Source organism: Streptomyces typhae, assembly GCF_009755605.1.
GTDB lineage: Bacteria > Actinomycetota > Actinomycetes > Streptomycetales > Streptomycetaceae > Streptomyces > Streptomyces typhae.
This window is the reverse complement of sequence record NZ_WPNZ01000030.1, coordinates 1-57671: the sequence shown is the minus strand read 5'-3', so window position 1 is coordinate 57671 and position 57671 is coordinate 1. Positions and strand designations below refer to the sequence as shown.

The following is a 57671-nucleotide window of genomic DNA, read 5'->3' as shown; positions in this document are numbered from 1 at the left end:
GCCGTACGAGGAACGTACGGCGCCCCGCGTTGCGTTCCCACAACGTCCCGGCGTCCCAGTGGCCACGGACCCGTGTCCCGGCGGTGTCCCGTCGGTCCCCCGGCGGCGCGGCGCCGGTCACATTCCGGCGATGAGCTTCTCCACCCGGTCGTCGACGGAGCGGAACGGGTCCTTGCACAACACCGTGCGCTGTGCCTGGTCGTTGAGCTTCAGGTGCACCCAGTCCACCGTGAAGTCCCTGCGCTGCTCCTGGGCGCGGCGGATGAAGTCGCCGCGCAGCCGGGCCCGGGTGGTCTGCGGCGGCACCGACTTGCCCTCGAAGATCTTCAAGTCGTTGCAGATCCGCGCGGCTTGGCCCTTCTTCTCCAGCAGGTAGTACAGGCCGCGGCGGCGGTGGATGTCGTGGTAGGCGAGGTCTATCTGGGCGACCCTCGGGTGCGACATCGTCATATTGTTCTTGGCGCGGTACCGCTCGATGAGCTTGTACTTCATCACCCAGTCGATCTCGGTGGCGATGCGGTCCAGGTCCTCGGACTCGATGGAGTCGAGGGTGCGGCCCCAGAGTTCCAGGACCCGCTCCACGGTGCCGGTGCGGATGCCGCGGCGGTCCACGAAGTCCACGGCCTTCTCGTAGTACTCGCGCTGGACCTCGAGGGCGGAGGCCTCGCGGCCGCTGGCCAGGCGGACCTTGCGGCGGCCCGTGGTGTCGTGGCTGACCTCGCGGATGGCCCGGATCGGGTTCTCCAGCGTCAGATCGCGCATGACCGTACCCGCTTCGATCATCCGCAGAACGAGATCGGTCGCGCCCACCTTCAGGAGCATGGTCGTCTCGGACATGTTCGAGTCACCGACGATCACATGCAGTCGGCGGTAGCGCTCGGCGTCCGCGTGCGGCTCGTCACGCGTATTGATGATCGGGCGCGAACGGGTCGTCGCGGACGAGACACCCTCCCAGATGTGCTCGGCGCGCTGGCTCACGCAGTACACCGCGCCCCGGGGGGTCTGGAGCACCTTGCCCGCACCGCACAGCAGCTGCCGGGTGACGAGGAACGGAATGAGGATGTCCGCGAGACGGGAGAACTCTCCGTGCCGGGCCACGAGATAGTTCTCGTGGCAACCATAGGAGTTTCCCGCCGAGTCGGTGTTGTTCTTGAAGAGATAGACGTCGCCCGCGATTCCCTCCTCGTGCAGGCGGCGTTCGGCGTCGACGAGCAGGCCTTCCAGAATGCGCTCGCCGGCCTTGTCGTGGGTGACCAGCTCGGTCACGTTGTCACACTCGGGGGTCGCGTATTCCGGGTGTGAGCCCACGTCGAGATACAGGCGGGCGCCGTTCCGCAGAAAGACGTTGCTGCTGCGGCCCCATGACACAACACGGCGGAAGAGGTAGCGCGCCACTTCGTCAGGCGACAGACGGCGCTGTCCCCTGAACGTGCACGTGACGCCGTACTCGTTCTCCAGCCCGAAAATGCGGCGGTCCATGACTGAACATTACGCCCGATGCCCCGCACTGAAACCGGGTTCGGCAGCACCGTTTCGATCATTTTCCGATGAAGCCGCAACGACCGCGCCCACCTGCGGCGGAGCGAACACCCGCGCCGTGCACACCAACACGAGCAGCGCGGCACCCCCGGCGAACCCCGGAACGGCGAACCCCCACGCCGTGCCGCCCCGCTCGACGACGGGGCCGCCCGCCGCCGTGCCCACCGACGTGCCCACCGTGAACGTCGTCACCAGCCAGGAGAACGCCTCCGTCACCGTGCCGCGCGGCGCGTGCCGGTCGACCACGATGAAGGCGCACGCGAGCGCGGGCGCCAGGAAGACCCCCGCGAGCGCCGTCAGCGCCACCATGCCCGCCGCTCCCGGCGTGAGCACCAACGGCACGTAGCAGACCGCGAGCAGCGCGACGAGCACCAGGAGGCGGCGCTCCGGCGCCCCGCTCCACTGCCGCGCCCCGTAGACCGTCCCGCCCACGAGCGCGCCGAGCCCCAGTCCCGCCATCATCCAGCCGTACACCCCGTCACCGCCGTGCCCGTCCGCGTACGAGACCCCGGCCACCGTGATGGCACCGAGCGCCGTCCCGACGAACAGGAAGGCGCCGAGGAGCGCGAGCAGGCCCGGGGAGCGCAGCGCGCCGAGCCAGTGCGCCTCGCGGGGCGCCGAGCGCCACGCGCGCGAGGGCCGCGACACCACGACGGACAGTGCCCCGAGCACACCGATGACGTTCACCACGAGCAGCGCGGCCGAGGCCGACCACAGCGACACCAGGCCCGTCACGAGCAGCGGCCCGACGGTGAACATGACCTCCTGGGCCACGGCGTCCATCGCGTACGCCGTGTGGACCTGCTCCTCCTTGTGGAGCACGTCGGACCACAGCGCGCGCAGGCCGCCTTCCAGGGGCGGGGTGAACAGACCGGCCACCGCCATCGCCGCGTAGGCGACGCCGAGGGTGTCGGGCCCCGTGCACGCGAACGCCGCCATGCCGAGCGCCGAGACGACCGCCGCCGGGAGCATCACCCGGGGCTGGCCGTGGAGGTCGACGAGGCGGCCGAGCAGCGGCTGGCCGATGGCGGTCGCCACCCCGTACACCGCCGCGAGCGCGCCGGCGAGGCTGTAGGAACCGCCTTCCGCGCGGACGAACAGCACGATGCCGATCGCCGCCGTCGCGTTCGGAAGGCGGCCCACGAGGGTGCCCGCGAGCAGGCGCGTGGCGTACCGCGCCCGCAGGATGTCGCCGTATCCGGAAGCCATCAGTGAGCCTCTTCCCGCCCCGCCCGCGCGCCGCAGCGCCTCACGTTGTACGTATAACTTCGCGGGTCATACGTACCATGTGCGCTGTTCACCAGTCCACAGGACGGAGCGACTCCCCCGTCCGCAGGACAGCCACGCAGCGACCAGGAGGCGTCCGTGGCCGGATCCCGGCACGACACCGCGGCACCCCGTCCGACCAGCCGCGACGTCGCCCGCGCCGCGGGCGTGTCCCAGGCCACGGTCTCGCTCGTGCTCGGCGGAAAGTGGCAGGGCCGCGTGGCCGAGCCGACCGCCGAGCGTGTCCGTGCCGCCGCCCGGGATCTCGGCTACCGCCCGAATCTGGCCGCCCGCAACCTCCGTCTCGGCCGCACCCGCACCGCCCTGCTCGTCGTGCCCGCCCTCACCAACGAGTTCTTCGCGCGCGTGCACACCGGCGCGGCCCGGGTCGCCGCCCGGCACGGCTTCGGCGTCGTCCTCTACCCCGCGCCGGACGTCACCGCACCGGCCCGCGACCCCTTCGACTCGGCGCGCGCCTCGCTCGACGGCGTCCTCGCGTCCTCCATGGCCTCCGAGGCGCTCGCCGCCATCCGCGGCGACGAACTCCCCCTGGTCATGCTGGACAGCGACCCCGCCCACAGCCTCGGGGCCGCCACCGTCAACCTCGACATCGCCCAGGGCATGCGCCTGGCCGCCGAGCACCTGCTCGCGCTCGGCCACCGCGACGTCCTGCACCTCGCCGCGGACATCAGCTCCTGGACCTTCGACGTCCGCCGTGACGCCCTGCGAAGCGCGCTGCACGGCACCGGCGCGCGGTTGACCACCGCGCGGGCCGCACTCGCCGTAGACGCCGCCCGTACGGCCGCGGAGGCCGCTCTGACGGCTTCCGGCGCGCGGCCCACGGCCGTCATCTGTGACGACGACGTGCTCGCCGCGGGCGCCTGCAAGGCCGCGCGCCGCCTCGGTCTGCACGTGCCCGACGACCTCAGCGTCACCGGCTTCGACGACCTCACCCTGGCCACCGCCGTCGAACCGGAGCTGACCACCGTGGCCCTGCCCGCCGAACGCTTCGGCGAGCAGGGCATGGACACCCTCATCGCCGTCCTCGACGGCCGCACGCCCGAGCCCCGGCCGCTGCCCGTGCGCCTGGTCGTCCGCGGCTCCACGGCGCAGGGCCCCGGGCCCCGGCGCTGAAGGCCGGGGCCCGGGGCCCTCGTGTCATGTCCGCTGTGTCATGTCCGCCGCGGTGCGGCCACGACCACTGCGGGGCTAGGACTCTTCGGACGAATCCGTCGAGCCCGTCGAGCCGGTCGAGTCCGTCGCGTCCGTGCCCGAATCGGCCTCGGCCTCGGCCTCGTCGTCGGAGTCGGCCGCCGTGTCGGCCGCGCCGTCGCCGCCGAGCAGCCGCTCCAGTTGCCGGCCCACGATCCGCTTGAACTTGCGCTGCTGCGGCCTCGTACGGTCGAGGACCGCCACCTCCAGGCGCTCGGCGGGGATCTCCCGCTCGCTGCCGTTGGTGTCCCGCGAGAGCGCCTGCACCGCGAGCTTCAGCGCCTCGGCGAGGGTCATGCCGTCCTGATGGCGCTGATCGAGATAGGTGCTGATCTGCTCGGCGTTGCCGCCCACCGCGACCGAGCCGTGCTCGTCCACGATCGAGCCGTCGTGCGGCAGCCGGTAGATCTGGTCGCCGTCGGGGGTCGTGCCGACCTCCGCCACGACCAGCTCGACCTCATAGGGCTTCTCGGCATTGCTGGAAAAAATGGTGCCCAGCGTCTGCGCGTACACGTTCGCCAGGCCGCGGGCCGTCACATCGTCGCGGTCATATGTGTAACCACGCAGGTCGGCGTACCTGACGCCGCCGATGCGGAGGTTCTCGTACTCGTTGTACTTACCGGCCGCGGCGAAGCCGATCCGGTCATAGATCTCGCTGAACTTGTGCAGCGCGCGGGACGGGTTCTCACCGACGAACACAATGCCATCGGCGTACTGCAGCACGACCAGACTGCGACCGCGGGCGATGCCCTTGCGGGCGTATTCCGCCCGGTCGGCCATGGCCTGCTGGGGTGAGACATAGAACGGCGTCGACACCGGCTATCCGTCCCTTTCTGTCAAAAATTCACAACAACAACGGGGCATTCAGAGCAGCGCGGCCCGGGGGCCGTCCGGCTGCTCAAGACGGCGCGCCAGAATCGAGCGCGCGATCTCGGAGGTCTCCTCCTCCGCCAGCCTCCGGAATCCCTCCTCGGAGATCACTGTCACGATCGGATAGATGCGCCGGGCGACATCCGGGCCACCCGTCGCCGAGTCGTCGTCCGCGGCGTCGTACAGCGCCTGCACGACGAGCGTCGTCGCCTGCTCCTCCGTCAGATCGGCGCGGAACAGCTTCTTCATCGCCCCGCGGGCGAAGACCGAGCCGGAGCCGGTCGCCGCGAAGCCCTGCTCCTCGCTGCGGCCGCCCGTGACGTCGTACGAGAAGATGCGGCCCTTGGCGCGGTCCACGTCGTACCCCGCGAAGAGCGGTACGACCGCCAGGCCCTGCATCGCCATGCCCAGGTTGGACCGGATCATGGTCGACAGGCGGTTGGCCTTGCCCTCCAGGGAGAGCGTGGCCCCCTCGACCTTCTCGAAGTGCTCCAGCTCAAGCTGGAAGAGCTTGACCATCTCCACGGCGAGGCCCGCCGTGCCGGCGATGCCCACCGCGGAGTACTCGTCGGCCGGGAAGACCTTCTCGATGTCGCGCTGCGCGATGACATTGCCCATCGTGGCCCGGCGGTCACCGGCGAGGACCACGCCGCCGGGGAAGGTCACCGCGACGATGGTGGTGCCGTGCGGCGCCTCGACCACGCCCTGGGTCGGCGGCAACTGCCGCTTGCCGGGCAGCATTTCCGGCTGGTGCTCGGAGAGGAAGTCCATGAAGGACGACGAACCGGGCGTCAGGAAGGCAGCCGGCAGACGCCCGGTGCTACGAGTGTTGGCTTCCACGCGTTTCCTTCCAGGTAATGGGTGGCCCGACTGAAGGGTCGGGATGTTCTCCCAACGTGCCGGTGGCCGAATTGCAGTTGAAGCACAGTACGTCACGGGTCGACTCGCCCGCCCCGCAGCCGCCGTGTGCGGCGTGCAGAGCGAGGCGATACCCTGTGCGTCCTTGGGTTCGAAGGTGGAACGGCTACTGGCCGCCCTTTTGCACGAAGGAACGGACGAAGTCCTCTGCGTTCTCCTCGAGAACGTCGTCGATCTCGTCCAGCACCGAGTCCACGTCGTCGCTCAGCTTCTCCTGGCGTTCCTTGAGGTCCTCCGAGGACTGCGCGTCCTGCGCCTGCTCCTCGACCTCCTCGGTGGAACGCGTCGCCTTCTGCTGTCCGCCGCCGGTGTCCTTGGTCGCCATCTACCTCACCCCGCTCGGTTCGACGTTTCTTGATCAGACCCTACAATCCGGGTCCGACATCGGCCCCGCACTTTCTGCAACGTGCGGGGCCCACCTCTGTGATTCCCCGGGCGCCGCTCCTTCAGCCGCCTTTTCAGCCGCCGGAGAGCACCCTGACCAGATCCTCTGCCGTACGACAACGGTCGAGCAGTTCCTTGACGTGATTACGCGTTCCGCGAAGCGGTTCCAGGGTCGGCACGCGCTGCAACGAGTCCCGCCCCGGCAGATCGAAGATGACCGAGTCCCAGGAGGCCGCCGCCACGTCATCGGCGTACTGCTCCAGGCACCGGCCCCGGAAATAGGCCCGGGTGTCCTCGGGCGGCTTCGTACGGGCCCGCTCGACCTCGCTCTCGTCGAGCAGGCGCTTCATCTTGCCGCGGGCCGCGAGCCGGTTGTAGAGGCCCTTGTCGGGGCGCACGTCCGCGTACTGAAGGTCGACCAGGTGCAGGCGCGCCGCGTCCCAGTCGAGGCTGTCACGGCGGCGGTAGCCCTCCATGAGCTCCCGCTTGGCGACCCAGTCCAGCTCGCCGGAGAGGCTCATCGGATTGTTCTCGAGCCGGTTGAGGACGTCCTCCCAGCGGGTGAGGACGTCCTTGGTCTGGTCGTCCGCGTCCGCGCCGTACCGCTCCTCGACGTACTTGCGGGCCAGCTCGAAGTACTCCATCTGGAGTTGTACGGCGGTGAGGGTGCGACCGCTGCGCAGCGTGACCAGGTGCTGCAGGCTCGCGTCGTGCGAGATCTGGTGGAGGGTGCGCACGGGCTGGTCCACGGCCAGGTCCACCGCGATGAAGCCGTCCTCGATCATGGCGAGGACCAGCGAGGTGGTGCCGAGCTTCAGATAGGTGGAGATCTCCGAGAGGTTCGCGTCGCCGATGATCACATGCAGCCGGCGGTACTTCTCGGCGTCGGCGTGGGGCTCGTCGCGGGTGTTGATGATGGGCCGCTTGAGGGTGGTCTCCAGGCCGACCTCGACTTCGAAGTAGTCGGCGCGCTGGCTCAGCTGGAAGCCGTGCTCGTGGCCGTCCTGGCCGATGCCGACCCGTCCGGCGCCGGAGAAGACCTGGCGGGAGACGAAGAAGGGCGTGAGGTGGCGCACGATGTCCGAGAAGGGGGTCTCCCGCTTCATCAGGTAGTTCTCGTGCGTGCCGTAGGAGGCGCCCTTGTTGTCGGTGTTGTTCTTGTAGAGGTGGATGGGCTGGGCGCCGGGGAGCGCCGCCGCGCGTTCCGCCGCCTCCGCCATGATCCGCTCGCCGGCCTTGTCCCAGAGGACGGCGTCGCGGGGGTTGGTGACCTCCGGCGCGCTGTACTCGGGGTGCGCGTGGTCCACGTAGAGACGCGCCCCGTTGGTGAGGATCACGTTGGCGAGGCCGATGTCCTCGTCCGTGAGCTGGCTGGCGTCGGCGGCTTCACGGGCGAGGTCGAATCCCCGTGCGTCCCGCAGCGGGTTCTCCTCCTCGAAGTCCCAGCGGGCGCGTCGCGCCCGGTGCATCGCCGCTGCGTAGGCGTTGACGATCTGGGACGAGGTGAGCATGGCATTGGCGTTGGGGTGGCCGGGGACGGAGATGCCGTACTCCGTCTCGATGCCCATTACTCGCCGTACGGTCATGCGGCCCTCCTTGCCCGGCGGCGCCCTCGGTCGGGGGCACCGCTCAAGTACCGCTGGTTCTCCGGTGCGTGTGCGGTGCCCGTCCCCGCACTGCGCGACTCGGCGGTACGGAAGAGCCTAGAACGCCTCTGCGCTGGTGGGGAGATCATTTCCTGCTTTGCTCTCGCTGGGCCGGTGACGCGGCTGCGTGGCGCCCGCGACCGGCGGAAAACAGTCGGCTGCGGGTACCCGAGGTGGGCACCCGCAGCCGCCCTGTCGCCTACAGGTACTGACCGGTGTTGGCCACCGTGTCGATGGAGCGTCCGGTGTCGGCGCCCTGCTTTCCGGTGACGAGCGTACGGATGTACACGATCCGTTCGCCCTTCTTTCCGGAGATTCGGGCCCAGTCGTCCGGGTTGGTGGTGTTGGGCAGGTCCTCGTTCTCCTTGAACTCGTCGATGCAAGCCTGGAGGAGGTGAGCGACCCTGAGGCCCTTCTGGTTCTGCTCGAGGAAGGCCTTGATGGCCATCTTCTTGGCGCGGCCGACGATGTTCTCGATCATGGCGCCGGAGTTGAAGTCCTTGAAGTACAGGACTTCCTTGTCACCGTTGGCGTACGTGACCTCCAGGAAGCGGTTCTCCTCGGACTCGGCGTACATCTGCTCGACGACCGACTGGATCATGCCGTGCACCGTGGCGGCCTTGTCGCTGCCGTGCTCGGCGAGGTCGTCGGAGTGCAGCGGCAGCCGCTCCGTGAGGTACTTGGCGAAGATGTCCTTGGCCGCCTCGGCGTCCGGGCGCTCGATCTTGATCTTCACATCGAGGCGTCCGGGCCGCAGAATGGCCGGATCGATCATGTCCTCACGGTTGGAGGCGCCGATGACGATGACGTTCTCCAGGCCCTCCACGCCGTCGATCTCGGCGAGCAGCTGCGGGACGATGGTGTTCTCCACGTCCGAGCTGACGCCGCTGCCGCGGGTGCGGAAGAGGGATTCCATCTCGTCGAAGAAGACGATGACGGGGGTGCCCTCGCTCGCCTTCTCCCGTGCGCGCTGGAAGACCAGACGGATGTGGCGCTCGGTCTCACCGACGTACTTGTTGAGGAGCTCGGGGCCCTTGATGTTGAGGAAGTAGCTCTTCCCCGCGGGCTGCCCGGTGACCTCGGCGACCTTCTTGGCGAGCGAGTTGGCCACGGCCTTGGCGATGAGCGTCTTGCCGCAGCCGGGCGGGCCGTAGAGCAGGACGCCCTTCGGCGGCCGCAGTTCGTGCTCCCTGAAGAGATCGGGGTGGAGGTACGGGAGCTCGACCGCGTCACGGATCATCTCGATCTGGCCGCCGAGGCCGCCGATCTTCTCGTAGCTGATGTCCGGGACCTCTTCGAGGACCAGTTCTTCCACTTCGCTCTTCGGTACGACCTCGTAGACGTAGCCGGAGCGGGGCTCGAGCAGAAGGGCGTCGCCGGCGCGGATGGTGACGTCCAGGAGCGGCTCGGCGAGCCTCACCACCCGTTCCTCGTCGGTGTGCCCGAGCACGAGGGCCCGTTCGCCGTCCTCGAGGATCTCCTTGAGGGTGACGATGTCTCCGACTCGCTCGTACTCCATGGCCTCGACCACGTTGAGCGCTTCGTTGAGCATGAGTTCCTGGCCGCGCCTGAGCTCGTCGAGTTCGACGCTCGGGCTGACGTTCACACGGAGCTTGCGGCCGCCGGTGAAGATGTCGGCGGTGCCGTCCTCGTTCGCCATGAGGAAGACCCCGAAGCCGGCCGGCGGCTGCGCGAGCCGGTCGACCTCCTCCTTGAGGGCCACGATCTGGTCGCGGGCCTCGCGGAGCGTGTTCGCAAGCCGTTCGTTCTGTGCCGATACGCCTGCCAGGTTGGTCTGCAGCTCGACGATCCGCTCTTCGAGAATCCTCGTATGCCGCGGAGAGTCGGCGAGCTTGCGTCGCAGGACGGCGATTTCCTGCTCGAGATAGGCAACCTGACCGGCTGGGTCCTCAGACCCTCGCCCCGGCCGGATGCCGCGGTTGATGTCGTCGTCGTGGGCTGCCACGGTCCTCACCTCCTCCAAGGGGAGCTGGACGCTTCCTGACCCTACCTGGGTGGGTGCTGATTGAAACCCCTAGATCACAAAGACGGTGGGGGTGTGTCCGATCTTCACCCTTGCGCTCTCCCTCACGCCAGGGGAATACCCACCCAACAACATCGGAAAGCTGCCGGTTGTAGGGTCGAACTGTTCAACACCCGTCAGGGCTGGCCGGACTTGCAGCAAAGTCGGCCCTGATCGACGCAGTTTCGGCAGGAGAGATGACCGTGCAGCACGAGGCGCAGACCGCGGGCGAGAGCCATGATCTGCTCGAGGTCTGGATCGATCAGGACCTGTGTACGGGCGACGGCATCTGCGCCCAGTACGCGCCGGAGGTCTTTGAGCTGGACATCGACGGCCTGGCATATGTGAAGAGCGCGGACGACGAGCTGCTTCAGGCACCCGGGGCGACAACGCCCGTGCCGCTGCCGCTCCTCCGTGACGTCGCCGACTCCGCGAAGGAGTGTCCGGGCGACTGTATCCACGTACGTCGAGTTTCGGACAGGGTCGAGGTCTACGGTCCGGACGCAGAGTGACCTGATTATTTCGCTCCGTGACCAAAAGAGGGTCCGTGGTTACCGTCCGAAGGTATCCACGGGCCCTCTTCGGTGTCCGGGCGGTGTCCGTGGGGCCCGCGCGTCGGGAGATACGGCGGCGTGCGGGGCTGCCGGGACGCCCGGTGCGTCAGACGCTGCCCGCCGCGGCGGGTGTCGAGCGGGTGAACGCGCCGTTCTTCCACTGCCACTTGGCCTCGTCGTGGCGGTCGGGGCAGCAGCGGGGCACGTCCAGCGAGGAGTAGCCGAGCAGTGTCGCGGTCACGGCGCCGCCGCGCACCGTGAGATCGCTCACGGTGAGCTGGTCCTTGGTGTCCACCAGGGTGGCGACGACGCGCGGTTCGCCCGCGCGGGGGCGGGTGATGACGTACAGGGCGTGGGGTGGGCTGCCGGATCCCGCCTCGCAGTGCGCGGACACCACGGTCTCGGGGCTGCCGTCGCCGTCGAGGTCGCCGCTCGCCTTCTTGGCGACGACCGGCCTGGTGGGGCAGACGAGCGGGAGGTCCACGGCGGCCGGGTCGGGCGCGGGCGCCGGGGCGCTCCTCGCGTGTGCTCCGGGGCCGGTCTGGGCCGCGGTGGCCGGGTCGGGTTGCAGGAAGCCTGAGGCGGCTACGACGGCGGCGAGCGCGGCGGCGGTGGCCACCCAGTGGATCGGGCGGGTGGCCCACGGCCGGTCCACCGTGTGGGCCAGTTCCGGGACGGCGGGGTGCTGCACGAGGAGTGTCTCCTGTGAGGGCTGTGCCGGTGGGGTTGCCGGGCATGGTGCCACACCTCACACCGCCGGGGAACACCGGGGTCGGCTGCGCCGGTGCGTTGTGCGGGTACCGGGGGTCGGCGGGCCGGGCCCCGGTGCGGGCGATCAGCGAGGGTTGCCGCCGTCGGCGTTCGGTCCGCTGTAGTCCTCGCCGTAGGCGCCCTTGGCGGGGCGGCGCCGGCGCATGGGCGGCTCGACGCCGTCCGCGAGGCGGCGGGCGGTGAGGAGGAAGCCGGTGTGGCCGATCATGCGGTGGTCCGGGCGGACGGCCAGGCCCTCGATGTGCCAGTTGCGGATCATCGACTCCCAGGCGGTCGGCTCGTTGAAGCCGCCGATCTCCCGGATCGACTCGACGGTGCGGGCGAGCTGCGTCGTGGTGGCCACGTAGGCGCACAGGATGCCGCCGGGCACGAGGGCCTTGGAGACGGCCTCCAGGCACTCCCAGGGGGCCAGCATGTCGAGGATCACGCGGTCGACCTCGGTGTCGGACAGGTTGTCCTGGAGGTCGCCGACGGTGAGCTGCCAGGCGGGGTGGGGGCCGCCGAAGTAGCGCTCCACGTTCTGCTGGGCGATCTCGGCGAAGTCCTCGCGGCGCTCGTAGGAGTGCAGCATTCCCTGGTCGCCGATGGCGCGCAGCAGGAAGGCGCTGAGCGACCCGGAGCCCACGCCCGCCTCCACGACGCGCGCGCCGGGGAAGATGTCGGCGAAGGCCAGGATCTGCCCCGCGTCCTTGGGGTAGACCACGGCGGCGCCGCGGGGCATGGACAGGACGTAGTCGGGGAGCAGGGGGCGCAGCGCGAGGTAGGCGACGTTCCCCGTGGTGCGGACAACACTGCCCTCGGGAGCGCCGATCAGCTCGTCGTGCGGGAAGGAACCCTTGTGGGTGTGGAAGTTCTTCCCGGCCTCGAGCGTGAACGTGTAGTGGCGTCCCTTGGGATCGGTGAGCTGGACCTGGTCCCCGACCTTGAAGGGCCCGCGACGGCGGGCGGCACCGGTCGGTTCGGACATGTGACCAGCCTACCGGCCGCGGCGGGGCCCGCCGACCACCGAGGTCGGCCGGGGTCCGGTGCCGCGATCGGCCGGGGCCCGGCGCCGCGATCGGCGGGGGCCCGGCGCCGCGGGGTGTCGGCTGGGCGGTGTCAGCTGGGCCGGGCCATGGCCTTGACGAAGGCGCGCTCGACGTCGGCGGCGGACAGGACTCCGTAGATCTCCCCGGACTCCTCGACGACCAGGTACTCGCTGGCGGGGGTGGTCCGCAGCCGGTCCAGGAGGTCCTCCCCCGCCACGTCCGCGGGGATCCGCATGCCCTCGGTGATGTCCTGGGCGAGGCCGCTGACCGTCACCCAGGGGCGGCGGTGCTCCGGTACGCCGACGATGGCGGCCTCCCGGACCACGGACAGCGGGTCGCCGTCGGCGTCGACGACCACCAGGGCGCGGGCGCCGGCGGCGTTGGCGCGGCGCAGGGCCTCCGACAGCGGCGTGTCCGTCTCCACGGGGACCGCGCGCCGGGTCAGCGCGCGGGCGCGCAGTTCGGGCAGGTGCTCGCGCAGCCGGGCCATGCGCAGGCTGTTGCCCGCTCCGGTCCAGATGATGGCGGCCAGGATCGCGGCGAGCAGGGCGTCGGTGACGGTGTCCATACCGCCGATGTCCTGGGTCTCGCCGCCGAGGGCGCCGGACTGGTTGAGGATCGGCAGGCCGATGAGTACGGAGATGGCGAGCGCGCGGCCGACCCAGGCGGCGGCGACCGTGCCGCTCATGGGCCTGCCGGTGATCTTCCAGACGACGGCGCGCAGCATGCGGCCGCCGTCGAGGGGCAGGCCGGGCAGCAGGTTGAAGGCGGCGACGATGAGGTTGGAGATCATCAGACCGGCCAGCAGCACGCCCGGCACCGTGCCGGGTTCCACGGCGCGCATGCCCGCGTAGAACACGCCCGCGAGGACGAGGGACAGCAGCGGGCCGACGAACGCGAGCACGAACTCGCGTCCCGGCGTCTCGCTCTCCTTCTCGATCTCGCTGACGCCCCCGAAGAACTGGAGCTGGATACGGCGCACCGGCAGCTTGAAGCGGAGGGCCGCGACGGTGTGGGCCAGCTCGTGCACAAGCACGGAGGCATAGAAGGCGACCGCGAAGAACAGTGACACGAGATAGCGGGCGTTGCCGAGTTCGGGCAGCACGCGGTCGAGCTGCCCGCCGAACACCCAGGTGATCAGGGCTGCCACCAAGAACCAGCTCGGCGCCACGTACACGGGCACCCCGAAGGGCCGCCCCATGAGCAGCCCGCCGCCGGGGTTCTTCGGCTCCTCCTTCGGGGGCACGCCGGAGGGGGGCTGGTGGTGGGCGTGGGCGCGCTCGGCTGGGGCGGTGGGGGGCTGCTCGGTGCGGGGCCCTTCGGCGTGGGGCCGGTCGGTGTGCGGCCGGTCGGTGTGCGGCTGAGCGGTAGCCTCATCGCCCTCGGTGGCTTTGCCGCCGTCCTCGGTAGCGCCCCCGCCAAGTTCGGGGCCCTTGCGGACGGACACCGTGGCACCAGGACGTGCCGGGGCCGCGGCGCCGGTTCCGGCCGGGATTCCGGTCCCCTGCGGGGCGCCGGGCCGCGGGCTCGTACCGCTCGGCGGCGCCGCTTCACCCGCATGGGCGGATTCGCCCCCGGTTCCACCGGGAACGTCGGCCGCACGCGCGTCCCCGCCTTCCGAGCGGGGCGTCGCTTCCGCCGTCCGGGCGGCGGTCCCGTCCACTCGGGGGGACGGATCCTCCGCCCGGTCGGCGCTTCCCTCCGCTCCGGCGGGACCCTCCTCCGTTCGGGGGGCGTCGTCCTCCGGCCGGGAGGCGTCGTCCCGCCCCCGGGGGGCGTCGTCCTGCGTCCGGGCAGGTCCTGCCCCGTGCTCGGCGGGCGTCTCCCGCGCCCGGGTCGTCGCGTCCTCCGCCTCGGCGGGCGCGTACTCGTCGGACTGCGGCCTGCCGCTGCCGCCGCTTTCGTCCACGATGTCCCCTCGTTCGATGCGTCCCCCGCTCCTGCTCCGGCGCGGTACACGCACGATCATGCAGGGCGGGAGGGTCTGTCGTCGATGGTATGCGGCCGTTGTCAGTGGTGGGTCGTAGGGTCTGAGGTCATGGAAACCAGGACCGACGACGTCGGGGTGGCCGCGCGCCCGGCGTCCCTGTCGCCCTCGCGCGCGAGCGACTTCATGCAGTGCCCGCTGCTGTATCGCTTCCGGGTGATCGACAAGCTGCCGGAGAAGCCGAGCGAGGCGGCGACCCGGGGCACCCTGGTCCACGCCGTCCTGGAGAGACTGTTCGACGCGCCCGCGACCGAGCGCACGGCGCCGCGGGCCAAGGCCCTGATCCCCGGGCAGTGGGAGCGCCTCCGCGAGGCCAAGCCGGAGCTGGCCGAGCTGTTCGCGGACCACGACGACGACAGTGACACGAGCGACGGCACGGGCGGCGCGGACCGAGCCGGTGAGCGTCTCGCCCGGTGGCTGGCCGACGCGGAGCGTCTCGTCGAGCGGTGGTTCACGCTGGAGGACCCGACCCGCCTGGAGCCCGCGGAGCGGGAGCTGTTCGTCGAGGCCGAGCTGGCCTCGGGCCTCAAGCTGCGCGGCATCATCGACCGCGTCGACGTCGCCCCGACCGGCGAGGTCCGCATCGTCGACTACAAGACCGGCAAGGCCCCCCGCCCCGAGTACGCGGAGGGCGCGCTGTTCCAGATGAAGTTCTACGCCCTCGTGGTGTGGCGCCTGAAGGGCCTCATCCCCCGCCGCCTCCAGCTCGTGTATCTGGGCAGCGGCGACGTCATCACGTACGACCCGGTCGAGGCGGACCTTCAGCGGGTCGAGCGGAAGCTGCTCTCCTTGTGGGACGCCATCGTCCGCGCGACCGAGACGGGAGAGTGGCGGCCGCGGCCCACGAAGCTGTGCGGCTGGTGCGACCACCGGGCGGTCTGTCCGGAATTCGGCGGCACGCCCCCGCCGTATCCGCTCCCGGTCGGGCCGCCCGAGTCGCCCGGTGGCGAGCAGGGCAGAATGGGCGCGGGCTAGGCGAAGGAGAATTACGTGGCCATCCGCGTCCTACTGGTCGACGACCAGCCGCTGCTGCGCACGGGTTTCCGCATGATCCTGGAAGCCGAGCAGGATATCGCGGTCGTCGGCGAGGCCGGAGACGGCCTACAGGCTCTCGACCAAGTGCGGGCGCTCCAGCCCGATGTGGTGCTCATGGACATCCGTATGCCGCGGATGGACGGCGTGGAGGCCACCCGCCAGATCACCGGCCCCGGCCGGGACGGTCCGGCGAAGGTCCTGGTCCTCACCACCTTCGATCTCGACGAGTACGTGGTGGAGGCGCTCCGCGCGGGCGCCAGCGGCTTCCTCCTCAAGGACGCCCCGGCGAACGAGCTGGTGCAGGCGATCCGGGTGGTGGCCGCGGGCGAGGCGATGCTGGCGCCGAGCATCACCCGGCGGCTGCTCGACAAGTACGCGGGGCATCTCCCGTCCGGGGACGAGCCCGTTCCCGACACGCTGCACACGCTGACGGAGCGTGAGGTCGAGGTCCTGAAGCTGGTGGCCCGCGGTCTCTCCAACGCCGAGATCGCCGCGGACCTGTTCGTCAGCGAGACCACCGTGAAGACCCATGTGGGGCACGTCCTGACGAAGCTCGGCCTCCGGGACCGGGTGCAGGCGGCCGTCTACGCCTACGAGAGCGGCCTGGTCCGGCCGGGAGCCCAGTAGTCCGGCCGAGCGCCGCAGCGCAAGCAGACAGAAGCGCAAGCAGACAAATAGGTGAGGGGGTGTTCCCGTACGGGAACACCCCCTCACCCACTGTTCCGTTCAGCGCGACGTTCAGCCCTTGCTGATCTCCCAGAAGCGGAAGACCGTCGAGGCGTCCAGGCAGGACTCCACGCCGTAGACGCTGTCACGGACGACGGCGTACTGCTTGGCCTGCCAGACGGGGATGATGGGCAGCTCGTCGGCGACGATGTTCTGCAGCCGGGCGTAGTCCTTGTCGGTCGAGTTCCGGTCGCTCTGCGCGGCCGTGCTGGGAATGATCTTCCCGGTGATGGTCGTGTTCTCGTAGTGGTTCGACAGGACGTTGCCCTTGCCGAAGAACGGCTGGGTGAAGTTGTCCGGGTCCGGGTAGTCCGGCACCCAGCCCTTGACGTACACGCCGTACTTCCCGGCCTTGATGTCCTTCTCGTACTGCTCGAACTCGACGGACTTCACATCGGCCTCGAACAGACCGCTGGCGTTGAGCTGCTTGGCTATCGCGCGCAGTTCCTGGTCGGTCGCCGGGCCGTAGCGGGACGGCGTGGACCACAGCGTCAGCCTGACCTTGCCGTCGACGCCCGCCTCGTCCAGGGCGGCCGCGGCCTTGTCCCGCTGCGGGCGGGCGCCGTAGGTGTCGAAGAAGGCCGTGTTGTGGCCGCCGATGCCGGCCGGGACGATCGAGTACAGCGGCGTCGCCGTGCCCTGGTACACCTGGTCGACGAGCGCCTCGCGGTCCAGGAGGTAGGCGATGGCCTTGCGCACGCCGGGCTTGCCGGCCACCGGGTCCTCCATGTTGAAGACCAGGTGCTGCACCTCCGCGCTGGTGCCCTCGATGATCTCCATCTTCCGGTCCGAGGTGTTCTTCTCGATGTCGTCGATGTCCGCGGCGGCCAGGCCTCGGTAGGCGACGTCGATCTCGTGATCGGTGATCGCCTGCTTCAGACCCTTGCGGTCGTCCTTGAAGAAGCGCAGGGTGACGCCGTCGTTGCGGGTCTCGGCGGTGCCCTGGTACCGGGAGTTGACGGAGAACCGCGCCTCGTCCTCGCTGAACGAGTCGAGCTTGTACGGTCCGGAGCCCACGGCCTCGCCGTCCGTGCGCAGTTCGTCCATGGGGTATTCGCGGTGGTCCACGATGGAGCCCGCACCGGATGCGATCTTGCTCGGGAAGGTCGCGTCGGGGAACTTCAGCTTGAAGACGACCGTCTTGGCGTTCGGCGTCGAGACGGTGTCGAGCATCGGCAGCATGGTCGCCGGGCCGCCCTCGACGTCGATCTTCCGCATACGGTCGAAGGAGTACTTGACGTCCTTCGAGGTCAGGGAGTTGCCGTTGCTGAACTTCAAGCCGTCACGCAGCGTGCAGGTGAAGACCTTGGCCTGCTGGTCGCTGAAGCCGCACTTCTTGGCGGCCTCGGGCTCCGGCTCGGTGGCCCCCTTGGGGAAACTCAGGAGGGACTGGAAGACGTTGTTGAAGAGCAGCCATGAGCCCGGGTCGTAACCGGAGGCGGGGTCGGTGGCGAGGACGTCGTCGGACATCCCCACCACCACGGAGTCGCTGTCCTTGGCTGAGCCGCCGGTCTCCGAGCCGCAACCCGTGAGCAGGGTCGCGGCGAGGCCGGAGGTGAGGGGGACGGCCAGCCACTGGTTGCGCAGTTTCACTTGCGTGCCTTGTCGTTGTTTCCGTACTCGGGTGCTGCGACGGTCAGTCGCTCACACCGCGGGCGAGCTCCCACAGCTGCAAGTTCGACGAGGAGTTCAGGGCCCATTCGACGCCCGTGATGTCGTCACGCGCGGCGATGTACTGCTTGCCCTGCCACAGCGGAAGCACCGGGACGTCCTCGGCGACGATGTCCTGGATCTTCTCGATGCTCTTGCTGGCGCTGAGGCGGTCGGCCTCGCGGCGGGAGGTGGGGATCAGTTCGTCGTTGATGGTGCGGTTGCGGTAGGGCGAGCCGAGGAAGTTGTCCGGGCCGAGGAAGGGCGCGAGGAAGCTGTCGGCGTCGGGGAAGTCGGGGAACCAGCCCATGCCGTAGACGTCGTACTTGCCCTCGCGCTCCGCCGGGCGGAAGGTGTTCCAGATCTCGCCCTTGATCTGCACGTCGAAGAGGCCGCTGTCGTTCAGCTGCTTCTGCAGCGTCTCGAACTCCTTCTTCGTGGCCGGGCCGTAGTGGTCCGTGGTGTAGTGCATGGTCAGCTTGACCGGCGTGTCGATACCGGCCTGGGTGAGGAGCTGCTTGGCCTTCTTCGGGTCCGGGTCCTCGTACTTGTTGAAGAACGAGTTGGAGTGGCCCGTGATGGTGGTGGGCACCAGGGAGTACAGCGGGTCGGCGGTGGAGCCGTACACGCGGCTGGCGAGCTCGCCACGGTTCACGATCTGGGCCATCGCCTGCCGCACGGCCTTGTTCTTGACCGTCGGCGCGGTGGTGTTGAAGGCGAGGTAGCGGATCTCCAGGCCGGGCATCTCGACGAGGTCGATGTCCTTGCCGGGGCTCTCGTCGAGGTCCTTGATCTGCTGCGGCGACATGGTGCGGGTCATCAGGTCGATGTCGCCCTTGTCCAGCGCCTTGCCCATGCTGGCGGTGTTCATGAAGGTGCGCAGCTCGACCTTGTCGTTCGACTGCGTGTAGGAACCCTTGTAGTGCGAGTTCTTACTGAAGACCGCCTTGACGACCTGGCCGTTCTTCACTTCCGACTTGACGGTGTACGGGCCGGAGCCGTCCACCTCGAAGCCGTCGCGCAGCTTGGTCTTGCTGTACTTGTCGGGGTTGACGATGCCCGCGATCGGCGTGGCGAGCTTGAACGGGAACGTCGCGTCCGGGGTCTTCAGGTGGAAGACGATGCCGCGCTCGCCCTGGACCTCGATGGTCTCCACGTTCGACACCAGGCCGTCGACGCCGCTGAGGTTCTCCCCCTTCATGTCGCGCACGCGCTCGATGGAGAACTTCACGTCGGCGGCGGTCAGCGGCTTGCCGTCGGCGAACTTCAGGTCCTTGCGCAGCGTGCACGCGTACCGCTCGTTGCCGGTGTCGGTGAACCCGCACTTCTGGGCCGCCTCGGGCTCCGGCTCGCCGCCCCCGCGCGGCATGGCCATGAGCGTCTGCAGGGTCTGGCGCAGTATGTTCCACGTGCCTGCGTCATAGGAGTACGCCGGGTCGAAGGGAGCCGGAATCTCCTTCGACACGGCGAACCGGTCCGTGGTGCCCACCGCGATGGGGCCGTCGCCGTCCCCGCTGCCCGAACCGCCGCACGCGGCGAGCGTGGGGGCGAGCAGACCTATGAGGGCCGGCAGCACCAGAGTCTTGCGGTTCATGCTGGACGTTCTCCAGAGCTCTTGATCCCGTGATTCCGACAACGGCGGGGTGGGGTTGATGAGGCACGGGGGGGTGGCGGCGATGTTCTCGCGACGAGATTAGTCCGCACGGCCAGGGGCACTGGAGGGGACCGGAGTTGGGTCCCCATCACACAGCGATACAGGGCGTGGACACACCGATAACCCGACACTGGAAGGTTTCGTGCACGACTGACCCAATCAGGACACAAGGTCATGCCGTGACCGGGGAGTAAGGGCTCTCCTGCACAGGAGGGGGTAGCTGTCGACCCTCTTCGAGGTGGGAAACGTCACACTTTCAACTGGCCATCGGCCCTGGGTGTTTCAGCCATCGGCGGGCCTCTGCGGCCGGTTCGTCAGGCCCGTACGAGACCTTGCAGGAACGGCAGGTCGACGTGTTCCAGCGAGGGTACGACGGTCCTGCTGTCGGAGGGGGCGATCGGCGCGACGGACGGCACGGCGACCACCCGGCAGCCCGCTGCCTCCGCGGCGGCCACCCCGGTCGCGGTGTCCTCGATGACGGCGCAACGGGCCGGGTCGGCGCCGAGGCCCGCGGCGGCGAACAGATAGGGGTCCGGATGCGGCTTGGTCCGCGCCACCTCGTCACCGGCGACGGTGAGGCGGAAGTGGTGGGCGCCGATGGAGTCGAGGACCCTGTCGATGATGCGCCGGTGCGAGGCGGAGACGAGCGCCGTCGGCACGTCGTGGGCGGCGAGCTCGGTGAGCAGTCTCGCGGCGCCGGGCATCAGCGGCAGGGTGCGGCTGATGCGGTCCTCGAAGCCGTCGTTGAGCAGCACCGTCAGCTCGGGCACGGTGATGTCGGCGCCCGTGGCCTCGATGAGGAAGCCGGCGCTGCGGGTCATGGGGCCGCCGACGACCACGTCCCGCCAGGACTCGTCCAGGGCGTGGCCGAGCCTGGCGAAGACCTCGACCTCCGCGTCCCACCAGAAGCCCTCGGTGTCCACGAGGGTTCCGTCCATGTCGAGGAGAACGGCCTGCAGCGCGGAGCCTTCCGCCGTTCGGGTACCGAGCGCGGGGACCGTACTGGTCATACGGGGCCACCTCCAAAAGGGACGAGAAGGCCGGTCCCCCTGGGGGGACCGGCCTGAGCTGGGCCGTCCAGTGTACGGGGCTTGCGTCCCGTGCGCCCTGGAATATCACCGGGGGCTGGGCGCCGTTGCGGGGGCTTCGCCCCCGGGCCCCCTGTCGGCCTTCGGCCTCGTCCTCAAACGCCGGACGGGCTGGAAGATCCGGCCTCGCCGGAGGGGCCTACAACCTGCCGGGCGGGCTGCAAGACGCAGCCCGCCCGGCGGACCGATACACGCTCAGCGCGCGTTGAAGTACTTCGCCTCCGGATGGTGGATCACGATCGCGTCCGTCGACTGCTCGGGGTGGAGCTGGAACTCCTCCGAGAGCTGGACGCCGATGCGCTCCGGCTGCAGGAGTTCCGCGATCTTGCCGCGGTCCTCCAGGTCGGGGCAGGCGCCGTAGCCGAGGGAGAAGCGGGCGCCGCGGTACTTGAGGGCGAACATGTCCTCGACGTCGGCCGGGTCCTCGCCCGCGAAGCCGAGTTCGGAGCGGACACGGGCGTGCCAGTACTCGGCGAGTGCCTCCGCGAGCTGCACGGAGAGGCCGTGCAGTTCGAGGTAGTCGCGGTAGGCGTCGGCGGCGAACAGCTCCGCCGTGGCCTCGCCGATCTTCGAGCCGACGGTGACGACCTGGAGGCCGACGACGTCCGTCTCGCCGGACTCCTCGGGGCGGAAGAAGTCCGCGAGGCACAGGCGGCGGCCGCGGCGCTGGCGCGGGAAGGAGAAGCGGGTGCGCTCGTTGCCCTGCTCGTCCAGGATGATCAGGTCGTCGCCCTTGGAGACGCACGGGAAGTAGCCGTAGACGACGGCCGCCTCCAGCAGGTTCTTGGTCTGGAGCTCGTCCAGGAGGCCGCGCAGGCGCGGGCGGCCCTCGGTCTCGACCAGTTCCTCGTACGTCGGCCCGTCGCCGGCGCGGGCCTGCTTCAGGCCCCACTGGCCCTTGAAGAGCGCGCCCTCGTCGAGCCAGGTCGCGTACTCCTTGAGCTGGATGCCCTTGATGACGCGGGTGCCCCAGAACGGCGGCTCGGGCACGGGGTTGTCGACGGCCACGTCGGAGCGGGCCGGGCCCTCGGGCTCCTCGACGGCCACGGCGGGGGTGTCGCGCTTGGGCACCCGGCGCTGCTTGAGCTCGGGCAGGGTCGCGCCGGGCACGCCGCGCTTGACCGCGATGAGGGCGTCCATCAGGCGCAGGCCCTCGAAGGCGTCGCGGGCGTAGCGGACCTCGCCCTCGTAGATCTCGTGCAGGTCCTGCTCGACATAGGCCCTGGTCAGCGCGGCGCCGCCGAGGATGACCGGGTAGTCCGCGGCCATCTGGCGCTGGTTCAGCTCCTCCAGGTTCTCCTTCATGATCACCGTGGACTTGACCAGGAGCCCGGACATGCCGATGACGTCGGCCCGGTGCTCCTGCGCGGCGTCGAGGATCGCGGCGACGGGCTGCTTGATGCCGAGGTTGACGACGTTGTAGCCGTTGTTGGACAGGATGATGTCGACGAGGTTCTTGCCGATGTCGTGGACGTCGCCGCGCACGGTGGCGAGCACGATGGTGCCCTTGCCCTCGGCGTCGGTCTTCTCCATGTGCGGCTCCAGATAGGCCACCGCGGTCTTCATGACCTCGGCGGACTGGAGCACGAAGGGCAGCTGCATCTGGCCGGAGCCGAACAGCTCGCCGACGACCTTCATGCCCTCGAGGAGCGTGTCGTTGACGATGTCCAGGGCGGGGCGGTCCACGAGGGCCTCGTCGAGGTCGGCCTCAAGGCCGTTCTTCTCGCCGTCGATGATGCGGCGCTGCAACCGCTCGTCCAGCGGCAGGGCGAGCAGCTCCTCGGCCTTGCCCGCCTTCATGGACTTCATGTTGACGCCCTCGAAGAGCTCCATGAGCTTCTGCAAGGGGTCGTAACCCTCGGCGCGGCGGTCGTAGATCAGATCCAGTGCGACCTCGACCTGCTCCTCCTCCAGGCGCGCGATCGGCAGGATCTTGGAGGCGTGCACGATGGCGGAGTCCAGGCCCGCCTTGACGCACTCGTCGAGGAAGACGGAGTTGAGGACGACGCGGGCGGCCGGGTTGAGGCCGAAGGAGATGTTGGAGAGACCGAGCGTGGTCTGCACGTCCGGGTGACGCCGCTTCAGCTCGCGGATGGCCTCGATGGTCGCGATGCCGTCCTTGCGGGACTCCTCCTGACCGGTGCAGATGGTGAAGGTCAGGGTGTCGATGAGGATGTCCGACTCGCGGATGCCCCAGTTGGCCGTCAGGTCCTCGATGAGGCGCTCGGCGATGGCGACCTTGTTCTCGACGGTGCGGGCCTGGCCCTCCTCGTCGATGGTCAGGGCGATCAGCGCGGCGCCGTGCTCCTGGGCGAGGGCGGTGACCTTGGCGAAGCGGGACTCGGGGCCGTCGCCGTCCTCGTAGTTCACCGAGTTGATGACCGCGCGGCCGCCCAGCTTCTCCAGGCCCGCCTTGATGACGGGGACCTCGGTGGAGTCGAGGACGATCGGCAGCGTGGAGGCGGTGGCGAAGCGTCCGGCCAGCTCCTCCATGTCCTGCACGCCGTCGCGGCCCACGTAGTCGACGCACAGGTCGAGCATGTGCGCGCCCTCGCGGATCTGGTCGCGGGCCATCTCCACGCAGTCGTCCCAGCGGCCGTCCAGCATGGCCTCGCGGAACTTCTTCGAGCCGTTGGCGTTGGTGCGCTCGCCGATGGCCATGTACGAGGTGTCCTGTCGGAACGGGACAGTCTGGTAGAGCGAGGCGGCGCCCGGCTCGGGGCGCGGCTCGCGCTCGGACGAGGTGAGGCCGCGGACCCGCTCGACCACCTGGCGCAGGTGCTCGGGCGTCGTACCGCAGCAGCCGCCGACCAGGGACAGGCCGTACTCGCGGACGAAGGTCTCCTGGGCGTCGGCCAGCTCCGGGGCGCTCAGCGGGTAGTGCGCGCCGTCCTTGCCTAGTACGGGCAGACCGGCGTTGGGCATGCAGGCCAGCGGGACGCGGGAGTGCCGGGCCAGATAGCGCAGGTGCTCGCTCATCTCGGCGGGACCGGTCGCGCAGTTCAGGCCGATCATGTCGATGCCGAGCGGCTCGAGAGCGGTGAGCGCGGCGCCGATCTCGGAGCCGAGCAGCATGGTGCCGGTCGTCTCGACGGTCACGGAGCAGATCAGCGGCAGGTTAGCGCCGGTGGCGGTGAGGGCGCGGCGGGCGCCGAGCAGGGCGGCCTTCGTCTGCAGGAGGTCCTGGGTGGTCTCCACCAGGAGGGCGTCGGCGCCGCCCGCGATCATGCCCTCGGCGTTCTGCTGGTAGGCGTCGCGCAGCAGGGTGTACGGGGCGTGGCCGAGGGTGGGCAGCTTGGTGCCGGGGCCCATGGAGCCGAGGACCCAGCGCTGCTGTCCGGTGGCGGCGGTGAACTCGTCGGCGACCTCGCGGGCGACGCGGGCGCCCGCCTCGGAGAGCTCGAAGACGCGCTCGGGGATGTCGTACTCGCCGAGCGCGGCGTGGTTCGCGCCGAAGGTGTTGGTCTCGACGCAGTCGACGCCCGCGGCGAAGTACTCCTCATGCACGGAGCGGACGATGTCGGGGCGCGTGACGTTCAGGATCTCGTTGCAGCCCTCGAGGTTCTGGAAGTCCTCGAGGCTGGGATCCTGTGCCTGCAGCATGGTGCCCATCGCGCCGTCGGCGACCACCACGCGGGTCGCCAGTGCTTCGCGGAGGGCGTCGGCCCGCTTCCCGGCGGAGGTCTCCGCTGCGGAAACGGATGAGGGGGTCGGCAACGAGGCCATGAATGAGCTCCCTGGAGTGCGACGGCTGTCGGCTTTGCGGGCTCCTTGGGGACCCGCACCCGGCCAGGGTAGCCGGGACCCCGGCCCCACGGTGAGAGCGTCCCAGCGGGCGGACCTTCACTGCCACCTGGCCGGAAGTGTTCGCCCGGCCCCGCCGGGTGGAATCCGCGGACGCGCACCCTTAGCCAGAGGTCGGCAACGACCGATAGTGTTCAGCATTGTCGAACGTCTACCGAAGATGCGCCTACTGAAGAGGGAGGACAGGGCTGCGATGGCACGGAACATCCAGTCGCTGGAGCGGGCTGCCGCGATGCTGCGGCTGCTCGCGGGCGGGGAGCGCCGGCTCGGCCTCTCGGACATCGCCTCCTCCCTGGGGCTCGCCAAGGGGACGGCCCACGGCATCCTGCGCACCCTGCAGCAGGAGGGGTTCGTCGAGCAGGACGCGGCCTCGGGGCGCTATCAGCTGGGCGCGGAGCTGCTGCGGCTCGGCAACAGCTATCTGGATGTGCACGAGCTGCGCGCCCGCGCCCTGGTGTGGACCGACGACCTGGCCCGCTCCAGCGGCGAGAGCGTGTATCTGGGCGTGCTGCACCAGCAGGGCGTCCTGATCGTCCATCACGTCTTCCGGCCCGACGACAGCAGGCAGGTCCTGGAGGTCGGGGCGATGCAGCCGCTGCACTCCACGGCGCTCGGCAAGGTGCTCGCCGCGTACGACCCGGTGGCCCACAGCGAGGCCCTGGAAGGCGAGCGGCAGTCCTTCACGGCGCACACGGTGACCGAGCCGGAGTCCTTCGAGGACGTCCTCGACCTCACCCGCGCGCGCGGGTACGCGGCCGACACCGAGGAGACCTGGGAGGGCATCGCGTCCGTGGCCGCGCCCATCCACGACCGCCGGCGGATGCCGGTGGGGGCGGTGGGCATCACGGGGGCCGTGGAGCGCGTCTCCCCCTCCGGCGAGCTGCGGCCGGAGCTGATCGCGGCGGTGCGGGACTGCGCCCGCGCGGTCTCCCGGGACCTGGGCGCGAGCCGCTTCTGACCCCCTCCCGGAGGGCGCGCCCCCGTCCTCCCGGAGGGGGCGCCCCGGCCTCCCCTGCGGTGCCTCCCCCCGGCCTCGCGGGAGTGCCCCCGAGGGGGCTCCGGTTGCGGTGCTTCTGATAGCCCAGAACGATCAATAACGATCGTGTTTTCAATAACAGAACTCTTGACGCACTGGTAACCCCACGGCCAGACTCGCGTCCACCGGTCGGCATTGTCGAACAGCTAACGGCATTACGCGTTACAGTGGGGCAAGCCAGGGCCGGCAACGCCCTCACCTGAGGGCGCGGACCACCGGAGGGACCCGGGGTTCGCCTTCCCCTGGACGAAGGACAAAGGAGTCGCGGGTGTCCAGCTCCGACATCTTCATCGGCGAGACCATCGGTACCGCCGTGCTCATCCTGCTCGGCGGTGGCGTGTGCGCCGCCGTCACGCTCAAGCGCTCGAAGGCCAAGGACGCGGGCTGGCTCGCCATCACCTTCGGGTGGGGCTTCGCGGTCCTGACCGGCGCCTATCTGGCCGGCGGTGTTTCGGGCGCCCATCTGAACCCGGCGGTCACCATCGGTCTCGCGGTCGACGGCGGCACCAAGTGGAGCGACGTTCCGGTCTACCTCGCATCGCAGCTCCTCGGCGCCATGATCGGTGCGGTCCTGGTGTGGGCCACGTACTACGGCCAGTTCCAGGCCCACCTCACCGACCCCGAGGTGCTCGCGGCCCAGCCCGTCGAGGACGGCCTGGTCGACCAGAAGGCGGCGCCGAAGGCAGGCCCCGTGCTCGGCATCTTCTCCACCGGTCCCGAGATCCGTAACATCGCGCAGAACCTCGTCACCGAGATCATCGCCACCACCGTGCTCGTCCTCGCGATCCTCACGCAGGGTCTCAACGACGGCGGCAACGGCCTCGGCACCCTCGGTGCCCTGATCACCGCGCTCGTCGTGGTGGGCATCGGCCTCTCGCTCGGCGGCCCCACGGGCTACGCCATCAACCCGGTCCGCGACCTGGGACCCCGCATCGTGCACGCCCTGCTCCCGCTCCCCAACAAGGGTGGTTCGGACTGGTCGTACGCGTGGATTCCCGTCGTGGGTCCGCTGCTCGGCGGCGCTCTCGCCGCATGCATCTTCAAGCTGTTCTGAGCGAACCCGCCGACCCCACCACCACGTACCCCAGGAGCACACCGTGACCGACGCGCACACCGCAGGCACTCCTTCGCACGACGGCCCCTTCATCGCGGCCATCGACCAGGGCACCACGTCCAGCCGCTGCATCGTCTTCGACCGGGACGGCCGCATCGTCTCCGTCGACCAGAAGGAGCACGAGCAGATCTTCCCGAAGCCGGGCTGGGTCGAGCACGACGCCACCGAGATCTGGAACAACGTCGAGGAAGTCGTCGCCGGAGCCATCTCCAAGGCCGGCATCACCCGCGACGACATCAAGGCCATCGGCATCACCAACCAGCGCGAGACCACGCTGCTGTGGGACAGGACCACGGGTGAGCCGGTGCACAACGCCATCGTGTGGCAGGACACCCGCACCGACGGCCTCTGCAAGGAACTCGGCCGCAACGTCGGCCAGGACCGCTTCCGCCGTGAGACGGGTCTGCCCCTCGCCTCCTACTTCGCGGGCCCGAAGGCCCGCTGGCTGCTCGACAACGTCGAGGGGCTGCGGGAGCGCGCCGACGCCGGCGACATCCTCTTCGGCACCATGGACTCCTGGGTCATCTGGAACCTCACGGGCGGTGTGAACGGCGGCAAGCACGTCACCGACGTCACCAACGCCTCCCGCACCATGCTGATGAACCTGCACACCATGAAGTGGGACGCGCGCATCGCCGAGTCCATCGGCGTGCCGATGCCGATGCTCCCCGAGATCCGCTCCTCCGCCGAGGTCTACGGCGAGGTCACCGGCGGCAAGCTGGGCGACCTGCTCGGCGGCATCCCGGTCGCCTCCGCCCTCGGCGACCAGCAGGCGGCCCTGTTCGGCCAGACCTGTTTCGAGGAGGGCGAGGCCAAGTCCACGTACGGCACCGGCACGTTCATGCTGATGAACACCGGTGAGAAGGCCATCAACTCCTACTCGGGCCTGCTCACCACCGTGGGCTACCAGATCGGCGACCAGAAGCCGGTCTACGCCCTGGAGGGCTCCATCGCCGTCACCGGTTCGCTGGTGCAGTGGATGCGCGACCAGATGGGCCTGATCAACTCCGCCGCCGAGATCGAGACCCTCGCGTCCTCGGTCGAGGACAACGGCGGCGCGTATTTCGTACCGGCGTTCTCCGGTCTGTTCGCCCCGTACTGGCGCTCCGACGCCCGCGGTGTGATCGCGGGACTGACCCGGTACGTCACCAAGGCGCACATCGCGCGCGCCGTCCTGGAGGCCACCGCCTGGCAGACCCGCGAGATCACCGACGCCATGACGAAGGACTCCGGCGTCGAGCTCGCGGCCCTCAAGGTCGACGGCGGCATGACCTCCAACAACCTGCTGATGCAGACCATCTCGGACTTCCTGGACGCGCCGGTGGTGCGCCCCATGGTCGCCGAGACGACCTGCCTCGGCGCCGCCTACGCCGCCGGCCTCGCCGTCGGCTTCTGGTCCTCCACCGACGACCTGCGCGCCAACTGGCGCCGGGCCGCGGAGTGGACCCCCCGCATGGACGCGGACATCCGCGACCGTGAGTACAAGAACTGGCTCAAGGCCGTCGAGCGGACCATGGGCTGGCTCGAAGACGAGAGCTGACGAGAGCTGAACCGCACTCAGCTCAGCCGATGAGGAGTTAAGCAACCATGACCACCCTGCAGAGCGGTCCCGCCTTCCCGGCCCTCGGTACGCCCCCGGCCGCCGGCAGCGCGCCGAGCCGCGCCGAGACCCGGGACCGTCTTTCCAAGGCGTCCTACGACCTCCTGGTGATCGGTGGCGGAATCCTGGGCATCTCCACCGCCTGGCACGCCGCGCAGTCGGGTCTCAGGGTGGCCCTGGTGGACGCCGGCGACTTCGCCGGCGCCACCTCCTCCGCCTCCTCCAAGCTTCTCCACGGCGGCCTGCGCTACCTGCAGACCGGCGCCGTGAAGCTGGTCGCGGAGAACCACTTCGAGCGGCGTGCGGTGTCCCGTCAGGTGGCACCGCACCTCGCCAACCCGCTCACCTTCTACCTGCCGGTCTACAAGGGCGGCCCGCACGGCGCCGCGAAGCTCGGCGCGGGCGTCTTCGCCTACAGCGCGCTCTCCGCGTTCGGCGACGGCGTCGGCCACCTGCTCTCGCCCGCCAAGGCCGCGCAGGACGTGCCGGAGCTGCGCACCGACAACCTGAAGGCCGTGGCCGTGTACGGCGACGACCAGATGAACGACGCGCGCATGGCCCTGATGACGGTCCGCGCCGCCGCCGAGGCCGGCGCCGCCGTCCTCAACCACGCCGAGGTCACCGGCCTGCGCTTCACCGGCGGCCGGGTCACAGGCGCCGACCTCAAGGACCGTGTGGACGGCACCGAGTTCGGTGTGGACGCCCGCCTGGTCCTGAACGCGACCGGCCCCTGGGTCGACCACCTGCGCAAGATGGAGAACCCGGACGCGGCACCCTCCATCCGCCTCTCCAAGGGCGCGCACCTGGTCCTCAGGCGCACCGCCCCCTGGAAGGCCGCGCTCGCCACGCCGATAGACAAGTACCGCATCACGTTCGCCCTGCCCTGGGAGGACATGCTGCTGCTCGGCACGACCGACGAGGAGTACGAGGGCGACCCCGCCGACGTGCGCGTCACCGAGGCCGACACCGCGCAGATCCTGGACGAGGCCGCGTTCTCCATCCGCGACCAGCAGCTCTCCCGCGATCTGATCACGTACTCCTTCGCGGGTCTGCGGGTGCTGCCCGGCGGTCCCGGCGACACCTCCAAGGCCAAGCGCGAGACGGTCGTCACCGAGGGCCGCGGCGGCATGCTGTCGATCGCGGGCGGCAAGTGGACGACGTTCCGCCACATCGGCCGCACGGTCATGAAGAAGCTGGAGTCCCTGCCGGGCCACCCGCTGGGCGGGGCCGACGAGGACTTCGTGCCGATCTCGGAGCTGCCGAAGAAGCTGCCGCTGCCCGGCATCGCCAACCCGCGCGCGGTCGCCCACCGGCTCCTCGTCGACGGCCCGGCCCCCGGCCCGCGCATGGCGCCCGACACCGCGCGCCACCTGGCCACGCACTACGGCTCGCTGTCCTTCGACATCGCCCGCCTCGCCAACGAGAACCCGGAGCTCGCCGAGCGCGTCCACCCCGACGCCCCGGAGATCTGGGCGCAGGTCGTGTACGCGCGCGACAACGAGTGGGCCGAGACGGCCGACGACGTGCTGCGCCGCCGGACGACGCTGACGATCCGCGGTCTCGCCACGGACGAGATCCGCGGCAAGGTCGAGGACCTGCTGGGCAAGAAGGCCTGACGCCCGTCGCCCGACCGGCGTGTGCACCCTCTGGCATGTGTAAGGGGCGGCCTCAATTGAGGCCGCCCCTTACGCTGTGACCGCTCCTTACGCTGTGACCGCCCCTTACGCGTGTCTCCCCGAGCACGCGCCACGCCGCCGCCACACCGCCGCAACGTTCGACGCGCACATTTGAAGCATGAAGTTTCAAGTGCTGTCCCTCATTTCGCACTCCCCTCATCCGCTGACCGGTGCACTCCCCTCCGCCGCCGACCGGTTCGAGGAGGTCGTCGAAGTCGGCGTGGAGGCGGAACGGCTCGGCTACGACGCGTACGCGGTGGGCGAGCGGCACGCGGGCGCGTTCCTCTCGTCGAGCCCGACGGTCGTCCTCGGCGCGCTCGCGGCCCGCACCTCCCGCATCCGGCTCCTGACCGGCGTGACCGTCGTCGCGATCCTCGATCCGGTACGGGTCGCCGAGGACTACGCGACGCTCGACCAGCTCTCGCGGGGCCGCGTCGAACTCGTCGTGGGCAAGGGCGCCGAGGCCGGCCACTTCGACCTGTTCGGGCTCGACGAGGCACGCCAGTGGGACCTCCAGAAGGAGAAGTACGAACTCCTGCGACGGCTGTGGCGCGAGGAGGACGTCGACTGGCAGGGCGAGTTCCGGCCTGCCCTGAAGGGCGTGACGACGGTGCCCCGGCCGTACGCGGGGCCGCCACGCGTCTGGCACGGCTCGGCGACCTCCCTCAACTCCACCGAACTCGCCGCCCTGCACGGCGACCCGCTGTTCACCGCCAACGCCATCCAGCCGCGCGAGGCGTACGCGAAGCTGGTCGCCCACTACCGCGAGCGGTTCGAGGCGCACGGCCACGATCCGGCGCGCGCCCATGTGGCTGCGGGGTCCGGCGGGCTGCTCATCGCGGACACCGCGGAGCAGGCCGTGAGCCGTTACCGGGAGCTGTACGAGGCCAAGGTCCGCCAGACCTTCCGCCCCGACCTCGAAGGCAAGGCGGGCTACAACACCCCCTTCCGCACCATCGAGGACGCCATCGCCGACGGGCCCCAGCTCATCGGCTCCCCCCAGCAGATCATCGACAAGATCCTCGGCTACCACCAGGCCTACCGGCACGACCTCCAGTCCATCACCGTGGACGGGTTCGGGCTCTCGCGGGGCGAGCAGATCGAGACGCTGGAGCGGTTCGCGGAGGAGATCGCACCTGTGGTGCGGAGGGAGGCGGGGTCCACGCTGTGGGAGGCCGAGTGAGGCTACGATCCGCTGCGGCGCCCCAGTCCCGCCCCTTCCCGTAACCAGGGGCGCTGCGCCCCCTGGACCCCAGCCTTATCGCGCTTCGCGCTCGTCCTCAAACGCCGGACGGGCTGAAAGATCTTCGCCGCACCGGAAGAAATCGCCGCACCGGCGAAGTATCCAGCCCGTCCGGCGATTGAGGACGAGGCGCGAAGCGCCGATACGGGGTCTGGGGCGGAGCCCCAGGATCGGTGAAGGGGCGGGACTGGGGCGCCCCCGCGAGGACCACCCACCCGCCCCGACCAGGAGCCCGCATGACAAACCCCCCGGCCCAAGAGCCCCTGCCCATCTCGGGCATCCCCCGCGCAGGCCTCCCCGCCCACGCGGTGGTCGTGGGCGACCCGTCCCGCGCCGCGGCGGTCGCCGACCTCCTGACCGACGCGAAGGAGGTCTCGTACCACCGCGAGTACCGCACGTTCACGGGCATCTGGCACGACCTGCCCGTGGTCGTGTCGTCGCACGGCGTGGGCGCCCCCGGCGCGCTCTGCCTCTTCCAGGAGCTCGCGGAGGCCGGTGTGACGCATCTCATCCGGCTCGGCACGGCGGGCGCGATCCGGCCGGGCATCGGGGACGGCGACCTGGTGGTCGCGGACGCGGCGGTCCGCGACGACGGCGTGACGCAGCAGCTGATCCCGGCCGAGTACCCGGCCTTCGCCGCGCCCGAGGCGGTGCTCGCGCTGCAACGCGCGGCCCGGGAGGCGCGGGCGCCCCACCACCGCGGGGTGGTGTGGACCCGGGCGGCCTTCCAGCCCGGCTTCCTGCCGCTGCCGGCCGCCGCGTACGAGCGGGCCGGGATCGCCGCCATCGAGATGGAGCTGTCGGCGCTGTACGTGTTCGCCTCGACGCACGGTCTGATCGCGGGCGGCGCCCTCGTCGTCGACGGGGCCAACGCCGACGACCTCGTCGACAAGGAGGCCACGGGCGGCTACGACCCGCACCGCTCCGTGGTCGCCGCGGGGGTCACCCGGGCCGCCCGGATAACCTTGGAGGCGCTGCGCCTGCTGGCCGCCGAGGACGCCGGGCTGCCCGCGCGGACAGAACCCGTACCGACCATCCCCGCACCGCGGGCGACACCGGACACCCCGCCGGACACCCAGGACCGGTGACCGCACCCCCATCGCCCCGCACCCGCACCCGCACTCACAACCGCAACCGCCCAAGCACACGCACACGCACACGCACACGCAGGGAACGGACCGCATGACTTCCATCGACCTCCTCGTCCACGGCGGCGACGTCCTCACCGTCGACGCGGCAGGCACGGTCGTGCCCGACGGCGCCGTCGCGGTGCGCGCGGGCGAGATCGTCGAGGTGGGCCCCGCCGCCCGGCTGCGCGCCGCGTACACGCCGGCCGAGGAGATCGACGCGCGCGGCTGCCTGGTGCTGCCCGGTCTGATCAACACCCACACGCACCTGGCGATGACCCTGCTGCGCGGCTCGGCCGACGACGTCACCCTCCAGGGCTTCCTGGAACGCGTCATCCCGCGCGAGGCCGCGCTGCTCTCCGCGGAGACCGTCGCGACCGGCACCCGGGCGGCCGTCGCGGAGTCGGTGCGCGCCGGGGTGACGGCCGCCCTCGACATGTACTGGTTCCACGAAGCCGCCGAGGAAGTGGCGCGGGCGGCCGGATGGCGGCTGCTGACCGGGCCGACCTTCATGGACGTACCGGGCCCCCCGGACGGCCGCCCCTACGCCGACCGCCTCGGGTGGGCCAAGGCCCACCTGGCCGCCCACTCCCCCGCCCCGGGCACCAGGCCCGTCGTCTTCGCCCACTCCGCGTACACCCTGGCGCCCGCCCAGCTCACCGCGATCGCCGACCTGGCCCGCGCCCACGGCGCCCTCCTGCATCTGCACGCCGCCGAGAACGCCACCGAAGTGGCCACCGTCACCGAACTGCACGGCATGCGTCCGGTGGAACTCCTCGACTCCCTCGGCGTCCTCGGCCCGGACACACTGCTCGCGCACGCCGTCGACCTGTCCGACGCCGAGATCGCCGCGCTCGCCCGCACCGGCACCGCTGTCGCCCACTGCCCGGTGTCCAACCTCAAGCTGGGCTGCGGCATCGCCCGCGTCCCCGACCTGGCCGCGGCCGGTGTCACCGTCGGCCTCGGCACCGACGGCGCCGTCAGCTCCAACACCCTCGACCTGCTGGGCGCCCTGCGCCTGGCCGCGCTCGTCCACAAAGCGGGCGGGGACCCGACCGCGGTGGGCGCCGAGCAGGCCGTACGCATGGCGACCGTGGAGTCGGCGCGGGCGCTCGGGCTCGCCGACCAGCTGGGGTCCCTGGAGCCCGGCAAGCGCGCCGACCTGATCGTCCTGGACACCGGCCGGCCGCACCTGGCGCCCCGGCACGACCCCTGGTCCACGCTCGCCTACGCCGCCACCGCCGCCGACGTCCGCGACACCGTCGTCGACGGCCGCCTCCTCATGCGCGACCGCACCCTCCTCACCCTCGACGAACGCCAGGTCGTCGACGACCTGCGCACGGCGGCGGAGGCCGTCCCGGTGCCGCGCCCCCGCGCGGCCACGACACGACCGTCCGACTCCGCGGCACGACCGTCCGACTCCGCGGCACGACCGTCCGACGAGGTGCGCGCATGACCCCCGACGCCGGTACCGAACCCACCCGCGGCTTCACCGGCCGCGCCCGCGCCGCCGACCGCGACCCGCGGCTGCCCCCGGGGCAGTACGACGCCCGCGACGGCTGGCCCGTCCTGTCCGCCGAGGTCACACCGCGCCTGACCGCCGCCGACTGGACCTTCCGCGTCGACGGTCTCGTGGCGCGCCCGCGCACCTGGACCTGGGACGAGGCGCACGCGCTGCCCGCGTCCGAGTACCGGGGCGACATCCACTGCGTGACGAGCTGGTCCAAGTTCGGGGTGCGCTTCGGCGGGGTGAGCCTGGACGCGTTCCTCGGCGCCGCCGGTCCCGCGGCCGCGGCCACGCACGTCGTCGCGTACTCCCACACCGGCTACACCGCGGGCCTGCCCCTCGCCGACGTGACCGGCGGCAGGGCGTGGATCGCCTGGGAGTACGACGGCGCGCCGCTGCCCCCCGAGCACGGCGGCCCCGCCCGCCTGGTCGTCCCGCACCTGTACTTCTGGAAGAGCGCCAAATGGATCGCCGGGCTCACACTCCTGGACCACTACGAACCGGGCTTCTGGGAGCAGAACGGCTATCACCACCGGGGCGACCCGTGGCACGAGCAGCGGTACGCGGGTGACTGAGGTGACGGACATGCACACTCCCTTCGTACCGCCGACCGCCTTCGCCGTCCCCGGCCGCATCGCCGTGAACAACCGCTCGGCTTCCCGGTGGCAGTCCGCCCTGATCACGGGGATCCGCCGTGAGACGCCCGCCGCCTCGACGTTCCGGCTCAAGGTGCCGGACTGGCAGGGACACCTGCCGGGCCAGCATCTGATGCTGCGGCTCACCGCCCCGGACGGGTACGTCGCCCAGCGCCACTACTCGCTGGCGTCCGCACCCGACGGGAGCGGCGAGATCGAGCTGACCCTCGACCACGCGCCGGGCGGCGAGGTGTCCGGGCATCTGCACACCGTCGCGGACGTCGGCGACACCGTGGAGGTGCGCGGCCCGCTGTCCGGCTTCTTCGCCTGGCCCGGGGACCGGCCCGCGCTGCTGCTCGGCGCGGGCTCCGGCGTCGTACCGCTGATGTCGATGATCCGGCACCACCGCCGCGCGGGACTGACCGTGCCGCTGCGCCTGATCGTCTCGGCGCGCACCCGCGCGGACCTGATCTACGCGGACGAGTACGGCGACGAGACCACGGCCGTCCTCACCCGCACCGAAGGCCGCCTGCACGCGGGGCACTTGGCGCCCCACCTCGGCGCCGGGCAGCCCGGCGGCGGCTGGGAGGCGTACGTCTGCGGCTCGAACGGATTCGCCGAGCACGCCTCGCGGCTCCTGGTGGACGGCGGGCAGCCGGTGGACCGGATCAGGATCGAGCGCTTCGGCTGAAGCCCCTGCCCGGCGACCTCGGCGGGGACATAATGAGCGCCGATACATCGGATGTCTCACGTCCACCGCACGAGGCGAGGTCGTCATGGCTGTCACGGACGAGGCCATCGAAAAGATCAAGGACATGATCCTCTCGGGTGCGCTGCGTCCCGGCGACCGGCTGCCCAAGGAGAGCGAACTCGCCGCGGGTCTCGGCCTCTCCCGCAACTCGCTGCGCGAGGCCGTGCGGGCGCTGTCCCTGGTCCGCGTCCTGGACGTGCGCCAGGGCGACGGGACGTACGTCACCAGCCTGGACCCGCCGCTGCTCCTTCAGATGCTGGGCTTCGTCGCCGACTTCCACCGCGACGACGCCGTCCACGAGTTCCTCGCGGTCCGCCGGATCCTGGAGCCCGCCGCCACCGCCCTGGCCGCCACCCGCATCACGGAGGCCGAGCTGGACGCCCTGGGCGCCCGCCTCGACGCGCTCGGGGCGGCACCGAGCACGGCCGAACTGGTGGCCTGTGACCTGGAGTTCCATCATGGCATCGGCCGGGCGTCCGGCAACTCGGTGCTGTGCTCCCTGCTCGACGGCCTCTCCGGACCGGCCACGCGGGCCCCCGTCCGCCGCGGCGCCGCCCGGGGGGACGCGGCCGGCCGCACCCTGCACGAGCACCGGGAGATCCTGGCGGCGCTGCGCCTCCGGGACGCCGAGGCGGCCCGGTCCTGGGCGACGGCGCACGTCGCGGGTGTGGAGCAGCGGTTCCGTTCCACCTCGTGCGTCATGCGTGACCGGTAGTTGACCTGGGCAGTGATCCCGGCACTCGGCGGCGCCAGGGGGCTGCGGAGGGCCCCGCGGGACGCCGTAAGGTTGGGGCGTACTTAGAGGAGAACGTCGGAAGGAGGCCTGGGTGATCGAGCTCGAGGGGGTACCCGAGCTGATCGACCCGGTCATGGTGGCCGCGTTCGAGGGCTGGAACGACGCCGGCGACGCCGCCTCCACCGCGGTCGCGCATCTCGACAAGGAGTGGAAGGGCGAGGTGTTCGCGGCGCTGGACGCCGAGGACTACTACGACTTCCAGGTCAACCGCCCCACAGTGTGGCTGGACGGCGGCGTGCGGAAGATCACCTGGCCGACGACCCGGCTCTCGGTGGTCCGCGTCGGCGGCGAGAAGCCGCGTGACCTCGTTCTGGTGCGGGGCATCGAGCCCTCCATGCGCTGGCGTTCGTTCTGCAACGAGCTGCTCGGGTTCGCCCATGAGCTGGGCGTGGAGCTGGTCGTGATCATGGGTGCGCTGCTCGGTGACACACCGCACACCCGTCCGGTCCCGGTCAGCGGTGTCACATCGGACCCGGATCTGGCGCGCACCATGGATCTGGAGGAGACCAAGTACGAGGGCCCCACGGGCATCGTCGGCATCCTCCAGGAGGCGTGCACGCACGCGGGCGTCCCGGCGGTCAGCCTGTGGGCGGCCGTGCCGCACTACGTGTCGCAGCCGCCGAACCCGAAGGCGACGCTCGCGCTCCTCAACCGCCTGGAGGACCTGATCGACCTCAGGATCCCCCTCGGCGAGCTGACGGAGGACGCGCGCGCCTGGCAGCTGGGCGTCGACCAGCTCGCGGCCGAGGACAGCGAGGTCGCCGAGTACGTCCAGTCCCTGGAGGAGGCGCGGGACACCGCGGAGCTCCCGGAGGCGTCCGGCGAAGCCATCGCGCGCGAGTTCGAGCGGTATCTCCGGCGGCGTGACGGCGGGCCCGGACAGGTCGCGGGGTCGGGCCCGGGATCCGCGGGTGGCCCCGGCCAGCCGGGTGCGCACGCCACGGACGGCGGCGAGGGCGCGGCCTATCTGCGCGACGCGCCGAGCGACCGCACCCGCCCGCCGAAGCCCCAGCCGCAGCCGCGCCCCGGGACGGGGCCGGACACCTCGAACACGCCGGACCCCCCGGACAAGTCCTCCGGCAAGAACGCCCGGAACGACGCCGGAAGCAAGCCGGACGGCAACGAGCCCGACGCCGGCAAGCCCGACGGCAGCAAGCCCGACGCCGGCAAGCCCGACGGCAACGAGCCTGAGAGCAGCAAGCCCGACAGCAGCACCGGTACCGGCAGCAACAGCAGCAGCGGCAATGACGGCGAAAGCGACGGCGCCAGCGAAGGCGATCGCGACAGCGGCAGCGGCAGCCGGAGCGACGCCACGACCGACGATTCCTCGTCAGAAGATTCCTCCGAGGACTGACCCGGCACCAGGTCCGGATTACGGCAAGTCGGCCGGGGCACACAGGGGCGACACCCGCGAGGGTGTCGCCCCTTCTCGTTGCCGGAGGCTCAGCTCATCACAACCGCCTCGTACGCCTTTGGCCGGTATAGGGCGTGACACGAGCTTCTTGATGAATTGCACACGGTTCCCAACTCAACTTCGTCTCAAACTCCGTTGGGCGAAAAGGGTCTGGACGAGTGGGCGTGGCGGTAGCAGGGTGTGCAGCGACCGGAAGGCAGGCGGGACGCGGGACTGAAGGGAGCGGTGAAGCGATGACCGATCAGGTGCAGCGGGGCAGCGACCCCGGGGGCAGTGGCCCGGGACCCGACGGCGCGGGGTTCACCTACCGGGCCACCGAGCAGGAACTCATTCTCGTGGCCCGGCCCGAGGCCCGGCTGCGCGCGCAGGAGCAGGGCGTCCGCTCGGCCACGGGCTCCGACGTGACCGCCCTGAACATGTTCCTCACCGATGAACAGCTCACCCTGGAACCGCTGTTCGGCAGCGAGGACCGGCTGCGGGCCGCGCTGCCCGAGCAGGCGGGCGACGTACCCGATCTGGCGCTCTTCTACCGGGTGCGGGGCGGCGAGGACCGCGCCGACGAGCTGCGTGCCCGGATGGCCGCGCTGCCGGGCGTCGACACCGCGTACGTGAAGCCGGGCGCCGTGCCCGCCGTGCTCGGCCCTGCCGGGCAGCAGAGCGGCACCGGCGAGCCGGACGAGAACCGGCGCCGCAAGGAGGGCATGCCTGTCACGCCGGACTTCAGCGGCCGACAGGGCTATCTGCGCCCGGCGCCCGAGGGCGTGGACGCGTACTGGGCCTGGCAGCGGCTCGGCGGTGGCGGCGACGGCGTGACCGTCATCGACGTCGAGGGCGCCTGGCAGCTCAGCCACGAGGACCTGACGGCGAAGCTCGCCGGCGTCGTGATCGGCACGCCCATACCGGACATCGCCTGGCGCAACCACGGCACCGCGGTGATCGGCGTCATCGGCGGCGACCGCAACACCTTCGGCGTCACCGGCATCGCGCCGGACGCCGTGACGGCGGCAGCGTCCTTCATGCCGTCCGGCACGGCGGCGACCATCCACGCCGCGGCGGACCGGCTCGCGCCGGGCGACGTCATCCTCATCGAACTGCACCGGCCGGGGCCGAAGTTCGAGTTCGAGGGGCGCGACGACCAGAAGGGGTACATCGCCCTCGAATGGTGGCCGGACGACTTCGCCGCGGTGCGCTACGCGACGGCGAAGGGCGTCATCGTCGTCGGCGCCGCGGGCAACGGCGCCGAGTCCCTGGACGACGCGGTCTACGAACGCCGTCCGGACGATTTCCCGTCCTGGTGGCGGAACCCCTTCAACCCCTCCAACCCGTCGTCCGACGCGGTCCTCGTGGGCGCGGGCGCACCGCCGCCCGGCACCCACGGCCGGGACCACGGCCCGGACCGCTCGCGGCTCGCCTTCTCCAACTACGGCGCGCGCGTGGACGCCCAGGGCTGGGGCCGCGAGACCACGACCACCGGCGGCTTCTGGAACCAGCCCGGCGACCTTCAGGGCGGCGTGGACGAGATCGCCTGGTACACGGACACGTTCTCCGGCACCTCCTCGGCCTCCCCGGTCGTCGTCGGCGCGGTCGCCGCGCTCCAGGGCATGCTCAAGGCCGCGGGCCAGCAGCCGATGACGTCGTCCCGGGCGCGCGCGGTGCTGCGGGCCACCGGATCGCCGCAGCAGGACGCGCCGGGCCGCCCCGCGTCCCAGCGGATCGGCAACCGCCCCGACATCAAGGCGGCGGTCACCAAGCTGCTGCCCGCGGCGGTGGGCTCGGGCCGCGCCGAACGCTACTGGGACGAGCTGATCCCCTACCCGCCCGAACTGCCGCCGCGGCTGCGTCTGTACGTGGCCGGCGAGTGGCGGAACCTGAACAACCCCACGCCCGAGATCCGCCAGGCGGTGCACGCCGCCTTCGGCGGAGGCTCACCCGACGTACGCGTGTGGTTCTCGGACGACGAGGTCGTGGGCCTGGTCGTCACAGGCTGAACCACGCGCGTCGCAACGCACCACGTCGCAACGCACCACAGTCGCAACGCACCACGTCGCAACGCACCACGGAAAGACATCAGTGACAGACCACTGAGCGACAGACCAATGACGGAAGGTGGCACCCGCATGAGCACCACTCCGCAATTGAGTCAACTGGGCCAGCAGCAGGGCCAGCAGTACGGTCCCCAGCAGGGCTACGGCCAGCAGCAGTACGGCCCGCAGCAGCACCAGCAGTACGGCCAGCAGTACGGTCAGCAGGGGCCGAGCACCGCACCGCCGCAGCAGGGCCAGTTCGGGCAGCAGGGCCAGCGGCAGTTCGGGCAGCAGGGCCAGTTCGGCCAGCAGCAGTACCCCGGCCAGCAGGGGCAGCAGCAGTACCCCGGCCAGTACAACCAGCCCGGCCAGTTCGGCCAGCAGCAAGTGCAGCAGATCCCGCCGCAACTGCGCCAGCAGCTGCAGCAGCTCGGCCAGCAGCAGCCGTTCCAGCAACTGCTCCAGCAGTTCGGGCAGCAGCAGGTCCCGCAGGCGCAGGCCCCCGAGGTCTCCACACAGGCGCTGGCCGGCGCTGTCGCCGAGAGCTTCTGGGACGTCGTCCAGCCGCTCCCCGGCCAAGCCTCCCTGCTGTACCTGCACGTCGACGGCGAGTGGCGCGTGTACGTCAACCCGAACGACCGCACCCGCGACCAGGTGCAGGAGGCGTTCGCGTACGGGCAGCCGGTGATCGGCTACTACGACACCAACAGCCCCGGCCTGCTGCTCGCGATCGTGATCACCAGGTGACGTCCGCGCACCGCTGAGCCGGACCGCGGAACCGCGGCGCCGGGCGGAGTCCTTCCCGCCCGGCGCCGCTCTTCACATCACGTCCCGGTCATCGGCTCACCGGACATCACGTCCCGGTCGGCGGCTTAACAGACGTCGCGTCCCGGTCGGCGGCTCACCGGCGCGTCGCGGCGCGGCCGACGCGCCGGCACGTCAGAGCGCGACGCCGAGGAGCGCGTCCACGGCGCGGGACACGACGCCCGGCGCGCCCTCGTCCGTGCCGCCGTCGGCGGCCTGCCGGGCGGCCCAGCGGTCGACGGCGGCGAGCGCGGCGGGCGCGTCCAGGTCCTCGGCGAGGGCCTCGCGGATCTCCTCGACGAGGGTCTCGGCCGCGGGCCCGTCGGGCCGGGACACGGCGGCGCGCCAGCGGGCGAGGCGCTCCACGGCGTCCTGGAGCACCTGGTCGGTCCACTCCCAGTCGGAGCGGTAGTGGTGCGAGAGCAGGGCGAGGCGGATCGCGGCCGGGTCCACGCCGTCGCGGCGCAACCGGGAGACGAAGACCAGATTGCCCTTGGACTTGGACATCTTGGCGCCGTCGAGACCGACCATCCCGGCGTGCACATACGCCTTGGCGAAGGGGTGTTCGCCGGTCAGGGCCTGCGCGTGCGAGGCACCCATCTCATGGTGCGGGAACGCCAGGTCGGAGCCGCCGCCCTGCACGTCGAAGCCCATGCCGAGGTGGTCGAGGGCGATCGCCACGCACTCGATGTGCCAGCCGGGCCTGCCGCGGCCGAGGGAGGCGCCGTCCCAGCTCGGCTCGCCGTCGCGGGCCGCCATCCACAGCATCGGGTCGAGCGGGTTCTTCTTGCCCGCGCGCTCCGGGTCGCCGCCGCGCTCGGCGGAGAGCAGCCGCATGGCGGCGGCGTCCAGGCCGGACACCTCACCGAAGTGCGGGTCGGACTCGACGGAGAAGTAGACGTCGCCGTCGAGCTCGTAGGCGGCGCCCATGTCACGCAGCCGCTCGACGAGCGGGACGATGCCCGGTATCGCCTCGACGGCGCCGACGTACTGCTGCGGCGGGAGCAGCCGCAGGGCGGTCATGTCCTCGCGGAACAGCGCGGTCTCGCTCTCCGCGAGGTCGGCCCAGTCCTTGCCGTCGCGCTTGGCACGCTCCAGGAGGGGGTCGTCCACGTCCGTCACGTTCTGCACGTAGTGAACCTGCCGCTTGGTGTCGAGCCACACGCGCTGCACGAGGTCGAACGCGTTGTAGGTCGCCGCATGACCCATGTGGGTCGCGTCGTACGGCGTGATGCCGCAGACGTAGATGCGGGCGACGGGACCGGGGTCGAGGGTGACGAGGCCACCGGTCGCGGTGTCGTGGATCCGGAGGTCGCGGCCCTTGCCGGGCAGGGCGGGTACCTCAGAAGCGGGCCAGGCATACATGCCTTGAGCGTAACCGGATGCGCCATCCACATACGACCCGGGGCAACGAGATCTTCCACAGGTTTGCGCTGCCCACGCAGGGGGCAGCGCCTTGTGCGCGCCTCGTGCGCCCCTGCTACACCGGCGGCCACGGAATGGCTACACCGGCGGCCACGGAATAGCCGGCCACTCCCCCGAGGGCGCCGGATGCCGTCCCGAGGCGAGCAGCGCGGCGACGCGTCCGCGCACCGCGTCCACCTCGGCGGGGGTCAGCAGCTCCCCGAGGCGCCCGGCGAGCGGTGCCCCGGCGGCGAGCGCCTCCCGCAGCGCGCCGAGCGCCGTGACCGCCTCGTCGGGCAGCTTCTCGCCCGCCCAGCCCCACAGGAGCGTGCGCAGCTTGTCCGCCACGTTGAACGTGACGCCGTGGTCGATGCCGAAGAGCCGCCCGTCGCGTCCGGGCAGGAGGTGCCCGCCCTTGCGGTCCGCGTTGTTGATCACGGCGTCGAGCACGGCGAGCCGCCGCAGCCGCGCGTCGTCCGCGTGCACGAGCAGCGCCGTCCGGCCCTCCTCCACCTGGGCGTACCCGATGGCCTTCCAGCCGTCGCCGGGCTCGTCGCCCTCGACGAGGGCGAGCAGTTCCGCACCGGCCCCGCCGTCGCCGTCCGCACCGCCCACGCCGTCGCCGGCACCCGGGGCCGGGGCGTCGTCCGTCCCCGGAGCCGCGCCGCCGTCGGTCCCGCCAGCCGCGGCGTCGTCCGCTTCCGGAGCCGCGGCGTCCGCGCCGTCCCCGGCCTCGATCCACAGCTGGACCATGCCCTCGCCGTAGGGCCCGTCCCGCAGCACGGTGGGCGGCACCAGCCCCCAGCCGAGCGCCTCGGAGACCTCGTAGGCGGCGACCTCCCGCCGGGCGAGCGTCCCGTCGGGGAAGTCCCACAGGGGGCGCTCCCCCGCCACGGGTTTGTAGACGCAGGCTGCGGTCTGCTCCTCGTACGCGATAGTGCAGTACAGCACCGCGTTCGAGGCCTCCCGGATCTGTCCGCGCACGGTCAGTTCACCGCGGGTGAGCAGTTCCACGGGGGTCACGCTCCCCGCCGGTATCCGTTCTGGCGCGGGCATACGTGTCCTTCCGGGTCGAGCGGGAGGCTGCACAGCGGGCACGGCGGCCGGCCCGCGTTCACGACGTCGAGTGCGCGCTTGGCGAAGGCCCTGGCCTGGGCCCCGGTCAGCCGTACGCGGAGCATCGGGGGGCCGTTCTCCTCGTCCTGCAGGAGCTTCTCCTCGGCCTCGGCGAGGTCCTCCTCGGAGTCCGCGTCCAGCTCGACCAGGGCCTGCGCCTCGACGATCATGCGCTCTTCGTCGCCGTCCCAGGCGAGCGCCATCGTGCCGACCCGGAACTCCTCCTCGACGGGCGCGTCGAGCGGAGCGCTGTCGGCGACCTCGGCGGGCGCCACCGCGGGCACGGCGGCGCTGCCCCCGCTGCGCCGGACGACCTCGTCGAGCAGTTCCTCCATGCGTTCGGCGAGCGCGGCCACCTGGGTCTTCTCCAGGGCGACGCTGGTCACGCGGACCCCCGCGGACGCCTGGAGGAAGAAGGTACGCCGACCGGGGAGTCCGACGGTTCCGGCGACGAAGCGTTCCGGCGGGTCGTAGAGGAACACCTGACGGGACACGTCCTGTCTCCATTGGAATCGACTGCATGTACTTGGCGTGACCACTGCACCCTACTGCGGGCGACGATCACGGTGCGCCCGCATCGCCCCCGACCTGAGCATCCGTGCTCGCGGGCGCGTCGCGCGGGGCCAGCGAACCGAAGTCCCCGGTGTCCCCGAGACGGACGAGGAACGGGCGCAGGCGCGTGTAGCGGATCGCCGTGACCGAACAGGGCTCCACGGAGATGCGCTGGAACAGATCCAGGTGCAGCCCGATGGCGTCGGCCACCAGGGACTTGATGATGTCGCCGTGGGAGCACATCAGATAGACGGCGTCGGCGCCGTGATCGCGCTCCACGCGCGCGTTCCACTCGCGTACGGCCTCCGCTGCGCGTGTCTGCATGGCGCGCATGGACTCGCCGCCGGGGAAGGCCGCGGCGGACGGATGCTGCTGTACGACCTCCATCAGGGGCTCGTCCGCGAGCTCGGCGAGCTTGCGGCCCGACCAGTCGCCGTAGTGGCACTCGCCGATGCGGTCGTCGGTGTGGACGTCGAGTCCGGGGCGGGCGGCGAGCAGCGGCGCCAGGGTCTCCTGGCACCGCTGGAGCGGGCTGGTGACGACCTCGGCAAGCGGCAGCGCGGCCAGTCGTCCGGGCAGCGCCGCGGCCTGCCCGGAACCCCGCTCGTCGAGGCCGACGCCGGGCGTCCAGCCGGCGAGCAGGCCCGCGGTGTTGGCCGTCGAGCGTCCGTGGCGCACAAGGATCAGCGTGGGCATGCGGGCCAGCCTAAGCGGTGGGCCCGCGGGGCCGGGCAGCCGTAGGCAGCACGCCAAGAGGACGCCGACCACGAAGGCGCCGGCCACGAGGACGCCAGCCGAGCGGGGCCTGCCGGGCGGGCGAACGCTGAGAGGGTGCGCGAGAAGACGCGAGGGTGCGTAAGAAGACGCGAGGGTGCGTAAGAAGCTGAGGCTGGGAACAATGCAGAACATGATCGTGGACTGCGCGAGCTACCGCCACGGCCACCGCACGGAAGGGCCGAAGGACTTCTCCGACGCCCTGGACGAGGCGCGGGCCACCGGGGACGCGTTCGTCTGGATCGGCCTGCACGAGCCGACGGCGGACGAGTTCGACCTGGTCGCCAAGGAGTTCTCGCTGCACCCCCTGGCGGTGGAGGACGCCCTGAAGGCCCACCAGCGGCCGAAGCTGGAGGTGTACGACGACTCCGTCTTCGTGGTCCTCAAGCCGGTGGTGTACGACCAGGACAACGACACCGTGTCGTCCGGGGAGCTCATGATCTTCATGGGCGACTCCTTCGTGGTGACGGTCCGGCACGGCCAGGGCGCGCCGCTCAGCTCCGTGCGCCACCGCCTGGAGGCGGAGCCCGACGTGCTCGAACACGGCTCGACGGCCGTCCTGTACTCCATCGCCGACGCCGTCGTCGACCACTATCTGGAGGTCGCCGCCGAGCTCCAGACGGACCTGGAGGTCCTGGAGGCGGAGGTGTTCTCACCGGACGTCGGCGGCTCGCGGAGCTCGGCGGCGCGGATCTACCAGTTCAAGCGCCAGATCCTGGAGTTCCGGCGGGCCACGGGACCGCTCGCGATGCCGATCGCGCGCCTCGCGGGCGTGAACCCCTACGGCCGCGCCGTGCCCTTCGTGGACGAGTCGGCGCAGCCGTATCTGCGGGACGTCAGTGACCACCTGACGCGCGTGAACGAGTCCGTGGAGGGCCTCGACCGCCTGGTCTCCGACATCCTCTCGGCGCATCTGGCGCAGATGAGCGTGCGCCAGAACGACGACATGCGGAAGATCTCCGCATGGGCCGCCATGGCCGCGGTGCCCACGATGATCGCGGGCGTGTACGGCATGAACTTCGAGCACATGCCGGAGCTGTCCTGGGGGTGGGCCTATCCGGCGGTGATCCTGCTCATGGCCGTCCTGGAGGTCGCCCTGTACCGCACGTTCAAGCGCCGGGGCTGGATGTAGGCTCTGGGGCTCCTCAGGTAGGCCCTGGGGCTCCTCAGGCGAACTCGGGTGCCGAGGTGGCCGGGCCGCCGAGGGCGTCGCGCCGCTGCGGCATCTTCAGGGACACCATCCGCCGCCAGCCGCCCACCCGCTCGAACCCGTGCAGGCCGTGGATGCCCGCCGCGAGCGTCCTCGCCTTGGTCGGGGACCAGCGCAGGATGCGGCCCATGTGCTCCATGACGGCGAGGCTGACGTCGCGGTAGACGCCGATCTCGACGAGCGCGCACTCGCGCAGCGTCCGCTGGATGGCGCGACCGTGTCCTGCGTACGCGAAGCGCAGCAGCTCCTCGTGGCAGTACGCCAGGTGGTTGTCCTCGTCGTTCGAGATCATCTTGACGGCCCTGCCGACCTCCGGGTGGTGCCCGAAGTACTTGCGGAGCATGTCCATCTGGTCGGCGGCGCGCTGTTCGGTGACGCGGCTGTGCGCGAGGTACGTGATGATGTCCTGCTCGGTGAGCGGCTCGTCGGCGCGGAGCTTCTCGTGGGCGAGACCGATACCGTGCCTCTCCAGGAGCATCGTGTAGTCGGTCTCGTGCGGCACTTCGACCGGTTCCAGGCCGCGCTTCCTCAAGAGCGCGTGGAAGATCCGCCCGTGCTTGTCCTCGTCGGCACCGTGCCGGGCGATCTTGGGCGCCAGCAGGCGCCGGCTGTCCGGAACGAGCGCGGCGATGCGCCCGTTCTCCCAGCCGCCCTGGGCCTCACCGCTGGCCGCGATGGAGCAGAACAGCCGGAACGACTCGTCGTTGTCGAGGATCTCCTGGAAGAGACTCCTGGCCGAAAGCATCGCAGGCACCTCCATGCCGTCACTGACCGCGCGGACCTCGCGAGAAGCGTGCGCGGACTTCCGCAAAGAACGAGTCAAATGCGCAGTGCGGCAGGAGGCAACACGTGTACGCGTCAGCTCCACCGAACGAAGGAACCAGCGGGCGGCAGAAAGGCTCGGACGGCCGAACGGGGCCCGGCGCTCCGGCCCGGACGGAGGGGCCCCGGAGCCGTAACCGGAGGGCTCGCCACGGCGTTGTGCTCGATGACGGCCGTGGCGGGGAAGACCCCCCGAGCCCCCACCACGGCCGCGAACACTCCGCCATGCGAGTCCAGCTCGCTACGCGATTCGAGCTCGCTACGGGATTCCGGCTCGGTACGCGATCCCAGCTCGGTACGCGATTCCGGCTCGCTATGCGATTCCAGCTCGCTCCAGGGCCTCGGTTCCCGCGCGCAGCGCCGCAAGCCGCTCGTCCAGCGTGAAGCCCGCGGGCGCCAGGGTGAGCGTGGTGACACCGACCTCCGCGTAGGCACGCATCCGGTCGGCGATGCGGTCCACGGAGCCGAGCAGCGTGGTGGAGTCGATCAGGGACTGCGGCAGTGCCGCGGCCGCGCCGTCCTTGTCACCGGCCAGATACTTGTCCTGGACCTCGGCGGCTTCCTTCTCGTACCCCATCCGCTGCGCGAGCTTGTTGTAGAAGTTCTGCTTCCTGCTGCCCATGCCGCCGACGTACAGGGCCGTGTACGGGCGGAACACGTCGGCGAGCGCCCGGATGTCGTCGGCGCCGTCCTTGCCGAGCGCCAGCGGCAGCGTCGGCACCACGTCGAAGCCCTCCATCGTTCTGCCCGCCTTCTCCCGGCCCGCGCGCAGCGGCCTCAGTGCGGTCTCCTCCAGGTGCTCGGCGGCCGGGAAGACGAGAAGCGCGCCGTCGGCGATCTCGCCGGTCTGCTCCAGGTTCTTCGGGCCGATCGCCGCGATGTACAGCGGGATGTGCTCGCGCTGCGGGTGGACGGTCAGCTTGAGCGGCTTGCCGGGACCGTCCGGCAGCGGCAGCGTCCAGTGCTCGCCGTCGTGGCTCAGCCGCTCCCGGGCCATGGCCTTGCGCACGATGTCGACGTACTCGCGCGTGCGGGCCAGCGGCTTGTCGAACCTGACCCCGTACCAGCCCTCGGAGACCTGCGGTCCCGAGACGCCGAGTCCGAGACGGAAGCGCCCGCCGGACAGCGAGTCGAGGGTCGCCGCCGTCATCGCGGTCATCGCGGGCTGGCGGGCGGGGATCTGGAAGATCGCCGAGCCCACGTCGATGTGCTCGGTCTGCGCCGCCACCCAGGACAGCACGGTGGCCGCGTCCGAACCGTAGGCCTCGGCCGCCCAGCACACCGCGTAGCCCAGCTTGTCGGCCTCTCTGGCGACGGCGAGGTTGTCCGCGTCCATCCCCGCGCCCCAGTAGCCGAGGTTGATCCCGAGCTGCATGGCCGAATCCCCTTACCCGTGAGTAACGTTCTGGTTCCGGGGACTGTAGCGCGCGGGCGGGGCTTCCGTCAGGGGCGCTTGCCCGTACGGGTGGCCGAGTTGTCCACAGTCGATGGTTTGTCCACACGCCCGCCCGGTGTGGATCTGTGGCCGATAATCTCGCGGCCATGGAGCAGAGGCATCTCGGCCGAACAGGTCTGCGCGTGTCCCGGATCGGGCTCGGCACTCTCACGTGGGGACATTCCGACGAGCTCGGTGAGAACGACGCCGCCGACCTGCTGAAGGTCTTCTGGCAGGCGGGCGGCACCCTCGTGGACACGGCCGACGTGTACGGCGACGGGGAGGCCGAGTACCTCCTCGGGCGGCTCGTCGAGCGCCTCGTGCCGCGGCGCGATCTGGTCATCGCGACGAAGGCGGGCAGTGTGCCCGACCCCTTCCGCCGCTTCGACGGCTCGCGCGGCCATCTGCTGTCCGCCCTCGACGCCTCCCTGGCCCGCCTCGGCACCGACCACGTCGACCTGTGGCAGGTCCACGCCTTCGATCCCGACACGCCCCTGGAGGAGACCCTCCAGGCCCTGGACATCGCCGTCAGCAGCGGCCGCGCGCGCTACGCGGGCATCTCGAACTTCAGCGGCTGGCAGCTCGCCAAGGCCGCGACCTGGCAGCTCGCGGCGCCAGGCACCCGCACCCGCCTCGCCAGCACGCAGATGGAGTACTCCTTGCTCCAGCGCGGCGTCGAACGCGAGGTGCTGCCCGCGGCCCTCGACCTCGGCGTCGGCCTGCTGCCGTCGTCCCCGCTCGGCCGCGGTGTCCTGACCGGCAAGTACCGCAACGCGACACCCGCCGACTCGCGCGGCGCGTCCGAGCAGTTCGCGCCGTTCGTCGAGCCGTATCTCGACGACGCCGCGAGCCGGGTCGTGGACGCCGTCGCGATAGCGGCGGACGGCCTCGCCGTCACGCCTCTGCAAGTGGCGCTCGCCTGGGTGCGCGACCGCCCCGGAGTGGCCGCCCCGATCGTCGGCGCGCGCAACGCGCAGCAGCTCACGGCCGCGTTGTCAGTGGAGACCCTTAGTCTTCCTGACGAGATCTGCCGGGCCCTCGACGACGTGTCGGCGCCCGTGCACCGCTACCCAGACCAGGACTGGAGCACGCTGTGAGTACGGAGTCCGCCGCCGCGGAGGTCGCCGAAGCCGAGGCCCGGGAGGCCGGGGCCCCGGGCCAGGCAGAGGGGACCGCACCGGAAGCCGGGGGTGCGGGGGGCCCGCGGGGGGTCGAGGACTCTGGGGGCGGGGACCCCGGAGGCGAGGACTCCGAGGCCGGGGACTCCGAGGGCGGCGTGGCCGAGGCTGGGGACGGGGCAGAGGTGGCCGGGGCCGACGCGGAGGATGCCGTCGCCGGTGCCGACGCCGACGGTGGGGGCGCCGGAACTGCCGAGGAAGGCGAGGGCGGCGAAGCGAGCGGCGAAGGGGACGGGGAGGCTGCGGCTTCCCTGTCCGAGGCTGAGGCCGAGTTGGCCGCGCAGCGGGAGCTGCGGGAGCGCATCGAGGAGCGCAAGGCCGCCAAGAAGGGCCCGGTCGCGGCCGGTACGGCGCTCCAGGGCACGGCCGCCGACCTGCTGGCGGCGGTGCGTGCCGTGGAGAGCGGCGAGAAGCCCGTCGCCTCGGCGTTCCACGAGCCCGAGGCGGCCGCGCCGCGCAGGCCCGCCCCGGCCCCCGAGCCGGCCCGCCGCCCGGTGTCGGAGGCGTCCGCCGCCGTCGCCGAGCCCGCGGCGGAGACCGTCGAGGCCGTGTCGGCCGTGCTGACGGAGGGCGGGGCTCCCGCGGCGCTCGCGGCCCGCACCGCGGCGGTGCTCGGCGAGGGCGCGGGCGACGTGCTCCGCGCCGACCCCTGGCAGCTGCTGCGCGTGCCCGGGACGCGCCTGGAGCAGGCCGACGGTTTCGCGCGGGCGCTCCTCGGCCCGGACTGCGGCCCGGGGGACGAGCGCAGGGGCACCGCTCTCACGGTGTGGCTGCTGGACCAGGCCGCGCTCGCCGGGCACACGGCGCTCACGTCGGCCGCGCTCGGCGCCGCCCTCGGGCAGCGCGGGGTGCCGGATCCGGAGGCGGCGCTGGAGCGCGCCGTCGCGGACGGCGAGGTGCTCGTCTTCCAGGACGCGCTGGACGCGGGCCCCGGAGCTGTCCCGGCCCCCCGCGCCACGAGCGGTGAGAACGCCGAGGGTGCCGAGGAAGAGGAAGTGGCGGTGCCGGTCCAGGTCCTGCTCGGCCTAGAGCAGTACGCCCTCGCGGAGGAGAGCCTGGCCGACGGCCTCGCCCGGGTCCTGAACTCCCTGCCGAAGGAAGACGCTCAGGGCCCCTCCGCCGCCGAGTGGGAGACGGCGGCGAGCCGGGCCTCCGGCTCCGCGGCCGAGCTGATCCGCGCCGTCGCCGGACACGGCCTCGTGCTGCACACCGGCGGCGAGGAGGCCCGCGCCGAACCCGCCGCCCTGCTGACGGCGGCCCGCGCGCTGGGCCTGCGGGTGTGCGCGGCCGCACACGGCCCGGACGGCCGGCGGAGGCTCGCGGAACGCCTGGGCGGCGACGCGGACGGCGCTGGTGACTCCGACCGGCCCGGTGACGGAGAGGCCTCCGACGCGGCCGTCACCGTGGCCGGGCTGCTCTCCGGGCGCCAGGGGCCGGGGCGCGACGCGGACGGCGCGTTCGCCCTCGACCTCCTCGTGGTCCTGGACGCCCCCCAGCTCGACGTGGAGACGGCCGCGACGCTCGTCGAGTCACTGCCGGACGGGGCCAGGCTGGTGCTCAGCGGCGACCCGGGCGTGCTGTGGTCGGCGGGGCCCGGCAGGGTGTTCGCGGACCTCCTGGCGGCCCGCTGCTGCCCGCAGGTCGTCTCGCGCACCCCGGACCCGGGCCCCCTCGGCGAGCTGGTCTCCGGCATCGGCGTGGGCGAGCTGGTCCAGGTCGAGGCGCCCGGTAAGGAGGTCGTGATCGTCCCGGTGCGGGACGCGGCCGACGCCATCCACCGCACGGTGCAGCTGGTCGCGGACTCGGTGCCGCGGGCCATCGGCGTACCGGCGGAGCAGACGCAGGTCATCACGCCCGGCCACGGCGGGGCGGCGGGCACGCGGGCGCTGAACACGGCGCTGAAGGAACGGCTCAACCCGGGCCCCGGCCGGTTCGGCGGCTTCGACCCGGGCGACCGCGTCGTCTACGCCCCGGTGCCGGGTCGCACGGCGTTCGGCCGGGTCGTCGGCGCCGACCCGCAAGGGCTGCGCCTGGACTGCGAGGGCGCCTCCGTCGTCGTACCGAAGGACCGGGTGGAGCAGGCGGTGCGGCACGCCTGGGCCGCCACCGCACATCAGGCGATGGGCCGTCGCTGGCCCGCGGCGGTGGTGGTCCTGCCGGGCGACGCGGCCGCGGCCCTGACCCGGCCGTGGATCTACTCGGCGTTCGGCCGGGCCGAGCGTCATCTGTCGGTGGTGCAGGGTGTCGCCCAGGCGCTGCCCCAGGCGGTCGCGGAGCGGCCCGCCAAGGAGCGCACGACCCGGCTGCGGACGTTGCTGCGCCCACAGCAGCCGCAGGCGGAAAGCTAGACCGGCCCACCGGCCCGCCAGACCGCAGGCCCGCCAGCCCTCAGTGCTGTGCCCGTGGTGCCGTCCACCAAGACGGGACCACGGGCACAGCCCACACCTCTCAGGCGCCATGCGGGCACCGGCACCGGCATCGGCGCTGGGCCCCGACCCGGTCAGAACCGACCCGGACCGACGCAACCCGGACCGGACCGCCCCGCCTCGCCCCGGACCGGACCGGCACCAAAGCCTGTGCGCTAGCCGACGCCCCCGCTCTTCCCCCGCTCGACGACCTCGATGTCATCCGTTCCGTCGGCGTCATCGGCGTGGTCGGTCTCATCGGTGTCGTCGGTGCCATCGGCGTCGTCGAGGTCGTCCTCCAGGGGCACGACCTCGTCCGGATCGAAGAGTTCGGCGTCGATGTCCGGATCGAGGTCGGGATCGAGGTCCGGGTCGAGATCGGAGTCGGCGTGCCCGCGGGTCCGCGCCGGGCGCGCCCCCCTGTCGTCGGCCTCGTCGAGGCCGTCGGTCTCGTCGTCGAAGACCGCGCTGACGTCGAAGCGGCAGACCACACGCTGAGTGTCGGGCTGGTCGAAGGGCGACTCCAGCCACTCCCCGGGCTCGGCGGGCTCGTCCGCGGCGGTGACCCACAGCGTGGAGTCGCCCTCCTCGAGGCCGAACTCCTTGTGCCGGGAGGCGATCTCGTCGGGTTCGAACTCGCCGAAGAGGAGTCCGAGCGCACCCGGCACGGTGCCCGCGAGGCGGTCCGACTCGGCGTCGTCGTCCGCGGCCTCGACCCGCTCGGCCTGGGCGATGAGCCGCTGCGGCTCCACGACTGCGTAGTCCCGCCGGATCAGCACGCTCAGGGCGTTCGGCCCCGCGGGCCCCTGGTACGGCGGCAGGGCGTCCTCCGCCCCCGGGATCTCGAAGGGGGTGACCTCGTCGTACCGGTCGTAGAGCAGTTCGTCGTACGCCTCAGCGGCGGCGGCCAGCTCGTTGAACGCCTCATAGACGTCGGGATCGTCCTCGCCCGACCTGCGTTCGACCGTCGCAAGGTGGCGGTCGAGCGCGGTCTTGACCGCCTCGGCGGCGGCGCGTACCTCGGCAGCGGTGGGCTGCGCAGCATCAGACATAGTGCAGACGCTATCCGTACCGGGCCGGTGCCCGCACAATAGATGCGATGCCGGAATACGAATTTGTCGACGTGTACGTTCCGCGCGGGGTGTCCCGTAAGGAGGCCACTCGTCTGCTGACCGACCACGCAGAGTACGGACACTGGGAGTTGGACCGTCTCAGCCTGCATGCCGACGGCAGTCGTCGGGTGCGGCTGCGGCGGCGCATCATCCGCCAGGTGCGAGCCACTTGGTGACGTGCGGCCGGACGGAGGCGCGGATCGCCGGACGGAGCGTCCGACGGGCCCGGTCGCCGGGCCGACGGCCGGGCGGCTCGTCGGTGTGCAAACGGAGCGGGCCCCGCGATCGCGGGGCCCGCTCCGTTGTGCCCGACGGCCGGAGCACGGTCAGAGGACCGGCACCCGCCGCCGCGTGCCGGGCGCGCCGACCGGCGGCCCGCTCACGTCAGGCACGTGCCCTCCGGTAGAGGACGGTGCCCGCGAGCAGCATGCCCGCGCCCACCGGGAGCGCGACGCCGAGCGGCAGGGTGCCGCCGGTCTGCGCGAGCTGGTCCTTGCCCTCGGGCGGCACGACCATGTGGGCGACCGGCGTGTTCGCGTCGCCCGCCCGGTCCGGCTGCTCCCCCGCGGGCTTGTCCGGCGAGCCGGGCTGCTCGGGCTTGACCGGGGTCTCCGGGTTGCCGGGGTTGCCCGGCTCCCCCGGGTTGCCCGGGTTCCCCGGCTCACCGGGGTTGCCCGGGTTGCCGGGCTCACCGGGCTCACCAGGGTTACCGGGCTCTCCCGGCTCACCGGGGTTGCCGGGCTCACCGGGTTCACCGGGGTTGCCCGGCTCTCCCGGCTCCCCGGGCTCCCCGGGCTCCCCGGGCGGGTTGGAGCCGTGGTCGTGGCCGGACTCGTTGGTGCACTCGTTGGCGAGGGCGGGGTTGCCGACGCCGACCACGCTGACGCTGTTGCCGCAGACGTTCACGGGGACGTCCACCGGCAGCTGGATGTTGTTGCCGGAGCCCACACCGGGTGAGCCGCTGGCGTGCCCGTCGGCTGTGGAGCCGCCGCCCGAGGGCTTGCCGCCGTGGTCGCCGCCGTGGTGGCCGCCGGATTTGTTGGCACAGCTGTTGCCCATCGCGGGGTTCAGGAGCCCGACGACGTTCACGGTGTTCCCGCAGACGTTGACGGGGACGTTCACGGGAAGCTGGACGGAATTGCCCGACAGCACTCCGGGAGAGTCCGAGCTGCCGCCGCGGGCGTTCGAGTCGGCCTGGGCGTAACCACCGGTGACCGCGAGCACGCCGGTGGCGGCCGCAACGGTGATCAGGCCTTTGCGCGTGACCTGTCGCATAGCTTGTTCCTGCCTTGCCTTCCGGAAATGCGCACGGGCCCAGTGCGCCGTGCGCCCAATGCCCGTCGGCCCCGGAGTGCTCCATGGGCACTCCGGGGCCGACGGACTGCACGCCCCAAAGGGGCGAGACCCCTCAAGAAGCGAACCCCTCAGGGCGCTGGGCCCTTTACGGGGTGAGGCCCCTCACGGGGTGAGGCACAGCGGCGTCACTTGTTGACGCAGTAGTTCCCGAAAGCCGGGTTGAGCACCCCGATCACGGAGATCGTGTTGCCGCACGCGTTCACCGGCACGTGCACGGGAACCTGCACGGTGTTGCCCGAGACGACGCCCGGGGAGCCCACAGCGGCGCCCTGCGCGCCGGCGTCGGCGGAAGCGATGCCCGCACCCGCGAGCAGCAGTCCACCGGTGGCTACCGCAGCCGCGACGACCTTCTTGATCATTTTTCCTCCTAGTTGGCAATGCGATCCCAGCCGCGGACCGCACCACCTGTAACGAGGGGGAATGGTGGGGGCTACGTGGACAAACCTGCTTTCACTCGTTCCGGTCAACTGCGCACGCGCAGGCGATTGTTGAAGGCCCGTACCGGACCGAAGTCCGGACCGGGCCGAAGTCCGGACCGGCCGCCCGCCGTCAGGACGCGTCGATGAACCGGTCCAGGACCCGCACGCCGAACTTCAGACCGTCCACCGGCACCCGTTCGTCGACGCCGTGGAACATGCCCGCGAAGTCCAGCTCCGGCGGCAGCTTCAGCGGCGCGAAGCCGAAGCCCCGGATGCCGAGGTCGTCGAAGGACTTGGCGTCGGTGCCGGCCGAGAGCATGTACGGGACGGCCCGTGCGATCGGGTCCTCGGCCTGGAGCGCCGACTGCATGGCGTCCACGAGCGCGCCGTCGAACGTGGTCTCCAGGGCCTTGTCCGCGTGCACGTCCTCGCGCCGGACGTTCGGACCGAGGATGCGGTCGAGGTCGGCGAGGAACTCTTCCTCGTACCCGGGCAGGAATCGGCCGTCGACGTGCGCGGTGGCCTGCCCCGGGATCACGTTCACCTTGTAGCCGGCGCCCAGCTGCGTCGGGTTCGCGGTGTTCTGCAGCGAGGCGCCGATCAGTTTGGCGATGCCGCCGAGCTTGGCGAGCGTGGCGTCCATGTTCTCCGGGTCGAGCTCGGTGCCGAGGGCGTCGCCCAGCTCGTCGAGGAAGTGCCGCAGCGTCTTGGTGACACGGATCGGGAACTTGTGCCGCCCGAGCCGCCCGACGGCCTCCGACAGCTCCGTGATCGCGTTGTCCTTGTGGATCATCGAGCCGTGGCCGGCGGTGCCGTCCACGGTGAGCTTCATCCAGTGCATGCCCTTCTGGGCGGTCTCGACGAGATAGAGGCGCAGGTTCTCGTTGACCGTGAAGGAGAAGCCGCCGACTTCGCTGATCGCCTCGGTGACGCCCTCGAAGAGCTGCGGGTGGTTGTCCACCAGGTGACGCGCGCCGTACGTGCCGCCGGCCTCCTCGTCGGCGAGGAACGCGAGCACTATGTCGCGCGGCGGCTTGCGGCCGCTGCGCAGCCGGTCCCGGACGACCGCGAGGGTCATCGCGTCCATGTCCTTCATGTCGACGGCGCCCCGGCCCCACAGGCACCCGTCCGCGATCTCCCCGGAAAAGGGGTGGTGCGTCCAGTCCTGGGCATTGGCCGGTACGACGTCCGTGTGGCCGTGGATGAGCAGCGCGGGCCGCGAGGGGTCCTCGCCCTCGATGCGCGCCACGGTGGAGGCACGTCCCGGATGCGATTCGAAGATCTGCGGTTCGAGCCCCACCTCCGCGAGCTTCTCCGCGACGTACTCGGCCGCCTTGCGCTCCCCCGGGCCCGAGTGATCCCCGTAGTTGCTGGTGTCCATCCGGATCAGGTCCCGGCACAGGTCGACGACCTCGTCCTCACCGGTGACGGCCCGCGCCCCGTTCGCCCTGCCGCCCGTGGTCGGCTCGCTCACGCTGTTCCTCCCGCTGTTGCACTTACGGTCCCTCCCATCCTCCCGCGCCGTGCCCCCGGGCCCAAGGCCCGACGCCGCTCGTCATACGCCGTTCACCCCCGGGGCCCGTGTGATCAGGGGCCCTCGAATGTTTGCTATGGTTTTCCACGTCGCCGCGGGAAACCGCGACAGACCACCGGTCCGGGTGGCGGAATGGCAGACGCGCTAGCTTGAGGTGCTAGTGCCCTTTATCGGGCGTGGGGGTTCAAGTCCCCCCTCGGACACCGACTGGTAGCCCACGGGTTGCCGAAGAGTGCTGGTCGAGATACATCTCGACCAGCACTTTCTGTTTCCCGGAGTCGTAGGTGAGGGCGAGCCCGAGCTGACGGTAGATCTCCGCCTTGTCCGCGGCTTCTGCCTGGCGGACGACGGCGGCCAGGTCGCTGATGGAGCGTACGAGCCGGGCGATCTCGTCTCGGGTCATCCGGGAGCCGGGGCCTTGGGGCGTGGTGCGCAGTCCGGCTTCGGCGCGGGCTTTGCGGGCCTGTGTCTCGGTGATCCATTGGGTGACGAGGGCGGGGTCGGCGCCGGCTTCGAGCGCTGCCCGGTGGGCAGCGAGTTTGGCGTCACAGTCGGCGATCACTGTCCGGGCGGCTTCAGTGGCACCTTTCTCATCGTTGGCGAGGGGCGCGGCACCGGCCATCAGGTCGACGGTGTCGTCGAGGCGGTGCGGCAGGAACACTTTGCTCAGCCATTCGTCGAGCGGTGGGAGGATCCACGTCTCGCGCAGGTAGACGTTGCGGGGGTGGTGGATGTTGTTGGCGAGGGCGTACTCCTCGGGGAAGCGGCATCGGTAGTACGCCTCGTCGTGCGCCCAGTGCCCTTGCATCTTGCGCCCGCACAGGGCGTGGGTGAGTGCGCCCCGTAGGACGTAGAGGTTCTGGGTTCGTGCGACTCCGTGGGCGGGTCCGGTGCGGGTGCGGGAGGCGAGGATGTCCTGGGCCTGGGCGAAGATCTCGTCATCGATGAGGGGGGGGTGTGCGCGATGCGCTGGGAGACGAGCCATTTGTCTTTGGTGTTCCAGCGCAGCGTGGTGGTGTAGCCGAGGGTGACGTCCTCGGTGTCCAGCAGGCTTTCGTGTTTGTGCTGTCGATTCCAGACCTGGCGGCCGGTGTAGCGGGGGTTGGTGAGGATCGCGCGGACGGCGCTCTTGGACCAGGCCCGTGTGTCGCGGTGCGGGTTGCGTGCCGGGTCGTGTGCGGAGGGGCTGGGGATCTGGTCGCGGGTCAGGCCTTCGGCGATGGCGAAGATCCCGAGCCCGCGCAGGTACTCGGTGAAGATCCGTACGACGACGGGAGCGGCTACGGGGTCGGGTTCCAGGCCGTGCAGACGCTTGCCGGTGGCGGCCTTGCCGGGGTTGGGGTGCGGGCCCCGGTCGGCGAGCCGATAGCCATGAGGAGGGCGTCCGCCGAGGTAGCGGCCTTCGACGAGGGTCTGCGAGGCCATGGCGGAATGCACACGGATCTTGATGCGGTTGCGCTCGCCCTTCGACATCCCGCCGAAGACGGACATGATCAGGTCGTGCGCTTCGTTGTCCGGGTCGATGGCTCCGCCGACCTCCGGCACCCACAACGGGACGCCGTAGTGAGTGAAGAGCGGGAACGTGTTGCCGAACTGCGTTCCGTAGAAAGCACGTTGTGGTTCACCGATCACGACCGCGTCGAAGCCGCGCCGCGGGTCGGCCAGCGCGGCCAGGAGCGCCGAGGCCCTCGGCCGCCGTTTCCAGGGCAGGGCGCGGGTCTCGCCGATGTCGAAGTATTCGGCGACGATGACACCCCCGAGCGGTTCGATCAGCGTTTGGGCCCGGCCGAGCTGCCACAGACGCGACGCTTCGGGGTCCTGCTGGTCTTCGGTGGACACACGCCCGCAGAAGGCGAATCTCATGCCCTGGCTCACGGCTGCAGGTGGTACGGGCGGAGTCTGGTTCCAGGCAAGCAACCAGGAGGGGAGATCATCGTGGGGCGTCACCGTGGTGCTCTTCCTGCTGGTGGCCGATGTGGTCGTCCAGGGATAGCTCGGCTCTGGGAAGAGAGCCAGTCCGCGCGAGATGACGCTTCACCATGCGAAGAAGCACTGCGGCAGCTGACGGGGTCAGCTCGGGGCCCTGCCCGGGGACGACGACCTGAATGACAGCGGATTCTTCCTCGCAGCGGCGAGGCCGGCTCACGGGCCGGCCCTCGGGCAGCGGTCCCGCGCGGTCTCCTGGCAGCCGGGAGCGCAATCGCTGGCCCTGGACAGCAGGGTCTTCATAGCGTGTGCGGCTTGGTGGGGGACGACGCTGTTGCCGAGGAGCCGGAGTTGAACCGCGCGGGAGAGGTCGGGGCGCCGGTGACGTGGCCGTCTAGGTCGTGTCTTCAATTGATCTTGTGTGCTGGATCATGGTCGGGTGATACGTCGCCATGAACTGTCCGATGCCGAGTGGGAGTTCGTCCGGCCGCTGCTGCCTGTGTCCTTGCGGGGGCGGAAGCGGCTGGACGACCGAAGGGTCCTGAA

Annotated in this window: 46 protein-coding genes, 1 tRNA gene and 1 pseudogene; 22 read left to right on the top strand and 26 right to left on the bottom strand. The window is 71.1% G+C overall.

Going from position 1 to position 57671, the window contains the following annotated elements; translation table 11 throughout:
* Positions 1–117: 117 nt before the first annotated feature.
* Positions 118–1479, bottom strand: coding sequence for a Pup--protein ligase (pafA, locus tag GPA10_RS36740; protein WP_058851766.1), 1362 nt, complete (start codon positions 1477–1479; stop codon positions 118–120).
* A 9-nt stretch (positions 1480–1488) separates the two neighbouring features.
* Positions 1489–2748: an MFS transporter gene (locus tag GPA10_RS36735; protein WP_157169185.1), complete on the bottom strand. Its 1260-nt coding sequence runs from the start codon at positions 2746–2748 to the stop codon at positions 1489–1491.
* 156 nt (positions 2749–2904) lie between these two features.
* Here GPA10_RS36735 and GPA10_RS36730 point away from each other — a divergent pair, with 156 nt between their 5' ends.
* Complete coding sequence (locus tag GPA10_RS36730) at positions 2905–3939, top strand: LacI family DNA-binding transcriptional regulator (protein ID WP_343041729.1); 1035 nt, start codon at positions 2905–2907, stop codon at positions 3937–3939.
* A 75-nt stretch (positions 3940–4014) separates the two neighbouring features.
* Here GPA10_RS36730 and prcA read toward each other — a convergent pair whose 3' ends face one another.
* The 5 genes from prcA to arc all read right to left on the bottom strand — a co-directional run bounded on the left by prcA (position 4015) and on the right by arc (position 9801).
* Positions 4015–4833 carry a proteasome subunit alpha gene (prcA, locus tag GPA10_RS36725; protein WP_343041728.1) on the bottom strand — a complete coding sequence of 273 codons (819 nt, stop codon included), beginning with the start codon at positions 4831–4833 and terminating at the stop codon, positions 4015–4017.
* 48 nt (positions 4834–4881) lie between these two features.
* Positions 4882–5727 (bottom strand): proteasome subunit beta, encoded by an 846-nt coding sequence (gene prcB / locus GPA10_RS36720; protein ID WP_058851762.1) that lies wholly within the window; start codon positions 5725–5727, stop codon positions 4882–4884.
* A 184-nt stretch (positions 5728–5911) separates the two neighbouring features.
* A complete protein-coding gene (locus GPA10_RS36715) occupies positions 5912–6130 on the bottom strand; it encodes a ubiquitin-like protein Pup (RefSeq protein ID WP_030560272.1) in 219 nt (72 codons plus the stop codon).
* 133 nt (positions 6131–6263) lie between these two features.
* Positions 6264–7775: a depupylase/deamidase Dop gene (dop, locus tag GPA10_RS36710; protein ID WP_343041727.1), complete on the bottom strand. Its 1512-nt coding sequence runs from the start codon at positions 7773–7775 to the stop codon at positions 6264–6266.
* A 259-nt stretch (positions 7776–8034) separates the two neighbouring features.
* Entirely contained in the window at positions 8035–9801 is a 1767-nt protein-coding gene (gene arc, locus GPA10_RS36705; RefSeq protein WP_058852033.1) for a proteasome ATPase, read from the bottom strand.
* A gap of 254 nt (positions 9802–10055) precedes the next feature.
* Between arc and GPA10_RS36695 the strand changes: the two genes are divergently transcribed.
* Positions 10056–10370, top strand: coding sequence for a ferredoxin (locus GPA10_RS36695; RefSeq protein ID WP_058851760.1), 315 nt, complete (start codon positions 10056–10058; stop codon positions 10368–10370).
* 148 nt (positions 10371–10518) lie between these two features.
* Here GPA10_RS36695 and GPA10_RS36690 read toward each other — a convergent pair whose 3' ends face one another.
* The 3 genes from GPA10_RS36690 to GPA10_RS36680 form a co-directional block, all read right to left on the bottom strand.
* The gene (locus GPA10_RS36690) at positions 10519–11103 is read right to left on the bottom strand and encodes a hypothetical protein (RefSeq protein WP_343041726.1); all 585 of its coding nucleotides are present in this window, start codon (positions 11101–11103) and stop codon (positions 10519–10521) included.
* Between the two features lie 144 nt (positions 11104–11247).
* Entirely contained in the window at positions 11248–12150 is a 903-nt protein-coding gene (locus GPA10_RS36685; protein WP_058851758.1) for a tRNA (adenine-N1)-methyltransferase, read from the bottom strand.
* A 131-nt stretch (positions 12151–12281) separates the two neighbouring features.
* Positions 12282–14120: a site-2 protease family protein gene (locus GPA10_RS36680; RefSeq protein ID WP_343041725.1), complete on the bottom strand. Its 1839-nt coding sequence runs from the start codon at positions 14118–14120 to the stop codon at positions 12282–12284.
* 129 nt (positions 14121–14249) lie between these two features.
* Here GPA10_RS36680 and GPA10_RS36675 point away from each other — a divergent pair, with 129 nt between their 5' ends.
* Together GPA10_RS36675 and GPA10_RS36670 are read left to right on the top strand one after the other, a co-directional pair.
* On the top strand, positions 14250–15173 hold the full coding sequence (locus GPA10_RS36675; RefSeq protein ID WP_157169182.1) for a RecB family exonuclease: 924 nt from the start codon (positions 14250–14252) through the stop codon (positions 15171–15173).
* 15 nt (positions 15174–15188) lie between these two features.
* Positions 15189–15860: a response regulator gene (locus GPA10_RS36670; RefSeq protein ID WP_016639462.1), complete on the top strand. Its 672-nt coding sequence runs from the start codon at positions 15189–15191 to the stop codon at positions 15858–15860.
* Positions 15861–15971: 111 nt separating this feature from the next.
* On the opposite strand, the gene GPA10_RS36665 is transcribed toward GPA10_RS36670, so the two are convergent.
* The 4 genes from GPA10_RS36665 to metH all read right to left on the bottom strand — a co-directional run bounded on the left by GPA10_RS36665 (position 15972) and on the right by metH (position 24077).
* Positions 15972–17552, bottom strand: a complete 1581-nt coding sequence (locus tag GPA10_RS36665; RefSeq protein ID WP_343041724.1) for an ABC transporter substrate-binding protein — start codon at positions 17550–17552, stop codon at positions 15972–15974.
* 43 nt (positions 17553–17595) lie between these two features.
* Positions 17596–19203, bottom strand: a complete 1608-nt coding sequence (locus GPA10_RS36660; RefSeq protein ID WP_058851754.1) for an ABC transporter substrate-binding protein — start codon at positions 19201–19203, stop codon at positions 17596–17598.
* Positions 19204–19577: 374 nt separating this feature from the next.
* Positions 19578–20273, bottom strand: a complete 696-nt coding sequence (locus tag GPA10_RS36655; protein ID WP_058851753.1) for an HAD family hydrolase — start codon at positions 20271–20273, stop codon at positions 19578–19580.
* A 273-nt stretch (positions 20274–20546) separates the two neighbouring features.
* Positions 20547–24077 carry a methionine synthase gene (gene metH, locus GPA10_RS36650; RefSeq protein WP_157169181.1) on the bottom strand — a complete coding sequence of 1177 codons (3531 nt, stop codon included), beginning with the start codon at positions 24075–24077 and terminating at the stop codon, positions 20547–20549.
* 271 nt (positions 24078–24348) lie between these two features.
* Between metH and GPA10_RS36645 the strand changes: the two genes are divergently transcribed.
* The 13 genes from GPA10_RS36645 (at position 24349) to GPA10_RS36585 (ending at position 39825) form a co-directional block, all read left to right on the top strand.
* Entirely contained in the window at positions 24349–25113 is a 765-nt protein-coding gene (locus GPA10_RS36645) for an IclR family transcriptional regulator (RefSeq protein ID WP_058851751.1), read from the top strand.
* Positions 25114–25459: 346 nt separating this feature from the next.
* Positions 25460–26245, top strand: coding sequence for an MIP/aquaporin family protein (locus tag GPA10_RS36640; protein WP_058851750.1), 786 nt, complete (start codon positions 25460–25462; stop codon positions 26243–26245).
* Positions 26246–26288: 43 nt separating this feature from the next.
* Positions 26289–27845 carry a glycerol kinase GlpK gene (glpK, locus tag GPA10_RS36635; RefSeq protein ID WP_058851749.1) on the top strand — a complete coding sequence of 519 codons (1557 nt, stop codon included), beginning with the start codon at positions 26289–26291 and terminating at the stop codon, positions 27843–27845.
* A 47-nt stretch (positions 27846–27892) separates the two neighbouring features.
* A complete protein-coding gene (locus tag GPA10_RS36630; RefSeq protein ID WP_058851748.1) occupies positions 27893–29521 on the top strand; it encodes a glycerol-3-phosphate dehydrogenase/oxidase in 1629 nt (542 codons plus the stop codon).
* Positions 29522–29699: 178 nt separating this feature from the next.
* Positions 29700–30764, top strand: a complete 1065-nt coding sequence (locus tag GPA10_RS36625; RefSeq protein WP_157169180.1) for an LLM class flavin-dependent oxidoreductase — start codon at positions 29700–29702, stop codon at positions 30762–30764.
* Positions 30765–31060: 296 nt separating this feature from the next.
* Complete coding sequence (locus GPA10_RS36620) at positions 31061–31912, top strand: nucleoside phosphorylase (RefSeq protein ID WP_157169179.1); 852 nt, start codon at positions 31061–31063, stop codon at positions 31910–31912.
* Between the two features lie 94 nt (positions 31913–32006).
* Positions 32007–33407 carry an amidohydrolase gene (locus tag GPA10_RS36615; RefSeq protein WP_246260402.1) on the top strand — a complete coding sequence of 467 codons (1401 nt, stop codon included), beginning with the start codon at positions 32007–32009 and terminating at the stop codon, positions 33405–33407.
* Positions 33404–34033, top strand: coding sequence for a sulfite oxidase-like oxidoreductase (locus GPA10_RS36610; protein ID WP_157169178.1), 630 nt, complete (start codon positions 33404–33406; stop codon positions 34031–34033). Before GPA10_RS36615 ends, GPA10_RS36610 begins: the two co-directional genes overlap by 4 nt.
* Before the next feature lie 10 nt (positions 34034–34043).
* A complete protein-coding gene (locus tag GPA10_RS36605) occupies positions 34044–34784 on the top strand; it encodes a ferredoxin reductase (RefSeq protein WP_157169177.1) in 741 nt (246 codons plus the stop codon).
* An 85-nt stretch (positions 34785–34869) separates the two neighbouring features.
* The gene (locus GPA10_RS36600; RefSeq protein WP_157169176.1) at positions 34870–35559 is read left to right on the top strand and encodes a FadR/GntR family transcriptional regulator; all 690 of its coding nucleotides are present in this window, start codon (positions 34870–34872) and stop codon (positions 35557–35559) included.
* Positions 35560–35671: 112 nt separating this feature from the next.
* Entirely contained in the window at positions 35672–36994 is a 1323-nt protein-coding gene (locus tag GPA10_RS36595; RefSeq protein ID WP_343041723.1) for a PAC2 family protein, read from the top strand.
* Positions 36995–37287: 293 nt separating this feature from the next.
* Positions 37288–39042 carry a S8 family peptidase gene (locus GPA10_RS36590; RefSeq protein ID WP_157169175.1) on the top strand — a complete coding sequence of 585 codons (1755 nt, stop codon included), beginning with the start codon at positions 37288–37290 and terminating at the stop codon, positions 39040–39042.
* A 129-nt stretch (positions 39043–39171) separates the two neighbouring features.
* Positions 39172–39825, top strand: coding sequence for a hypothetical protein (locus GPA10_RS36585; RefSeq protein ID WP_246260400.1), 654 nt, complete (start codon positions 39172–39174; stop codon positions 39823–39825).
* Positions 39826–40017: 192 nt separating this feature from the next.
* Here the strand turns inward: GPA10_RS36585 and mshC are convergent, their stop codons facing one another.
* The 4 genes from mshC to GPA10_RS36565 all read right to left on the bottom strand — a co-directional run bounded on the left by mshC (position 40018) and on the right by GPA10_RS36565 (position 43650).
* Entirely contained in the window at positions 40018–41247 is a 1230-nt protein-coding gene (mshC, locus tag GPA10_RS36580; protein ID WP_157169173.1) for a cysteine--1-D-myo-inosityl 2-amino-2-deoxy-alpha-D-glucopyranoside ligase, read from the bottom strand.
* Between the two features lie 138 nt (positions 41248–41385).
* Complete coding sequence (locus GPA10_RS36575; RefSeq protein ID WP_157169172.1) at positions 41386–42342, bottom strand: SCO1664 family protein; 957 nt, start codon at positions 42340–42342, stop codon at positions 41386–41388.
* Entirely contained in the window at positions 42306–42896 is a 591-nt protein-coding gene (locus GPA10_RS36570; RefSeq protein ID WP_058851738.1) for a DUF3090 domain-containing protein, read from the bottom strand. Before GPA10_RS36570 ends, GPA10_RS36575 begins: the two co-directional genes overlap by 37 nt.
* Positions 42897–42963: 67 nt before the next feature.
* Positions 42964–43650: a histidine phosphatase family protein gene (locus GPA10_RS36565; protein ID WP_058851737.1), complete on the bottom strand. Its 687-nt coding sequence runs from the start codon at positions 43648–43650 to the stop codon at positions 42964–42966.
* A 211-nt stretch (positions 43651–43861) separates the two neighbouring features.
* Here GPA10_RS36565 and corA point away from each other — a divergent pair, with 211 nt between their 5' ends.
* Positions 43862–44860 carry a magnesium/cobalt transporter CorA gene (gene corA / locus GPA10_RS36560; protein ID WP_157169215.1) on the top strand — a complete coding sequence of 333 codons (999 nt, stop codon included), beginning with the start codon at positions 43862–43864 and terminating at the stop codon, positions 44858–44860.
* 34 nt (positions 44861–44894) lie between these two features.
* Here corA and GPA10_RS36555 read toward each other — a convergent pair whose 3' ends face one another.
* Both GPA10_RS36555 and GPA10_RS36550 read right to left on the bottom strand, forming a co-directional pair.
* Entirely contained in the window at positions 44895–45683 is a 789-nt protein-coding gene (locus GPA10_RS36555; protein WP_058851736.1) for a hypothetical protein, read from the bottom strand.
* A 390-nt stretch (positions 45684–46073) separates the two neighbouring features.
* A complete protein-coding gene (locus GPA10_RS36550; protein ID WP_157169171.1) occupies positions 46074–47135 on the bottom strand; it encodes an LLM class F420-dependent oxidoreductase in 1062 nt (353 codons plus the stop codon).
* Between the two features lie 167 nt (positions 47136–47302).
* Between GPA10_RS36550 and GPA10_RS36545 the strand changes: the two genes are divergently transcribed.
* Together GPA10_RS36545 and GPA10_RS36540 are read left to right on the top strand one after the other, a co-directional pair.
* The gene (locus GPA10_RS36545; RefSeq protein ID WP_157169170.1) at positions 47303–48292 is read left to right on the top strand and encodes an aldo/keto reductase; all 990 of its coding nucleotides are present in this window, start codon (positions 47303–47305) and stop codon (positions 48290–48292) included.
* Positions 48289–50721, top strand: a complete 2433-nt coding sequence (locus tag GPA10_RS36540) for a helix-hairpin-helix domain-containing protein (protein ID WP_343041721.1) — start codon at positions 48289–48291, stop codon at positions 50719–50721. The genes GPA10_RS36545 and GPA10_RS36540 overlap by 4 nt, the downstream gene beginning before the upstream one ends.
* Positions 50722–51092: 371 nt before the next feature.
* Here the strand turns inward: GPA10_RS36540 and GPA10_RS36535 are convergent.
* A pseudogene (locus GPA10_RS36535) lies at positions 51093–51830 on the bottom strand (hypothetical protein); the annotation flags it as partial.
* 47 nt (positions 51831–51877) lie between these two features.
* On the opposite strand from GPA10_RS36535, the gene GPA10_RS36530 reads away from it, so the two are divergent.
* On the top strand, positions 51878–52066 hold the full coding sequence (locus tag GPA10_RS36530) for a DUF5703 family protein (protein WP_016641768.1): 189 nt from the start codon (positions 51878–51880) through the stop codon (positions 52064–52066).
* Positions 52067–52274: 208 nt separating this feature from the next.
* Here GPA10_RS36530 and GPA10_RS42100 read toward each other — a convergent pair whose 3' ends face one another.
* The 3 genes from GPA10_RS42100 to GPA10_RS36515 form a co-directional block, all read right to left on the bottom strand.
* Positions 52275–53165 (bottom strand): chaplin, encoded by an 891-nt coding sequence (locus tag GPA10_RS42100; protein WP_214660355.1) that lies wholly within the window; start codon positions 53163–53165, stop codon positions 52275–52277.
* A gap of 206 nt (positions 53166–53371) precedes the next feature.
* Entirely contained in the window at positions 53372–53605 is a 234-nt protein-coding gene (locus GPA10_RS36520) for a chaplin (protein ID WP_058851731.1), read from the bottom strand.
* Positions 53606–53795: 190 nt separating this feature from the next.
* The gene (locus GPA10_RS36515) at positions 53796–55139 is read right to left on the bottom strand and encodes a M20/M25/M40 family metallo-hydrolase (protein ID WP_058851730.1); all 1344 of its coding nucleotides are present in this window, start codon (positions 55137–55139) and stop codon (positions 53796–53798) included.
* Between the two features lie 178 nt (positions 55140–55317).
* On the opposite strand from GPA10_RS36515, the gene GPA10_RS36510 reads away from it, so the two are divergent.
* A tRNA-Leu gene (locus GPA10_RS36510) sits at positions 55318–55402 on the top strand.
* On the opposite strand, the gene GPA10_RS41970 is transcribed toward GPA10_RS36510, so the two are convergent.
* Both GPA10_RS41970 and GPA10_RS36505 read right to left on the bottom strand, forming a co-directional pair.
* Positions 55384–55860, bottom strand: coding sequence for a hypothetical protein (locus GPA10_RS41970; RefSeq protein WP_198351808.1), 477 nt, complete (start codon positions 55858–55860; stop codon positions 55384–55386). The two genes, GPA10_RS36510 and GPA10_RS41970, sit on opposite strands and share 19 nt — an antisense overlap.
* 5 nt (positions 55861–55865) lie before the next feature.
* The gene (locus GPA10_RS36505; protein WP_198351807.1) at positions 55866–57062 is read right to left on the bottom strand and encodes a recombinase family protein; all 1197 of its coding nucleotides are present in this window, start codon (positions 57060–57062) and stop codon (positions 55866–55868) included.
* Between the last annotated feature and the right edge of the window lie 609 nt (positions 57063–57671).

What these genes read in the sequence shown, in the direction of transcription:
- pafA (WP_058851766.1), bottom strand. Translation starts at nt 1,479, where the DNA reads ATGGACCGCCGCATTTTCGGGCTGGAGAACGAGTACGGCGTCACGTGC.
- GPA10_RS36735 (WP_157169185.1), bottom strand. Translation starts at nt 2,748, where the DNA reads ATGGCTTCCGGATACGGCGACATCCTGCGGGCGCGGTACGCCACGCGC.
- GPA10_RS36715 (WP_030560272.1), bottom strand. Translation starts at nt 6,130, where the DNA reads ATGGCGACCAAGGACACCGGCGGCGGACAGCAGAAGGCGACGCGTTCC.
- dop (WP_343041727.1), bottom strand. Translation starts at nt 7,775, where the DNA reads ATGACCGTACGGCGAGTAATGGGCATCGAGACGGAGTACGGCATCTCC.
- GPA10_RS36695 (WP_058851760.1), top strand. Translation starts at nt 10,056, where the DNA reads ATGACCGTGCAGCACGAGGCGCAGACCGCGGGCGAGAGCCATGATCTG.
- GPA10_RS36685 (WP_058851758.1), bottom strand. Translation starts at nt 12,150, where the DNA reads ATGTCCGAACCGACCGGTGCCGCCCGCCGTCGCGGGCCCTTCAAGGTC.
- GPA10_RS36675 (WP_157169182.1), top strand. Translation starts at nt 14,250, where the DNA reads ATGGAAACCAGGACCGACGACGTCGGGGTGGCCGCGCGCCCGGCGTCC.
- GPA10_RS36660 (WP_058851754.1), bottom strand. Translation starts at nt 19,203, where the DNA reads ATGAACCGCAAGACTCTGGTGCTGCCGGCCCTCATAGGTCTGCTCGCC.
- GPA10_RS36655 (WP_058851753.1), bottom strand. Translation starts at nt 20,273, where the DNA reads ATGACCAGTACGGTCCCCGCGCTCGGTACCCGAACGGCGGAAGGCTCC.
- metH (WP_157169181.1), bottom strand. Translation starts at nt 24,077, where the DNA reads ATGGCCTCGTTGCCGACCCCCTCATCCGTTTCCGCAGCGGAGACCTCC.
- GPA10_RS36645 (WP_058851751.1), top strand. Translation starts at nt 24,349, where the DNA reads ATGGCACGGAACATCCAGTCGCTGGAGCGGGCTGCCGCGATGCTGCGG.
- GPA10_RS36630 (WP_058851748.1), top strand. Translation starts at nt 27,893, where the DNA reads ATGACCACCCTGCAGAGCGGTCCCGCCTTCCCGGCCCTCGGTACGCCC.
- GPA10_RS36625 (WP_157169180.1), top strand. Translation starts at nt 29,700, where the DNA reads ATGAAGTTTCAAGTGCTGTCCCTCATTTCGCACTCCCCTCATCCGCTG.
- GPA10_RS36620 (WP_157169179.1), top strand. Translation starts at nt 31,061, where the DNA reads ATGACAAACCCCCCGGCCCAAGAGCCCCTGCCCATCTCGGGCATCCCC.
- GPA10_RS36615 (WP_246260402.1), top strand. Translation starts at nt 32,007, where the DNA reads ATGACTTCCATCGACCTCCTCGTCCACGGCGGCGACGTCCTCACCGTC.
- GPA10_RS36610 (WP_157169178.1), top strand. Translation starts at nt 33,404, where the DNA reads ATGACCCCCGACGCCGGTACCGAACCCACCCGCGGCTTCACCGGCCGC.
- GPA10_RS36605 (WP_157169177.1), top strand. Translation starts at nt 34,044, where the DNA reads ATGCACACTCCCTTCGTACCGCCGACCGCCTTCGCCGTCCCCGGCCGC.
- GPA10_RS36600 (WP_157169176.1), top strand. Translation starts at nt 34,870, where the DNA reads ATGGCTGTCACGGACGAGGCCATCGAAAAGATCAAGGACATGATCCTC.
- GPA10_RS36590 (WP_157169175.1), top strand. Translation starts at nt 37,288, where the DNA reads ATGACCGATCAGGTGCAGCGGGGCAGCGACCCCGGGGGCAGTGGCCCG.
- GPA10_RS36585 (WP_246260400.1), top strand. Translation starts at nt 39,172, where the DNA reads ATGAGCACCACTCCGCAATTGAGTCAACTGGGCCAGCAGCAGGGCCAG.
- mshC (WP_157169173.1), bottom strand. Translation starts at nt 41,247, where the DNA reads ATGTATGCCTGGCCCGCTTCTGAGGTACCCGCCCTGCCCGGCAAGGGC.
- GPA10_RS36575 (WP_157169172.1), bottom strand. Translation starts at nt 42,342, where the DNA reads ATGCCCGCGCCAGAACGGATACCGGCGGGGAGCGTGACCCCCGTGGAA.
- GPA10_RS36565 (WP_058851737.1), bottom strand. Translation starts at nt 43,650, where the DNA reads ATGCCCACGCTGATCCTTGTGCGCCACGGACGCTCGACGGCCAACACC.
- corA (WP_157169215.1), top strand. Translation starts at nt 43,862, where the DNA reads ATGATCGTGGACTGCGCGAGCTACCGCCACGGCCACCGCACGGAAGGG.
- GPA10_RS36555 (WP_058851736.1), bottom strand. Translation starts at nt 45,683, where the DNA reads ATGCTTTCGGCCAGGAGTCTCTTCCAGGAGATCCTCGACAACGACGAG.
- GPA10_RS36550 (WP_157169171.1), bottom strand. Translation starts at nt 47,135, where the DNA reads ATGCAGCTCGGGATCAACCTCGGCTACTGGGGCGCGGGGATGGACGCG.
- GPA10_RS36545 (WP_157169170.1), top strand. Translation starts at nt 47,303, where the DNA reads ATGGAGCAGAGGCATCTCGGCCGAACAGGTCTGCGCGTGTCCCGGATC.
- GPA10_RS36530 (WP_016641768.1), top strand. Translation starts at nt 51,878, where the DNA reads ATGCCGGAATACGAATTTGTCGACGTGTACGTTCCGCGCGGGGTGTCC.
- GPA10_RS42100 (WP_214660355.1), bottom strand. Translation starts at nt 53,165, where the DNA reads ATGCGACAGGTCACGCGCAAAGGCCTGATCACCGTTGCGGCCGCCACC.
- GPA10_RS36520 (WP_058851731.1), bottom strand. Translation starts at nt 53,605, where the DNA reads ATGATCAAGAAGGTCGTCGCGGCTGCGGTAGCCACCGGTGGACTGCTG.
- GPA10_RS36505 (WP_198351807.1), bottom strand. Translation starts at nt 57,062, where the DNA reads ATGAGATTCGCCTTCTGCGGGCGTGTGTCCACCGAAGACCAGCAGGAC.